The sequence below is a fragment of the Bradyrhizobium sp. sGM-13 genome, from assembly GCF_018398875.1.
In the GTDB taxonomy this organism is placed as follows: Bacteria; Pseudomonadota; Alphaproteobacteria; order Rhizobiales; family Xanthobacteraceae; genus Bradyrhizobium.
This window is the reverse complement of sequence record NZ_JAGWDK010000004.1, coordinates 281,276-336,042: the sequence shown is the minus strand read 5'-3', so window position 1 is coordinate 336,042 and position 54,767 is coordinate 281,276. Positions and strand designations below refer to the sequence as shown.

Below are 54,767 nucleotides of genomic sequence, written 5' to 3'. Positions count from 1 at the left end.
CGACGGCGCACCCATCAGGAGGTCCACAGCCTGCTGGTTCATCGGGAACAGCGAGATTTCGCGCAGGTTCGTGGTGCCGCACAGCAGCATCACGATGCGGTCGACGCCGGCCGCCATGCCGCCATGCGGCGGGGCGCCGTACTGGAACGCGCGATACATGCCGCCGAAGCGCTCGACGACGTCCTTCTCGCCATAGCCCGCGATCTCGAACGCCTTCACCATGGCTTCCGGCTTGTGGTTGCGGATGCCGCCGGAGGCGATCTCGTAGCCGTTGCAGGTGATGTCGTACTGGAACGCCTTGATGGTCAGCGGGTCCTGCCCGTTGAGCGCGTCCAGTCCACCTTGCGGCATCGAGAACGGGTTATGCGAGAAGTCGACCTTCTTGTCTTCCTCGTTGTACTCGTACATCGGGAAGTCGACGATCCAGGCGAGCTCGAACCGATCCTTGTCGATCAGGTTCAATTCCTCACCCACCTTGGTTCGGGCGAGGCCCGAAAACTTCCAGAATTTTTCCGGATCGCCCGCGACGAAGAAGGCCGCATCGCCCTCCTTCATGCCGAGCTGGGCACGGATCGCAGCCGTCCGCTCCGCACCGATATTGTTGGCGAGCGGACCCGCACCCTCGCCACCCTCGCGCCACATGATGTAGCCGAGGCCGGGCTGGCCTTCACCCTGCGCCCATGAGTTCATCCGGTCGCAGAACGCGCGTGAGCCGCCGCCCACGCCCGGGATCGCCCAGACCTGGTTCTTCGGGTCTTCCAGCATCCGCGCGAATACCTTGAAGCCGGAGCCGCGGAAGTGCTCGGAGACGTCCTGCATCACAATCGGGTTGCGCAGGTCCGGCTTGTCGGTGCCGTATTTGCGTAAGGCTTCCGCAAACGGAATCCGCGGCCAGCCTTTGGTCACCGGCTTGCCCTTGGCAAACTCCTCGAACACGCCGGTGACAACCGGCTCCATCGCCTCAAACACGTCCTCCTGCGTGACGAAGCTCATCTCGACGTCGAGCTGATAAAACTCGCCCGGCAGGCGGTCAGCGCGCGGGTCCTCGTCGCGGAAACACGGCGCGATCTGGAAATAGCGGTCGAAGCCGCTCATCATCAGGAGCTGCTTGTATTGCTGCGGCGCCTGCGGCAGCGCATAGAATTTTCCCGGATGGATCCGCGACGGCACCAGAAAGTCGCGCGCGCCTTCCGGCGAGGACGCGGTCAGGATCGGGGTCTGGAACTCGAAGAACCCCTGCTCCTTCATCCGCCGGCGCATGGAATCGACGATCGCGCCGCGGGTCATGATGTTCTGGTGCAGCTTCTCGCGACGAAGGTCGAGGAAGCGGTACTTGAGCCTGATGTCTTCGGGATATTCCTGCTCCCCGAACACCGGCAGCGGCAGTTCGCCGGCAGGTCCCAGCACCTCGATCTCGCTAACGTAAACTTCGACCCTGCCGGTCGGCAGTTCCGGGTTGTCGGTACCCTCGGGACGGCGGCGCACCTTGCCATCGATCCGCACCACCCATTCCGAGCGGAACTTTTCCACTTCCTTGAACGCCGGCGAGTCCGGGTCGGCGACGCATTGGGTGATGCCGTAATGGTCGCGCAAATCGATGAACAGCACACCGCCATGGTCGCGGATGCGATGGCACCAGCCGGAAAGACGGGCGATCTGCCCGATGTCGCTCTCACGGAGAGCGCCGCATGTATGTGACCGGTAGCGATGCATGGAAGTCCCAAAAACAGATGTCGAAGATTGAGAATCGGGGGCCAAAGCCGGTCCGAAGTTGCGGAGGGTTTACCCGACGCAGCCGGGGGCGGCAACCAATGGCGGGGCTGTTTTCGGCTGAAAAACGGCCATTTCGGCAGGCCGGCGTTTGGAGCGTTTGCCTATTCCCCGCCCGCGCCTATCTTTAGGTCATGACCATTCATTTCCCGTTCCAGAACACTTATTCGGCGCTGCCGGCGAACTTTTTCGCCCGCGTCGCCCCTACCCCGGTCGCTGCTCCGAGGCTGATCAAGCTGAACCGGGCGCTGGCCGTCCAGCTCGGCCTCGATCCCGATGTGCTGGAAACCCCCGAAGGTGCGGAAATCCTCGCCGGAAAGCGCGTGCCTGAGGGCGCCGATCCGATTGCGATGGCCTATGCCGGCCACCAGTTCGGCCAGTTCGTGCCCCAGCTCGGCGATGGCCGCGCCATCCTGCTCGGCGAGGTCATCGACAAGGACGGCGGCCGCCGCGACATCCAGCTCAAGGGCAGCGGGCCTACACCATTCTCGCGCCGGGGTGATGGCCGCGCCGCGCTTGGGCCGGTCTTGCGCGAATACATCGTTAGCGAGGCGATGTTTGCGCTCGGCATTCCCACCACCCGTTCGCTCGCCGCAGTCGTCACGGGCGAGGACGTGATGCGCGAGACCATGCTGCCCGGCGCGGTGCTCACGCGCGTGGCCGCAAGCCATGTTCGCGTCGGCACCTTCCAGTTCTTCGCCGCGCGCGGCGACACCGATGGTGTGCGCAAGCTCGCCGACCACGTCATCGCCAGGCACTATCCGGGGGTGGCGAAGGCCGAGCGTCCCTATCACGCGTTGCTCGAAGGCGTCGTCGCCCGGCAGGCCGATCTCATCGCGCGCTGGCTTCTGGTCGGCTTCATCCACGGCGTCATGAACACTGATAACACCTCGATCTCCGGCGAGACCATCGATTACGGCCCCTGCGCCTTCATGGACGAGTACAACCCCGCACAGGTGTTCTCCTCGATCGACGAGATGGGCCGCTACGCCTATGCCAACCAGCCGCGCATCGCGCTGTGGAATCTGACGCGGCTCGCCGAATGCCTGCTGCGGCTGTTCTCCGACGACCAGGACAAGGCGATCGAACAGGCGCAGTTCATCCTCGGCGAATTCGCCGACAAATTCACCGCCGCCTATCAGGCCGGACTGCGCAAAAAGATCGGCCTGTTCACCGAACGCGACGGCGACGAAGCCTTGATCCAGGATCTGCTCGACGCCATGGCGAAGAACACCGCCGACTTCACCCTCACCTTCCGACGCCTCACCGATGCCGCCGGCGATGGCGCCGACGACAAGGTCAGGGATCAGTTCACCGACCCCACCGCCTTCGACGAATGGGCCGCGCGGTGGCGAAAGCGTATCGCCGACGAGCCGCAATCCGCGAGCGAACGGCAGGCCGCGATGCGCGCGGTCAATCCGGCCTTCATTCCGCGCAACCACCGCGTCGAAGCCGTGATCGCGGCCGCCGTCAACAACGACTACGCGCCATTTGAGGAATTGCTGACGGTGCTGTCGAAGCCGTACGAAGATCAACCTGAGTTCGCAGGCTATGCCGATCCGCCATTGCCGGACGAACGCGTGCTGCGGACGTTTTGTGGGACGTGAGCGCAGGACGAAGCCTCCGCGTTAACCCAACTCCTTAAGCGCGCGTCCACCATCCGCAGCATGCGCATCTACCGCGGTTCCATAAATTAAGAAAAGCTCAATGCACTCCCCACAATTCTAATGGATTACTGGGGGAGAATTGCCGTGGACGCGTTTGCTTTCGAACTCATAGGAATGGCGATGATTGCGCTCTGCCTTGCCGTGCTCGCGATCCCGTCCGGCCGGCGCCGGCCGCGGCACGTGCGCTACGAGTGATCGACTTCCAGGCAGCATCGTCTTACCGCGAAGGCGGGTATCCAGCACGCCGCGGCCTCTCGATTAATCACCAGCGTCTCTGGAATACTGGGTCGCCCGGTCGAGCCACGCGATGACGTTCCCGGTTTGCCCGCCAAATCGACGCAAAAAAGCCGTGCTCAGGCTCAAATGCAGGGCTCAAATCCTCCGCGACACCCTTGACATATCAGCGTTTTCGGCAGAACGCCTGTCCGACGCGTCATGGATTGTTCATGGATCTGATTACCACCACTTCCGACCTCGCCGCCGCCTGCTCCCGGCTCGCCCAACACAAGGTCATCACAGTCGATACCGAGTTCCTGCGGGAGACGACCTATTACCCCCTGCTCTGCGTCGTACAGATGGCGAGCCCGGACGAGGCCGTCGTGATCGACACGCTGGCACCCGGCATCGACCTCAAGCCGTTCTTCGACCTGATGGGAAACGAGGCGGTGCTGAAGGTGTTTCACGCCGCCCGCCAAGACATCGAAATCGTCTGGCACCAGTCCGGCACCATTCCGCACCCGATCTTCGACACGCAGGTCGCGGCGATGGTGCTGGGCTATGGCGACAGCATCGCCTATGACCAGCTCGTCGAGCGCGTCACCGGCCACCGGCCGGACAAGACCCACCGCTTCACCGACTGGTCGCGCCGGCCGCTGACGCCGGAGCAGATGCATTACGCGATCTCTGATGTCACTCATTTGCGCGACGTCTTTGCCGCCCTCGATGCCGACCTGAAGAAGCGCGGCCGCAGCGACTGGGTCAGCGAGGAGATGGAAGTCCTGACCTCGCCAAGGACCTACGATTTCCACCCCGAGCGCGCCTGGGAGCGGCTCAAGAGTAGGGTCCGCAAGCCGAAGGAGCTTGCCGTGCTGATCGAAGTCGCGGCCTGGCGCGAGCAGGAAGCGCAAAGCCGCGACGTGCCGCGGTCACGCGTGCTGAAGGACGATGCAGTCGGCGACATCGCCACCCACGCCCCGACCTCGCTCGAGCGTCTCGCCAACCTGCGCTCGTTGCCGAAGGGCTTTGACCGCTCCAAATGGGGCAGCGACATCATCGCCGCCGTGCAGCGCGGCCTCGCCCGCGATCACGCCACGCTGCCGAAGATCGAAAAACCGCGCGGCGGTTCGAATGGCGCCGCGACCGTCGAACTCCTGAAAGTGCTGCTGCGGATGACGTCGGAGCGCCACGCCGTCGCCAGCAAGGTAATCGCGACCGTTGACGATCTCGACCAGATCGCCGCCGACGACCACGCCGACGTCGCTGCCCTGCACGGCTGGCGCCGCGAATTATTCGGCGAAGCGGCGCTGGCGCTGAAGCACGGCAGGCTGGCGCTTGCGATCGAAAAAGGCAGGGTCGTCCGGGTCGATCGGACGTAAGTAACAACTTCCGAGAACGTTCGCCGGATGCTGCTCAAGTAAGCCGCCAGGTGGGCGGCTTCCCGATCCGAAGCGTCAACCGGCGGCACGATCGGCATCGAGATTCCGAGACCGCACTTCTGCGGCTGCGCACCGCGCCATCCTTCAATCGAGTCGCGGCACGCCTACCTCATGCACTGGCCTGCGACAGCCCCTTGCTCTGCCGCCATGTGCCGGGAGGCGCGCCGACGAGGCGGCTGAAGGCACGATTGAAGGCGGCTTCGGATTCATAGCCGACACGGGAAGCGATCTCGGCAAGGCTGAGGCTGCTATCGCGAAGCAGTCGCCTGGCGAGGTGCATCCGCCATCCGGCCAGATACGTCATCGGCGCCTCGCCGACCAGCTCGACGAAGCGTTTGCCCAGCGCGGCGCGCGAGATCGCCGCGCAGTCTGCCAGTTCCTCGACGGTCCAGGGTCGCGCCGGCTCAGCGTGAAGCAGCGTCAGCGCCCGGCCGACATGGGGATCGTTGAGGCCCGCCAGCCAGCCGCGACGCCCCTCGGCGACATGGATCAGCTGCCAGCGCACGACCTCCATGAAGAGCAGCTCGGACAAGCGCGCGAGCATCGCGCGGTTTCCGGGACCTGGCCGCATCGCTTCGGCGATGAGCTGACCGGTCGCAGCCTGCCACCAGCCGGCCTCCTGATCGAGCGTGACCGGCTCCGCATAGCGCGCAGTATCAGAAAATGCGTCGAGGATGACCTTGCCGTCGCGCAGGCGGACGCAAATGAATGCCGGCATCGCATCGAGCAGCGGCCCGAACCGTTGGTCGGAATGCAGGTAGCCGCACACAAAGCGCGTCTCCTCCCCGCCCCCGCCATGCTTCACCCAGGTGATCTGCTCGGCCGACGCCTTGGGGAAGATGCTGGCAATCGTGACGGGAGAAAGCGCCGGGTCGCTGGTCATGACGTGCTGATCGCCGCGTGGAAACACCAGAACGTCGCCGGCCTCAATCCGGATCGGTTCGAGCTTGCCGCATGTGATCCAGCAGCCGGCGTTCATTGCCAGGTGAAACAGCGTGATCGCTTCCGCGCCCGGCATCAGCCGCGAAGCCAGCAAGTCCGGTGGGGAGGTCACGACCGACCATGGCCGCGTAAACCCGGCATTGAAATGAATGGCGCCCGACACACGGATGACGCGCAGAACCTCGGACAAAACGTCCATTTGGCCTCCAGGGCTGGATCACTAAACGGTGCGCAGCGTCTCGGCAAAGAATCTGAGCGCCCCGATCATTGTGTCAACGCTGGCCCGGCCTTAGTTCACCGTCCGGTTCGGTTGAAACGAGCTTTCCCGGCCCGCCCGATGCGGTCGATCGGGCCATAGCCGGTCCGTCGCGGCAGAACCGGCCGAATTTTATGCGGCACTGGCCGCGGAAATTGTTTCACGAACGGAGATTTGGATGTTTCTCAAGACGGTTGACGAAACTGAGGCGACAGGCCGCATCGCCGAGCTCTACGCGGCGCAGAAAGCCCAAAGCGGCTTCGTAATGTCCGCGATGCGCTGCTGGACCGCGCGGCCGGATCTTCTGCCGATCTACCAGGAGTTCGCCGACAAGATCCGCACCGGCTTCTCGCTAAGTCCGCGCGACTGGCGGCTGATCACATTCGTCGCCGCAAAGCAGGTGCCGTCCACCTACTGCTCGCACGTGTACGGCAAGCAGCTTCTCGCTGATCTCGGCTCGAAGGAAGCGGTTATGGCCGTGCGACGCAACTTCGCCTCGGCGCGACTAAGCGAACGGGACGTCGAAATGCTGCGCTATGCCGAAACGATCGCAAGCGACGCGTCCCGCGTGACGGCGAAAGACATCGAGCGGCTGCGGGCGGTGGGCTTCACCGACGTCCAGATCTGCGACATCGCGCTCTGCGCCGCGTTCCGCTGTTTCGTCGCGCGGTTCTTCGATGCGGTCGGCGCCGGCCCGGAGCCGACCTTCATCGACGCAGACGCCGATTTTCGCAAGGCGATGACGGTCGGCCGAGCGATCTGATGAAGAGATTTTTTCAACCCAGGACTTTCAACCGAGCATAAGAGGAGATGACCATGGTCGCCAGCGTCAAACAGATGATGGAAGCCGCCAACGCAGCGGTGCCGCGCATCACGCCCGCGCAGGCCAAGGAAATGATTGCGAAAGGAAACACCCTCGTCGTCGACGTGCGTGACGCGCCGGAAGTGGAGAAGAGCGGCAAGGTCGCAGGAGCCATCCATGTCTCTCGCGGCATGCTGGAGTTCCGCGCCGATCCTGAGACGCCCTACCACGACAAGAATTTTGCCAAGGACAAGACGGTCATCCTCTATTGCGCGTCTGGCGGACGATCCGCGCTTGGCGGCAAGGTGCTCAAGGATATGGGGTACCCCAATGTCTACAATCTCGGCGCGTTCAAGGACTGGGCCGAGAGCGGCGAGGCGATCGATAAGCCGATATAGCCCGACATGTGACAATCGTAATCGTCATCACTTGGGCCAGCCCGAAATATCCGAGCCGCCGCCAGAGTGGCGGGCCGGCCGTGCATGGCGCGGTGGGCCGAACTAGTACAGTTCGCTACCACTTCAACTCAATCCCCACCGTGCCCTGATGCGACTGCATCGCGGCGCGGAGTTTGGCGTCGTAGTTGACGTAGAGCCGTGCGGTATTAGTCAGGCTCAGCGAGGCCGAGGCGCCGGCGTCGGCGCCATACCGGCTCTCGCCGATGCCCTGGAACGTAATGCTCTGCACGCCCTGGCTGACGGTGATGTCGGAGAAATTCTGCACGACATTGTCGACGAACTTGCCGTAACCCGACAGGTCGAAAATCTTGCCGTCGACGACCCAGTAATGGCCGATCTCCGCGCCGATCAGCAGGCGCGCGCGCTCCACGGTGGCGCCCGTTGCCGCCACGGGATCGAGGCCGCCGATCTCCTGCAGCGATCCAGTCCGGGCGCGGACATATTCGAACGCGGCCTTGGGCACGACGCGGCCCTGGTCCTTGGACCAGTAATAGCTGATCTCGCTCAACACGCCGTCGAGCCGCGCATTGTATCCGGCAGTCGCAATCCCGAGCCCCGTGTCTCGGCGCGAATTGATGTTGCCAAAGCCGTGCACGACTGCGCTGGCCCAGGTCCACGGCCCGCTGTCGACGGAGGCCGTGAAACCGAGCTGAGTCAGGTCGATGGTGGCCGATTGCAGCGCCAACGGAATATCGATTGCCGAGCGGCTCTGGTCGACCGAGAAGCCGATATTGACGCCCGGCATCACCCGCGCCCCAATGCCGGCCACACCGCCCCAGGTCTTTCTGCTGTCGCCGACGAAATCGCCGACCGCGCCGTTCTTGGTCCAGTTCCCGTAGCCTTCGAACCAGGTCCGGTAGCGCGGCGCTTCCATGCTCTCGGAGGCGCCGCCCCCGCCCGGATTGGTCCGCTGCAGGCGGTTGAAGCCATTGCTCGACTGGCTGCCCAGCCGTTCCAGGAAATTGCTGCCGAGATTGGTCAGTGTCGCGCTTGATGAGACCGTCGAATTGATCACGGTCGGGGTGGGGCTGGGCGTCGGCGAAGGCGTGGGTGTCGGGGTGGGCGTGGGCGTCGGCGATTGCGCGTGGGCGGCGGACATGGCGGTGAAGAGCGCGAACGCAAGCGCAGCCAGACATGCAAGGGCGTGCCCGGTTCCGATTTTCCATGCTCGCGAAGGCCGCCGTGAGCCGCGCATGCAGTCCGTTCCAGAGGGCGAAAGGGCAGCCCGAAAAATGCGCAAATGCCGATAAACCGTAACGATTTGCCCCTAGTTCGCGCAAACGGTCAATCGGCGCACTGCCGAATACGTGCCATTGTGGTTCGGCTGCCACAGCCGGCGACACCAGGACGATTTGCCGGAGCGCGCCAGAACCTTGCGAACGCCCGAATTTCGTGTTGCAATCTCAGCGCAATCGGATTCAGGCCGTTCGACTGTGCGTTTCGCGAGCAGGAAATCTAGCAGCTACCGGGAAGCCCGTTTGTGGCGTGGCACGTGGAAAACGTGGCCGCGTCTTTTTTATATCTAGACCAAACTTGGAGACAGGTGATGGCGATGCACAAGGGCAGCGTCAAGTGGTTCAACCCCACCAAGGGGTATGGGTTCATCAAGCCGGCGGTCGGCGAGAAGGACGTGTTCGTCCACATCTCGGCCGTCGAGCGTGCGGGGCTCACCACTCTCAACGAGAACCAGCACATCGAGTACGACCTTGTCGAAAACCGCGGCAAGACATCCGCGGAAAACCTCAAGGTCACGTAGACTTCGTCCACGCAAATTGCCCCCGGCCTCGCCGGGGGATTTTGTTTGCGCCCTGCCGTGCAATTCAGGCCGCCGCCTCGCAGCCGGCGATCTCGCTGAGTTCCGGATAGAATCGCGCGGTCATTCGGCCAACATAGCGCCGCAGATTGGCATGGCTTACGGCCGCCCGCTGCAAATCCGACTCGAACACCGGACAAATCACACTGACCGCGAAGGCGAACATCGTGGCGTCGATGCCGGTAGGTTCCCTACCCATGAAGAACGGCTTGTCGCCGAGATAGGCCGCCATCGCGTCGATCGAGCGGATCCCGATCGCGGTGATCTCGTCTTTGGAGTGACGACCGATTCCCTGGCCGTGCAGCGTCTTGCGCAGGCGGCGGCGGACCATCGAAATCACGACCGGTCGGACCGGCGCCGGCACGCCCCTGAAGAAATTGACCGGACCTTTGCGGAAATTGTCCTCGATCATCCAGCGGAAGTAGACGCTGGCCCAGTAGAGATTGTCCTCCGCCATCTTCTCGAAGGCCCACGAGATGGCGAGCTGCTCGGCGCTGAGGCCCTGGTCGAAATCGATGCCGTATTTCTTTTCGAGATGCCAACGGATCAACGTGGAATCGCCGAGCAATTGGCCGTCATCCTCGATGTAGGGAATTTTGCCTTTGGGCGCCTTCGAAAAGCTCATCGGCGCTTTTCTGAACGGCAGTTTCGACATCCGTAGCAAGGTCTCGGCCTTGGTCACGAACGGGCTTGCGTCGGGAAGGCCGAAATTGGGCCCGGAGCCATAGAGCGTGATCATGGAAACCTCGATGGATTTAGCGGAGTGCGGTCGCCGCGCTCGTTCGCGCACACCTTGCGGATAATATCAGATCGTCCGCGGCGAAATCAGGGTGCTGTCGCGGTCGGCCCCGTCGGCGACCTTGCAGATGTCGCCTTCGAGGCGGAGCTTTCCGTTCGCAAGCAAACGCAGCGCCTCGGGGTAGATGCGATGCTCGATGCCGAGTATGCGCTGCGACAACGTCTCTGCCGTATCGTCATCGGCCACCGTCACCGCACCCTGCATCACGATCGGGCCGGCGTCGGTTTCGGGAATTACGAAGTGCACGGTCGCGCCCGAGATCTTGACCCCCGCCCGCAACGCCTGCCCGTGCGGATCGAGACCCGGAAAGGATGGCAGCAGCGAGGGATGGATGTTGAGCATCTTTCCGTACCAGCGCTGCACGAATTCGGCGGTGAACAGCCGCATGAATCCGCCGAGGCAGATCAGTTCGACCTGCTTTTCATCTAGCGCCCGCTGCAGGACGGCCTCAAAGCGCGCGCGGTCCTTGCCGAACGGCTTGCTCTCGACAACCAGTGTCGGGATGCCGCTCGCGGCTGCCTTATCGAGCCCCGGCGCATCGGCCCGGTTGGAAATGACGGCGACGATCTCGGCCGGAAAATCCGCAGCCTTCGCCGCATCGATCAGCGCGGCCATGTTCGACCCGCGCCCCGAGATCAGGATGGCGACCCGACGCTTCATTGCGCGAGATCGAGATGGCCGTTGCAGGCCACGCGATGGTCGCTCGCAGCCGGGATCACTTCGCCGAGCAAGGCGACGGTCTCGCCGCTTTCGGTCAGGATCTGCGTCACCTTCTCGACCGCATCCGGCTTGACGATGGCGACCATGCCGATGCCGCAGTTGAAGGTGCGCAGCATTTCGAGTTCGGCGATGCCACCCTGCTCCGCCAGCCACTTGAACACCGGTAACACCGGCAGCCGCGCCAGATCGATGCCGACGCCAAGGTGCTTTGGCAGCACACGTGGGATGTTGTCGGTGAAGCCACCGCCGGTGATATGGGCAAGCCCCTTGATCCCGCCGGTTTCGCGAATCGCGCGCAGGCAGGATTTCACATAGAGCCGCGTCGGCGTCAGCAGCGCGCCGCCCAGCGTCATAACCGGCGAGAACGGCGCCGGCGCATCGAAAGCCACGCGGGATTGCGCGACGATCTTGCGGACCAGCGAAAAGCCGTTGGAATGCACACCGGACGAGGCCAATCCGATCACGGCGTCGCCTACGGCAATGTCCACGCTCGGCAACAGCGCGCCGCGTTCGGCAGCCCCGACCGCAAAGCCTGCGAGGTCGTAATCGCCGTCCTTGTAGAGCCCCGGCATCTCGGCGGTCTCGCCGCCGATCAGGGCGCAGCCGGACTCCCGGCAGCCCTCGGCAACGCCGGCCACGATGGCCGCCGCGGCGTCGGGGTCCAACTTGCCGCAGGCGAAATAGTCGAGGAAGAACAACGGTTCCGCGCCCTGCACGACGAGATCATTGACCGACATCGCCACCAGGTCGATGCCGATACCGCCATGCAGGCCGGTCTCGATCGCGATCTTAACCTTGGTGCCGACCCCGTCGGTCGCCGCCACCAGCACCGGGTCCTTGAAACCCGCCGCCTTGAGGTCGAACAAGCCGCCAAAACCGCCGATTTCGGCATCGGCGCCGGCCCGGGCGGTGGCGCGCACCATCGGCTTGATGAGATCGACCAGGCGGTTGCCCGCATCGATATCGACGCCCGAATCCGCGTAAGTGAGCCCATTTTTGCGGTCGTTCATGCCCAAATTCCAGTATGATGACGGCTGGTTACGAGGAATTCAGCGATCCTGCAATGGCTCGCAAGCGCTTGGCGAACATACTATGTAGATAAGAGCCGGCTGTACCCGCCAGGGGCCGGATTTAGGCCGGGAGCCGGGAAGCGACCGAGTTGAGCATTCCAAATATCATTACGCTGGGGCGCATCATTCTTGTGCCGGTCATCGTCTGGGCGATCGTTTCCAGCCAGATGGAGATCGCGTTTGCGATTTTCGTCATTGCCGGGGTCAGCGACGCCGTCGATGGCTTTCTCGCCAAGCGCTTCAACATGTCGAGTGAACTGGGCGCCCTGCTCGACCCGCTTGCCGACAAGGCACTTCTGGTTTCCATCTTCGTGGCACTCGGCATCTGGGGCGCGGTGCCGCGCTGGCTCGTCATCCTCGTGGTGTCGCGCGACATCATGATCGTGACGGCCGTGATCGTGTCATGGCTGTTCGACAAGCCGATCCCGATGAAGCCCCTGATGGTGTCGAAGCTCAACACGGTGGCGCAGGTGGCGTTCGCGGCGCTGGTGCTGGCGTCGCTCGGTTTCAACTTCAAGCCGGCGCCCTATGACGTGATCCTGATGGGTTTTGTTACGGTCTTTACTTTGGTTTCAGTCTCGCTCTATCTCGTCGAGTGGGTGCGGCACATGAGCACGATCGAAGCGCGCTAGCTTGTTCGTTACTTCGACGCATTTTCTTCACACGAACCGGTGGCGATTTAGCTTGAAAGCGCTATGAAAGCTGCAAGATCCCGGCCTGGAGATTTGCGTGGTAGTTCGCGTTCAACCCCGTCAGCTTGCCTTTGCGCTGCCGCATGCGGAGAGCTTGACGCGCGACAATTTCCTCGAGGGGCCGGCCAATGAAGCCGCGCTCGCGCTGATCGAAAGCTGGCCGGACTGGCCGAACCGCATCATGCTGCTGGCGGGACCGGAGGGCTCCGGCAAGAGCCATCTCGCCACGATCTGGGCCGAACAGGCCGGCGCGCGCTCGATCTCGGCGCACGCGCTTGACGCTGCTGCCGTCCCCGGCGCACTCGCCACCGGGGCACTGGTGGTCGAGGATCTGAGGCCGGCCGACTTCGACGAACGCGCCTTGTTTCATCTGCTGAACCTGGCACGCGAGGACGGGGCCTTCGTCCTGATCACGGGACGCGTTCCACCGGCGGCGTTCGAGATCGAGCTGCGCGATCTCCGATCGCGGCTACGCGCCGCCCCCCTCGTCTCGCTATTGCCGCCGGATGACCTGTTGTTTCGTGGCCTGATCGTCAAATTCTGCGCGGACCGCCAATTGAGCATCGACGAAACGGTGGTGAGCTACCTCGCCACCCGAATCGAGCGCTCCTATGCCGCTGCTCGCCAGGCGGTTGAGCTCCTGGATACGGAGGCGCTGCGGCTCAGCCGGCCGGTCACCCGGGCGCTGGCCGCGGAACTCTTGCGCAACTCCTGACCGGGCAGCTCCTGCTGCGTCCTGCCGCCTTGACGCCGGCTCTGCGCGGAACATCAATGTCATTGAAACGTCATCGGCGTATCACATGCTGTGCGCCGCATTCCCTTAAAGTCGGCCTGCCTCGCTCGCGATGGATTAAAGCCTTATGGAATTGGTACAAGCTGTTGAAATAAAAGAAAAAGAGCCGATTACCGAGGCTCCGCCCACGATCGTCACGAGCCCGGAGCGATTCATCAATCGGGAACTCTCCTGGCTGCATTTCAACCGCCGGGTGCTCGAGGAATCGGTCAATCTGGGCCACCCGTTGCTGGAACGGGTGCGATTCCTGTCGATTTCAGCCAACAACCTTGATGAGTTCTTCATGGTTCGCGTCGCCGGCATCAAGGCGCAAGTCCGTGAAGGCTTTGCCGAACGCAGTCCCGATGGCCTGACGCCGTCCGAGCAGCTCACTCTCATCAACAGGACAGTTTCGGAACTCGCTTCCGACCAGCAGGCGATCTGGCGCGATTTGCGCACCGCCCTGTACGATGCCGGCATTAAGCTCGTCGATGGTCACGACTTCAGCAAGGCGGAGCGCGGCTGGCTTGAGGATCACTTCCTCCGCAATATTTTCCCGCTGCTGACGCCGCTGGCGATCGATCCCGCGCACCCGTTCCCGTTCATCCCGAGCCTCGGCTTCACCATCGCGCTGCAATTGTTGCGAACGTCCGACGGCAAGGCGATGAACGCGCTGATCCGCATGCCCGGCAAGATCGACCGCTTCATCCGGGTGCCGGCGACCAAGGATGGCGCGGTGCACCTGATCCCGCTGGAGCAGGCCACCGGGATGTTCATCGGCCGGCTGTTCCCCGGCTACACCGTCAAGGGACAAGGCGCTTTCCGCATTATCAGGGACTCCGAGCTCGAAATCGAGGAAGAGGCCGAAGATCTGGTCCGCCTGTTCGAGACCGCGCTGAAGCGGCGGCGGCGCGGTTCGGTGATCCGGCTCGAAATGGAAGACAAAATGCCGGAAGCGCTGCGCACCTTCGTGCAGCAGGCGCTTTCCGCCGCCGACGACGAGGTGTTTCTGGTCGATGGCGTGCTGGCGATGAACGAGCTGTCGCAGCTCACTCGGCTCGACCGTCCCGACCTCGAATTCATGCCCTATGTGCCGCGCCATCCCGAGCGGGTGCGCGACCACGCCGGGGATATCTTCGCGGCGATCCGGCAAAAGGATCTCATCGTCCATCATCCTTACGAATCCTTCGACGTCGTCGTGCAATTCCTGCAGCAAGCCGTCCGCGACCCCGACGTCGTTGCCATCAAGCAGACGCTCTACCGCACCTCGAGCAATTCTCCGATTGTGCGGGCGCTCGCCGAAGCCGCGGAAGCTGGCAAATCGGTGACCGCGCTGATCGAGCTGAAAGCGCGGTTCGACGAGGAGGCCAACATCCGCTGGGCGCGCGACCTCGAACGCGCCGGCGTGCAGGTCGTGTACGGCTTTCTCGAACTGAAGACGCACGCCAAGCTGTCGATGGTAGTGCGGCGCGAGGGCGGTAGCCTGACGACCTATGTGCATACCGGCACCGGCAACTATCATCCGGTCACCGCGCGCATCTATACCGACCTTTCCTATTTCACATCGGACCCGATCATCGCTCGCGACGCGGCGCGGGTGTTCAACTACATCACCGGCTATGCGGAGCCGAGCGACATCGAGCGGATGGCGGTGTCGCCGCTGACGCTACGCAAGCGCATCATCGAACACATCAGAGGCGAGTCCAATCACGCTCGACACGGCAAGCCGGCGGCGATCTGGATGAAGATGAATTCGCTGGTCGATCCCGATGTCATCGACGCACTGTACGAGGCGTCACAGGCCGGCGTGTCGATCGAACTGGTGGTACGCGGCATCTGCTGCCTGCGACCGGGCATTCCAGGGCTTTCCGAGAACATCCGGGTCAAGTCGATCATCGGCCGCTTCCTGGAGCACGGCCGAATCTACTGCTTTGGCATGGGGCAAGGCCTGCCCGGCCCGAAAGCGGCTGTGTATATCTCGTCCGCCGACATGATGCCGCGGAACCTCGACCGCCGCGTCGAAGTCCTCTGTCCATTGCAAAATCCTACGGTACATCAGCAGGTTCTCGAACAGATCATGGTCGCGAACCTGAAGGATACCGAGCAGAGCTGGCAGTTATTGCCGGATGGATCCTCAACGCGTATGAAGGCCGCGAAAGGCGAAGAGCCGTTCAACCTGCACAACTATTTCATGACGAATCCGAGCCTGTCTGGACGTGGAAAGTCTCTCAAGGAATCTTCGCCGCGCCGCCTCACGCGCCGTACCGAACGTCAGCAATCGTCATAAGGGAGCGCCGCTGTGAAGCGGCCGCGCAAGCGCGCTTCCAGCGTCGCCGTCATCGACATCGGTTCGAACTCGGTTCGTCTCGTCGTCTATGAGACGATGGCGCGCAGCCTCGTCACCATCTTCAACGAAAAGGCGCTGTGTGGGCTCGGCCGCGAGGTGCAGAGCACCGGCCTGTTGGCCGAGGATGCTGTTACCAAGGCGCTGACGGCGCTACGGCGATTTCGCGCGCTGTGTCGTATCCAGCAGGTGGAGCGCGTCTTCGCCATCGCCACGGCCGCCTGCCGCGACGCCAAGAACGGTCCCGACTTCATTGCCAAGGCAGAGCGCATCTGCGGCGCGCCGATTCAGATCCTGTCCGGTCCGCGCGAGGCAAGACTATCTGCGCTCGGCGTCATCTCCGGCATCCACAATCCCGATGGCATCGTCGGCGATCTCGGCGGCGGCTCGCTCGAACTGATCGATGTGGAGAAAAACCGGGTCCACAGCGGCGTCACGCTGCCGCTGGGAAGCCTGGCGCTACAGGATCTCTCGGAGAAATCCTTGAAGCGCGCCGAGCGCATCGTTCGCGATGATTTGTCCGGCGTCGCCCAGCTCAAGGCTGGCTATGGCCGCACCTTCTATGCGGTCGGCGGCACCTGGCGCGCGCTGGCGCGTATTCACATCGTCCAAAGCGGCTATCCGCTACGCGTGATGCATGGCTATTCGTTACCCGCCGCCGACGCGCTCGATTTCGCCCGGCGCCTGCGCCGGCTGGCGGCCGCCAACATGCTCGCGGACATCGAAGTCGTCGCGGACGCACGGCGCCCGCTCCTCACCTATGCGGCGCTGGTGCTCGAATACATCATCCGAGTCGGCCGGCCGAAGACGATCGTGTTCTCGACCTTCGGGGTGCGCGAGGGCCTGCTCTACGAGATGCTGCCGCCGCAGGAGCGCACCAAGGACGGATTCATCTGTGCAGCCCAAACCCTGAACGGGCTGTTGTCGCGCTCCGCACGCCACGCCGAGGAACTGGTCGCATGGACCGATCGGCTGGTGCGGGTCGTGAAGCTGCGCGAGACCGAGGAGGAACGCCGCCTGCGCCACGCCGCCTGCCTGCTTTCCGATATCGGATGGCGCGTGCACCCCGACCACCGCGGCGAGGAAACGCTGAGCCTGATCACCAACGGCAATTTCGGCTCGATCAGCCATCAGGGCCGCGCCTTTGTCGCGCTGTCGGTATTCTATCGCTATGCGGGCTTAAGCGAAGAGAACGAGCCGCCGGAGCGCGTCCGCGGGCTGGTGCCGCCGGCGATGGATGAGCGTGCGCGCATTCTCGGCGCGGCGTTCCGCGTCGCGCACCTGATAACGGCGGCGCGCACCGGCGTGTTGCCCGCGACGCATTTCCGCACCCAGGGCCGCAAGCTGATGCTGGTGTTCGAGCATCGCATGGTCGACCTCGTTGCCGACCGCGTCGGCAGCCGGTTCAAGCAACTGGCGCGGCTCGTCGGGCGCGCCGGATCGATCGTGCGAAAGTAAGACGGACGCAACAACACCCGGCTACTTCTTTTTTGGTGTCGACCAGTCTTCGTCTTCCAGGGACGGGGCCCGCTTCTGCTGCTCCAGGATTTTCTTGTACTCCTCGGGGATCACCTGACTGCGCGACGCCTCGTGCAGCGTGTGCGGGAACCAGGTCGCAATGCCGGGGAAGGCAATCATTAGCCCAACGCAGATCACCTGCAGGATCATGAACTGGAACATGCCGGCGTAAATCGTCGCGAGACTCCAGCCCTTGACCACCTGCTTGAGATAGTACGCTGACATGGCGACCGGCGGCGACAGAAAGGCGGTCTGCAGCACAACCGCAACCAGAGCTCCGAACCATATGAGATCGATGTCCATGCCCTTCACGACGGGATAGAAGATCGGCAGGAACACCAGGATGATGGCGGGCCATTCGAACGGCCAACCGAGCAGGAAAATGAGCACGAGCACGACGATCAACATAAGGCTTGGCGGCAACTGGAGGCCGAGCATCGTCTCTGTGATCCAGTTCGCCGAGCCGAGGCGAGCGAACACCGCACCGAAAATATTCGACGTGACCGCGAGCAGCAGCACCATGCTCGACGTCGCCATCGTCGAGATCAGCGCGCGCTGCAGTCCGCTGAGCGAGAACCTGCCATATGCGATGGACAGGATCAGGGCGCCGACGCTGCCGATGCCGGCAGCCTCCGTCGGCGTCGCAAGCCCCCCGATGATCGAGCCGAGCGTCGCCGTGATGAGCCCGAGCAGGGGCAGCGTGCCGATGATCACCTCGCACGCAATGTATCCCGCCGAGTAGATCCGCTCGTCCATGGGCACTGGCGGCCCGAGTTTGGGATTCATGAAGGCGCGGCCCATCAGATAGGCGATGTACAGGCAGGCGAGCAGGAAGCCCGGCCCGAAGGCTGCCGCATAGAGATCGGCGACCGACACCCCGAGCACCGGCCCCATCACGATCAGCATTACCGACGGGGGAATGAGAATGCCGAGCGTGCCGCCCGCAGTGATGGTGCCCGCTGAAAGCTTGGCGTCATAACCCGCCTTCATCATGATCGGCGAGGCCATGATGCCAAGAACGGTGACGGCTGCACCGACGATGCCCGTCGCCATCGCGAATACGGCCGAGGTCAGGATGACGACGAGGAAGAGTGCGCCGCGCACCGGCGCAAGCAGCATGCGGAACGCCGTAAAAAGGCGCTCCATGAGTCCAGCCTGCTCGGTGATGAAGCCCATGAAAATGAACAGCGGCACGGCGGCCAGGATCTCCTCCTTCATCAGGCCGATGGTCTGGAAGTAGGCAAGGTTGAAGACTGTCTCGCCCATGCCGACGTAGCCGAACGAAAAGGCGAGAAACAGCAATGTGAACGAGATCGGCACGCCGATAAAGATCGCTCCAAGCAAGACCAGAAGCATGATGAGGCCGATAAGCGCTTCTGCGGTCATACCTCGACCTTCTCCTTGTGCTCGAGCTCGACGCCGGTGCGCATCATGTAGATGCTCTTGATCAACTCGGATACGCCCTGGATCAGCAGCAAGAAACAGGCGAGCGGCACGACGAACTTGAACGGCCACAGCACGGGCCGCCACGGCGTCTGGTCCGACATCTCGTTGATCTGCCAGGCGTAGTGAAATTCGTTCCAGCTGATTAGCAGCAGCATGATCAGGCTCGGGAAGAAAAAGACGATATAGGAGATCGTGTCGATCCAGCCTTTTCGGCGGACGGAGAACTTCTCCCAGAAGAAGTCGGTGCGGATGTGAGCGCCCTTGTGCAACGCGTAAGCGGCGCCGAGCATGAACAGCGTGCCGTAGAGCATGTAGGTTGCGTCGTAGGCCCAAATGGTCGGCGCGTTGAACAAATAGCGCGCTGTAACCTCGTAGGCCACCGCCAGAACAAGCGGCACCGCCAGCCAGGAAATGATCGTGCCGGTCCAGTCGGTGAAGCCATCGATGAGCCGGATTGCTGCCAGCAGCGCCGGCGACTGCCTATCAGTTGCCTCAGCCATCTCTTCCCCTACCGCCGACCGTTCGTGCGGCGCACCCTGCGGCGCGACGCAGGCCGGTTGCGCGTGAATGGAGGGCGGCCGAACCGGCCGCCCTCGGACGAAGCCCTATTTCTCGTCGGGGAAGTAGTAGTTCGCCATGAAGGAATATGGCGGGAAATAGGATCGCTTGTACGGCACCACAGCGCTGGCATAGGCCTTCTGCGAGTCGTGCACCTTCTTGAAGAACGGGTTCTTGGCGCTCTCGGCCGCCGCGATTTCGTCCCACTTCTTGATGAAGGCCAGCAGGATCTCGGGCGGCGTGCGCAGGATGTGTACGCCGTGCTTGTCCCGCATCTCCTTCAGCGCATCGGCGTTCTGACGCTGCCACTTGGTCCACCAGACGAGGAAGGTCTCGTTGGCCGCCGACTTGATGATCTCCTGCTGCTGAGAGCTGAGCTCCTTCCACACGTCGCCGTTGATCACGATTTCGCCGACCGTCACGTTCTCATGCAAGCCGGGCGAATAGTGGTATTTCCAGACATTGTGGAAGCCGAGCCGCATGTCCTCGATGCCGCCGACCCATTCCGCGCAATCGATCACGCCGCGCTGAGCGGAGGGAATGATCTCGCCGCCCGGCATGTTGACCACCGTGAAGCCGAGCGCCTGCCAGACTTCTCCGGCCATTCCGGTCTGGCGACACTTCATGCCTTTCATGTCCTCGACTGTCTGGATCGGCCTGCTGAACCAGCCGAACGCCTGCGGCCCTGCGGGCAGGATCGGGAACACGACCACGTTGAGGTTGAGCTCTTTCTGATAGAACTCGTTGTACAGGTCGAGGCCGCCGCCGTGATAGAGCCAGCCCATCACGTCCATGAAGTCCATGCCGAACGTGCCGCCGGGACCGCCGGTGAAAAGGATTGCGGTCTTGTTCTTGCCGGTCCAGTAGCCGGCCCACGCATGCGATCCGTCGAGCACCTTCTTGTGGGTCGCGTCCAGCACCTCGAAAGCCGGCACGACCTGGCCGGCGGGCATCGCTTCGATCTTCAAGGTGCCGGCCGATAGCTTGTTCACCCGCTCGGCGAAGTAGGTGAAGTTATCATAGAGCGTGAGCGACGCCGGCCATGAGGCCTGCATCTTCAGCACCTTTGTCTGCGCCATCACTGTAGTGGTGGATCCGACAAACGCCGATGCGATCAGGGCAACGGCGATTAATCCCAGAAACAAGCGTTTCATGAGCTATCTCCTCCCTTGGACGACGTGACCTTGGCGATCGCTTTTCTTTGTTTCGTGTTAGTCGCCAAGCTTGAAACCACGTCTGCCAACATTCTGCCACCATCGCCTCAGGTTGTCATCTTGCTTTCTGACCGCAGCAAAGGCCAGCAGACCGCTGCAGCGTGGTTGTGCTTTTGCGCGGAGTCGCGCTGATGGATTTTACTGCTGCTTGTTGCACCGCACGATCCCCCTGCCTACGTCAGTCGTAGAGCGTGCGCCGACCGCGTTACAGCCCCAGCACGAACGCCTCGAGCGCCGCGTTAGTCTCCTCTGGCGCCTCCTGCTGCACCCAATGTCCGATACGGGGGATGATGGTGGAGCCGCGGAAATCGGAGCAAGCAACTCCGGGGTCGGCATACAGATCCACGCCCGGGACGAAGGCGCGCACAGGGTCACGCTCGCCGGCGATGAAGGCCGATGGCTGCGCAATACTGCGTCCGCTCAATTCGACCAGCTCGGCAAAGTCGAGTGTCTGTGCGCGGTATCGGTTGAGTGGACTACGAAAGCCGCCGGCCCGAAACGCATCGACATAGACCGCCAGATCGGTCTCACTCATCCAGCCTGGAAAGGGCTGCGGATCGACGAGCCCATCCAGCAGCCGTGCCTCCGCCGGCTTCGGCTCGAGCCACTTGTTGTGAGGCGCCGCCCCGGACAGTGCAAAATACACCTTGCGCAGGGCACCGGCGATGTCCGTCTCCAGTTCGGCCTCCGCCACGCCCTCTTGCTGGAAATAGATCTGGTAGAAGAAGCGTCCCTTGTAGATGGATCGCGCAAGTTCGATGAAAGGCACGGGTCCGCGCGGACGGAACGGCACGCTCAGACCAGCTACCGCCCTGATTTTGTCGGGGTGAAGCAGCGCCGTGTGCCATACGATAGGCGCGCCCCAGTCGTGGCCGAACAGAACGGCCGGGCCATCTCCCATATGCTCGATCACAGCAACGACGTCCGAGGCGAGATGACGTAGCGTGTATGCCGTGATCTCTCTCGGCTTAGAGCTCCGTCCGTAGCCGCGCACGTCAAGCGCGGCTACCCGAAAACCTCGCGCCGCAAAGTGCGCGATCTGGTGCCGCCAGGAGTACCCGAGCTCCGGGAATCCATGTACGCAGACAATCAGCGGGCCCGAGCCGCTGACGGCCACGTTGAGCTTGATCGCTCCGTTCGTCACGGTGACAAAGTCCATCACGGTCCCCACATTGCCCGTCATATTAGCGACATCACGCGCGCTGCGAGCGCTGGCTCACGCAGCGCAGCCTGCGGCTTGAGGAGCTGCGAGACTTCTACGGTCAGCCGGTGCACCTCGGGATCCTGCGCGGCGAGCTTGGTCAAAGCCATACCATATTGCAGGCGCTGCGCGAGATCGGCGGGCCGCACGCCACGCGTGGCGGGATAGACAAAATCGTTGACGGCAACGCCCCATGGCGTCGCGATGGTGTCCTGGATGGCAGCGAAGAAGTCACGCGGCAGGCGCTCCATGGGGGTATCTTCCGTCAACAACCGGTCCAGGATCACGGCTTCCTGCGCTGCCACGCTCATACCCTGGCCGAACACCGGATTGAAGCGGCAGAGGGCATCGCCCGTCGCAAGCAGCCCCGCCGGAAAGGACTTAAGGCGCTCGAAATGTCGCCGCGTGCTGCAAGGCAACTGGTAGCGGACGATATCAGTCAGCGGGCGCGCGTCCCTGACCGCGTCATAGATCGTCGGGGTACGCAGGCTCCTGACGAAATCCATAAATCCGGCGCGGTCGCCCGGAGGCGTGTCGCCATGATTGCCTCCGATGGAAAGCAGCCATCGCTGCTTTTCGATCGGAAACAGGAACGCGCCGCGGCTACTGGCGGGTGCAGACGGCAGAATGATATTGCCCAGCCAGTCGGCATTGTGATCGAGCCGCTCGACAATGGTGCTTGCATAGGCCTGATCAATGCCGATCTCGGTTTCTTCGGGCTTCTGCAAAGAAAGCTCTTCGAGCAGTTGCAGCGTCAGGCCGCCGCGGCCGGAAGCTTCAACTACCAAGTCGGCTTCCAGCGTCACAGCACGACCATCTTCACTGTCGTAACAAACCGCCTCGATCCGCGTTGCATCACGCGATGCGAGAAGCCTGGTTACGCGGGAACGTACGCAAATGCCTATGTTCGGGGTTTTCTGAACGCGTCGTCGAGTAACGGCTTCGAGCAATGGGCGCGACATGCTGAAAATATCGAAACCGAGATCGCGAACGGGGAATGGATCGAATCCGGGGCGCTCGAACCGGAGGTCCTTCCCGGCGCGGATCTTCACAGCGCCGGCTTCCGCCAGATCCTTCTCGAAGCCCGGAAACAGAGTCTGCAGGGCTCTCAGCCCGCCCGCGAGCAGCATGTGGGCATGCTGGGCCTGCGGCGTGCCGCTCCGGGGCGCGGGCTCGGCGGGAAGCATGTCCCGCTCTATGACCGTGACTTTCCTGAAATGCCTGGAGATCGCCTGAGCGGCCGTAAGGCCGGCCATGCCGGCGCCAATAACCACGGCATGATTTCCTGTAAAATCTGACACGTGTTCCTCCTGCAAAGGAGTATGTCAATGTGATCGGAAAAAATTCAAAAGGTCACGTACGCCCGACGCAGTTGCTCGGACCGACCAAGCTTATCTGATCTTTTTTGGGGCAATAGTGAAAGGCGTCACAAGTTTGGAGTGGGAGCCCGCCACCAAGAGGTGACCTTTGGGTCATCGCATCGCTTCGCTTGCCTGCGCACCAACTGGCCGCTTTGGGGGAACAGCAGCCGCCTGGGTCGTCTCGATCGAGGCGATCAGCAAGACCGAAATCAGCGAGATTTCAACAACCATCGCCTCTGCGATCGAGCAACAGGGCGCGGCGACCCAGGAGATCGCGCGCAATGTGCAACAGGCTGCGGCCGGCACCCAGGAAGTGTCCGCCAACGTCGGCGGTGTCACCGAGGGCGCGGCAGCCACTGGCGCAGCGGCAAGCCAGGTCGAGACCCCCGCCGGCAATCTGTCGCGGCAGTCGCAGCAATTGCGCGAGCAGGTCGACGCGTTTCTTGGTCAGGTACGCGCGGCATAGACTGGCTAGTTCGGTCGGGCGCTGCCTTCGTACATGAAGGTCATCGCCTTCGGTCCAGGCATATAGCCGGTCTCCACCCGATCAATCCTGAATCCTCCCGCTTCGATCATCGTGCTGATGGGTCGATTGAGGTGACAGCCGCCACTGATGCATTTCCAGGCCGGCGTCAGCCAGTCCTGCCATCGCCTCACATTCTTGTCCGGCGCCATGCCGTGCTCCACGAACAAAAGCTTGCCGCCAGGGCGAAGCACGCGACGCATTTCGGTAAGCGCCATGGCGGCATCCGGAATGCTGCACAAGGTCCAGGTCGTCACCACCGTATCGACGCTGCGGTCATCGAGCGGAATGGCTTCGGCCGAAGCTTCGATGAAGTTGACCGGCGTACCCGGATGCAGAGCATCGCGGGCCATTGCGACGAGCTTCGGGGCCGGCTCCAGCGCCAAGAGCTCCCTCACCGGCGGCCGATAGAACGGCAAGTTCCGGCCCGAACCGATCCCGATCTCGAGCACGCGACCTTCGGCCGCGCCGATCACCCGCTCGCGATATGGCCGAAGCTGCTTGTTGCGCATCGCAAGATCGCAAACCCGCGGCAGGATGACGTCGTTGTAGAAGCCCATAACTCGTCTCCATCAGTTCTGCTCGCGAGTCCCATCAGGCCGGCGCGTAACCCCGATGATGGATTTCACGGAGCTTGTTAGGATCGTGATTGGCCAATGAATATGCAACGCAACGCTCGCACTGCTCCAGGGTCGACCGTCGCTTTCCTGGTGACGCAATTGTGTAACACGAACTTGCGTCCTACTTTCCGTGGATGGCCGATGCTTGTTGCACACCTCCGCCCCTGAACTTGGACCGGAACCGCGGCAATCCGGCTTATCGCCGGGTTCTTTGGGTGGTCCTTGGCATCAATGCCGTCATGTTCCTCGCCGAGGTCGGCGCAGGCTTGGCGGCGGGATCGGCTTCGCTCCAAGCCGATGCGCTCGATTTTCTCGGCGACGCGGGAAACTATGCGATCAGCCTCTTTGTGGTTGGGATGGCACTGCGCTATCGCGCATCAGCAGCACTCGCCAAGGGCGCCACCATGGGAGTTTTCGGCTTGTGGGTGATTGCCATGGCCATCTGGCACGCCGCACAGGGGACGCTGCCGAGTGCATTCACCATGGGTGCGGTCGGCGTCATGGCCCTTGCCGCTAATGTTGCGTCATTCGGAGTCTTATGGGCCTATCGCAACGGCGACGCCAACATGCGCTCGGCCTGGATTTGTACGCGTAACGACGTTCTGGGCAATCTCGCGGTACTGCTGGCCGCGCTCGGCGTGTTTGGCACCGGTACCGGTTGGCCGGATGTGATTGTCGCTTCCTGCATGGCCGGACTTGCGCTTCAAGGCGCATTCGTGGTGGTGCGCCAATCCGTTGGTGAATTGAAGGCTCAGCCAGCGTAGACATGCGGCGTGCAACGTGTCTGTCCTCACTCAGACGGGCGGCAGCCTCAAGCTAGCGGCACTCTCCTGTTAGGCGACTCCAATCCCTGCCTGATGCGTCCAGCTGTCTGTTCGGAAGTCTAGCAGCGGCGCTCAACGAACTTCATGATTTCCTCCGGCGCCGAAAAGATCACGGCTGCCCGATCGCCCATCATTCCTGCCCCCAAGAGAGCCGGCGCATCCTTCTCGGGCCCATCCTTACTGGTATCGGTCCTGAAGCGGAGGTTACGCTCCCAGAAGGCGCGTGTTTTGCCGTCGGCTGTGGTGACACGATAGGTGTCGCGGCAATAACTGATGGTTTTAACCTGAATGTCCGGCTCAGGCTTCTTGAGATTTGGATCGACGCCGCCGCCCATCATACCACCCATCATCCCTCCCATGCCGCCCCTCTGCCCCTGTTGCGCACTTTGGCTCGGCGCTGCACCGGGTTTGGTGGCTTCTTTCAGGAATGCCAGGAGGTCTGCTCGGGCTGGCCCTTCCTTGATGCCCTCAAACGTCATCTCGTTGCCCGGAACGAAATGCTTCGGATCAGTCAGCCATTGATCGAGCGTTCGGTCATCCCACGTCAATCCGGACGATTTCAATGCATCGGAAAAGCGATCGAAGCTTGGCAGCGTACCGGCCTTACGCCCCCACAGATCGGCAAGGCTCGGTCCCGTCATGTTGCGATCGCGCTCCAGTGAATGGCACGCTGCGCAGGCCCTGAAATTACGTTCGCCGCGAGCAGCATTGCCTTGTTGCGCATGAAGAGAAGAGAAGCTGAGAACAGCCATAAGGGCCGAAGCAGCCGCCAACCTGAAGCTCGGCATCGTGCCGGAGATCGCTGCGTAAGTCATGGTTCACCTCATTCGGCTGGCTCCACAACGCGTGAGACTTTCTTCGATGGTCTTGCAATCGCCGCGACTGACTTGCCGCTTTCGGGATCGCCGGGCAATCCAAAGCCCTTGACGATACCGAATACCGCCGGGATCACGATCAGCGTCAGCAATGTCGAGGAGATCATGCCGCCGATCATCGGCACCGCGATGCGCTGCATGATCTCCGACCCGGTGCCGGTGCTCCACATGATCGGGAGCAGGCCTGCCATGATGGCCACCACCGTCATCATCTTCGGCCGCACCCGCTCCACCGCGCCCTCCATGATGGCGTCGTAGAGATCACGCTTCGTCAGCGGCCGGTTTTCGACGTCGCACCGAGCCCTGGCCTCAGCCAATGCCTGGTTTAGGTAGATCAGCATTACAACGCCGGTCTCCGCGGCGACACCGGCGAGTGCGATGAAGCCGACCGCGACCGCCACCGACAGGTTGAAGCCGAGCCACCACATCAGCCAGAACCCGCCGACCAGCGCAAACGGCAGCGACAGCATCACGATCATCGTCTCGGTGACGGAGCGGAAGTTGAGATACAGCAGCAGGAAGATGATGAGCAGCGTCGCGGGCACGACAATTCTGAGCCTTGCGGTGGCGCGCTCGAGGTATTCGTATTGGCCACTCCACATGACGTAGTAGCCGGGCGGGAACTGGATGCTGGCCTGCACAGCGCGTTGTGCCTCAGCGACGTAGCCGCCGAGGTCGCGGTCGCGGATGTCGACGTAAATGTAGGTCGCCAACTGGCCGTTCTCGGTGCGAATCGAGGACGGCCCACGCGCCGGCACGACCTTTGCGACTTCGCCAAGCGGAACGGCGCCGCCGGCCGGCATCGGCACCAGCACGTCGCTTGCAATCGCCTTCGGATTGTCGCGCAAATCCCGCGGGTAGCGCATATTGACGGAAAAGCGCTGGCGGCCCTCGACTGTCGTCGTGACCGTCTGTCCGCCAAGCGCAGTAGCGATGGTGTCCTGGACATCCTGAATCATGATGCCGTACCGCGCCATCGCTTCGCGGTCCGGTGTGATCTCCAGATAGTAGCCGCCGATGCCACGCTCGGCGTAGGCGGACGAGGTGCCGGGCACCGCTTTCAGGACCTGCTCGATCTGTTTCGCGAGCTTGTCGATCTCGACCAGATCGGTGCCGATCACCTTGACCCCGATCGGGGTGCGGATGCCAGTCGACAGCATGTCGATGCGGGCCTTGATCGGCATGGTCCAGGCGTTGGAGACGCCAGGAAACTGTAGCGCCTTGTCCATCTCCGCGATCAGGCTGTCGATCGTTACGCCCGCCCGCCACTCCTGCTTCGGCTTGAGATTGACGACGGTCTCGTACATTTCCGATGGGGCCGGATCGGTTGCGGTCGCGGCGCGGCCTGCCTTGCCGTAGACGGATTCGACTTCCGGAAACGACCGGATGATCCGATCCTGGGTCTGCATCAGTTCAGCGGATTTGGTGATCGAGATGCCCGGCAATGTCGTCGGCATGTAGAGCAGCGTGCCCTCGTTCAGGTTCGGCATGAACTCGGTGCCGAGCTGACGGGCCGGCCAGACGCTCACGGCCAGAATCGCGAGTGCGAGCAGGACGACCAACTTTTTGGCGCGCAACACACCGTTGATAACAGGACGGTAGATCCAGATCAGGAAACGGTTGATCGGGTTCCTGTGCTCGGGAATGATTCTGCCGCGGATGAAAATCACCATCAGCGCCGGCACCAGCGTCACCGAAAGCAGCGCGGCGGCGGCCATGGCGAATGTCTTGGTGAACGCCAGCGGGCTGAACAGCCGCCCCTCCTGCTGCTCCAGCGTGAAGATCGGCATGAACGACACGGTGATGATCAAGAGGCTGAAGAACAGCGCCGGACCGACCTGCGCGGCCGCCTCGATCAGGATGGCCACTCGGGATTTTCCGGGCTCCGCTCGTTCGAGGTGCTTGTGGGCATTCTCGATCATGACGATTGCTGCATCCACCATGGCGCCGATCGCGATCGCGATGCCGCCAAGGCTCATGATGTTGGAGCCGAGCCCCAGCAGCTTCATGGCGCCGAACGCCATCAATATGCCGACCGGCAGCATTAGAATCGCAACCAGCGCACTGCGGACGTGCAGCAGGAACACGACGCAGACCAGCGCAACGACGACGCTTTCCTCGAACAGCGTGTGCTTGAGCGTGTCGATAGCCGCGTAGATCAGGTTCGAGCGGTCGTAAACCGGCACGATCTCGACTGATTTCGGCAGGCTGCTGGCGATTTCCTGGAAACGCTTCTTGACGTTCTGGATCACATTGAGGGCGTTGACGCCGAAGCGCTGCAGCACGATGCCGCTTGCGACCTCGCCCTCCCCGTTCAGTTCGGTGATGCCGCGCCGCTCGTCGGGGCCGAGCTCCACCCGGGCCACGTCGCGAAGGAGCACCGGCGTGCCATTGCTCACCTTCAGCACGACGTTGCCGAGGTCGTTGATGCTCTTCAGGTAGCCCTTGCCACGGATGACGTATTCGAATTCGGACAGTTCGACGGTGCGGCCGCCGACATCGGCATTGCTGGCGCGGATCGCCTCGCGCATCTTCTGCATGGTGATGCCGCGATCGCGCATGCGCTGCGGATCGAGGATCACATTGTACTGCTTGACGAAACCGCCGACGCTCGCCACTTCGGCGACACCTTCGGCCTTGGCGAGCGCGAACTTCAGATTCCAGTCCTGGATCGTGCGCGTGTCGGAAAGGTTCAGCTCCTTCGACACGATAGCATATTGGTAAACCCAGCCGACGCCGGTCGCATCCGGGCCGATGGTCGGCGTCACGCCGGCGGGAATGCGCGAGGTCGCGGCGTTCAGGAATTCCAGCACCCGCGAGCGCGCCCAGTAGATGTCGGTGCCGTCCTCGAAGATGACGTAGACGAAGGAGACGCCGAAGAAGGAAAAGCCGCGCACCACCTTCGATTTCGGCACCGTCAACATCGCGGTGGTGAGCGGATAGGTGACCTGGTCCTCGATCACCTGCGGCGCCTGCCCCGGGTATTCGGTGTAGACGATCACCTGAGTATCGGAGAGGTCGGGAATGGCGTCCAGCGGCAGATGGACGAGCGCGTAGATGCCGGCCGCAGCGGCGAAGCCGCTGCCGAACAGCACCAGCAGGAGGTTGCGAGCCGACCAAGCGATCAAGCGGGCAATCATGGCTGGGCTCCTTCGGCAAAGCCCTTCAGCGCCGCCTTCAGATTGCTTTCCGCATCGATCAGGAAATTGGCCGAGATGACGACGGGCTCGCCGTCTTTCAGCCCGCTGCGGATTTCGACCAGTCCGTCTCCCCGACGGCCGATCTTGACGTCGCGGGGCTCGAATCGGCCCTCGCCCTTGTCGACCAGAACGACCTGACGCGCCCCTGTATCGAGCACCGAGCTGTCGGGAACGGCCAAAACAGGCTCCGCGCCGCCAATCTCGACGTCCGCGTCCACGTACATGTCCGGCAGCAATGCGAGGTCGGGATTTGCGAGTTCGATCCGAACGCGGGCCGTCCGTGTCTCGCGGTTGACCTGGGGATAAATGACAGAGATCTTTCCGGAGAAGTCCCGCCCCGGGAAGCTGCGCGCGCGCACGGTTACGCCTTGTCCGACTGCAAGCGAGCCGAGATCGCGCTCGGCTATATCAATTATCGCCCAGACCACCGACGTATCCGCAACGCGGAAGAGCACATCGCCCGGTTGAGCTCGCATACCCTCGACGGCGTTGCGTTCCAGCACGATGCCGTCCCGTGGGGCCGACCAGGCGACAGTCACCGGGACGACCCGCGTTCTCTCGACCTCGCTGATTACCGCGTCGGGCACGTCAAGGTTCATCAACCGCTGCCGTGAACCGCGTCCGTAGGACGGTTCGCCCGCCGTAGTCTTTGACGTCAATGTCGTCACATACTCTGCGGCCGCACTGGAAACTGCCGGACTGTAGACCTGCATCAGCGGCTGCCCCTTCTTGACAAAGGTGCCAGTCGTGACGTCGGCAACTGTTTGCAGGTAGGTTTCCGCGCGCATCGCGATGACTGAGACTCGACGCTCGTCGAGTTGGATCGTGCCTGGCGCCCGCACGACCGTCCGGATCTGGCGAGTGGCCGCCGGCTCCGATTTGACGCCGGTGCGCTGGATCTTTCCCGGCGAGACCTTGACCGATCCGTCGTCGGTGTCCTCGCCCTCATAGACGGGGATGTAATCCATCCCCATCGAATCCTTCTTGGGCGTCGGCGAGACATCCGGCAGGCCCATCGGATTGCGGTAGTACTTGATCTTCCGGTCGGTCGGCGGAGCCGCCACGCTTTCCTGCGGCGGATCGTCAAAACTGATGTCGGCGCCCCGGAGGATGGCCCGGTAGTCGCGGCCATCGGGCGTCTTCTTCGGCGTCAGCGAGTAGAACGGCTTGCCGTCCGGATCCTGATAGTAGATCGCGGTACCCGCCGGTTCGGGCGCCTGGCCCAGGACGTGGGCATGCTTGGTCTCTCCGGGCCGCAAGAAATAGGGACGCGCGAGGACGCCGGCGATCACGGCAGCCGTAACGGCAGCAGCGATCGCAACCTGAACCGACCGCTTCATTTGTCGGCCTGAATGACAAGCTTGTTGTCGACCGTGCCGGTTTCGCCCTGCACTTTTGCACCGAGCGACAATTGCCAGCGCCCGGCCATGGTGAAATCGGCCTTGAAGCGGTAGGTGCCCGGCTCCGATCCCGGCAGCGGCGTGAGCTCGGTCACCATCTCTTGCATCGCATCGGGCGCCATATCGAGGCGCGTCGCGAAGATCACCGCGTCCGGAACGGCCTTGCCGGTGGTCTTGTCGACGAGCTTGACGGCGAAGGTCCTGTCACGACCGGTCTTCACCGTCGGTTCGACGAGCTTGAACTCGTAGTTTTTGATATCGGCAAGCGCGACGGTTGCGGCGCATGTCAGGGCAGCACCGGTCAGCGCAACCCGCAGGCCGCGCGAAAACTGAATAGCCTTCATCATGGTATCCTCGATCTACTGGTCAGCCGCTATGGCGGCATGGGCGCGGGCGCCACAAAGCGCCGCGAGACTCCGGCGTTACGCCGAAAGGACCAGGGACCGGGGAGGTTTTGGAGGGGGTGAGTACCCGAGGCTTTCCACTTCCGGATCGCTGCGGGGCAGCAGCGTGCGAAGAGTGACGGGCTGGATTTCGGCAATGCCGGCCGGCAGCGGCGCCTGCAACGTCGTCGATACGCAAAGCGCCATCAACGGGCATTGGTCGCAATCGACCGGCGCCGATTTCTCCGGGCAGCACGGCATGTCGTCGGACATGGCCGCGTCATCGGGCATTGCCGTCATGGCCATTGGTGCCATGGCGCCCGTATTCGCCCGCGCCGTGAGCGGGGCGATTACGAGGCCGACGATCACAAAAATCGCCAGCAGCCGGCAAAGGTGAATTGAGTATTTCACGGATCCAGTGTCGCACATCCTGGCCCATGATGGGAAGCAGAGTTCCATCACGAAACCGCGGGTTTCGTTAACGTATGCCAGCGGACGAAGATCGCATTGCGATGAATCAAAGCCCCTGACCCCAATTCATATTGGCCGGCTGCCCAGAACATTTTTCAACGCTGCGACTTGAGCCAGCGACCGCCCACGGCGGTGGTATGTCCTCAGCAAGGAGCCCAGCCATGTACGCCCGTGAAATGATTGGCACCCACCCGGCCGTCCAAGGCCAGATCAGCGACGCCCTGATCCGTTGCATCGAGGAATGCTACTCCTGCGCCCAGACCTGCACCTCCTGCGCCGACGCCTGCCTGTCGGAGCGCATGGTACAGGACCTTACCCAGTGCATCCGGCTCGACCAGGATTGCGCCGATATCTGCAATATCACCGGCCGCATCATGACCCGCCGAACGGGTTTCGACGACGAAGTGATGCGCCGCATGCTCAGCGTCTGCGCCGCCGCCTGCCGGCTATGTGCGGAGGAATGCCAGCGGCACGCAGCCATGCACGAACATTGCCGCATCTGCGCGGAAAGCTGCCGCCGCTGCATGGAAGCTTGCCAGGAGGTCTCACGCAGCATGGCGCATTAGCGCGCGGCGATCAGCCCTCGCGCCGAAACACGCTGAACTGAAAAGCCTGCCGGGACCCCCAAGGCGTAGCGTGTTCGTGCCGCTGCGTATGGACCAGCTTGAACGCGGCCCCGAGCGTCCGTCCGAGACTCTCGCTGTCGTAGCGCGCGACCGGCAGGCCGCTGCACTTTTCAGGGCCGTCAGGCGCGAAGGTAGCGATGATGGCGTGCCCGCCGATCTTCAGGCCTCTCTTGAGGCGCGCAATGTAGGCGGCGCGATCGCCTGCGTCGGTGAGAAAGTGGAACGCTGCCCGATCGTGCCAGATGTCGTAGGGCTTGACCGGCTCCCAGGTCGTCGCATCCGCGACGATCCAGCTAACCCGCCCGGCGCCGGCGCCAACGTGGCTCTCCAGGCGGCGCTTGGCAATGGCCAACGCTGCGGCGGAAAGGTCGAGCACGGTGACATCCTCAAAACCCTGCTCGAGGAGATTGTCGACCAGCCGCGAGGCGCCGCCGCCGATGTCGATGATGGCCGACTGGTGCGTCACCCCCGCCTGCACGATCAGGTCGAGCGAAGGAGCCGGATTTTGCTGAAACCAGCTAACCTCGTTCTCGCGCTTTGTCGTGTAGACGTTCTCCCAATGGGCCTGGCGGCCGGCATCTCCCATAGGAGCTCCCCTCGCTGTACATGACGTTGAACATCTGGTCATCCCTACCGTCCTCGACAACGAAGGGCGACCATGCCGTCGGCGCAGCTCGACTTCGCAAGTCAAGATAATGCATAACCAGCACGGCATGCGTTCAGCGATAGTTTGCTGACCTCAAATTGCGCGCTTGAGGGCGCGCGGAAACCAGCGCGCCGTAGTTCTTGCATTCCCGCTTGACTGACACATATCCCGACGGTTATGTATCAATCAATAACCAGCTAGTTATCGATTTCGATGCCCAACGCTCATGATCTGCTGTTCAGGACCCTCGCCGACCCGAGCCGTCGGGCGATCTTCGAGCGGCTGTGCCGCGAAGGAGAGCAGACGGTCGGGGCACTGACGGCCCGCGCCGGCATCTCGCAGCCGGCCGTCTCGAAGCATCTTGGCGTTCTGAAACAGGCGGGGCTGGTGCGCGACCGCCACGAAGGCCGCCAGACGCACTACAGCGCGCAGCTCGGCGCCCTCGCCCCGCTGATCGACTGGGCGAGCCAGATGCACGGCTTCTGGCAGAACCGGTTCGATGATCTTGAAGACCTGCTCAAACGGATGGACCAATGACAAATACCGCCCCCGAAACGCGCACTGTCGTCGTCGAACGCGAAATGTCGCATCCGCCGGAAAAGCTCTGGCGCGCGCTCACGCAACCCCATCTAATGGAGGAGTGGTTGATGAAGAACGACTTCAAGCCCGTCGTGGGTCACCATTTCAATCTTCGCGGCGATTGGGGTGGCGTGCTGGACTGCGAGGTCCTTGCCATCGAGCCGAACAAGGCGCTGTCATACACTTGGAATTTCAAGCACGACGATGCGGCCTTCAATCTAAAAAGTGTCGTGACTTTCACGCTGACGCCAACGCCCACAGGCACCCTCCTGCGCATGGAGCAGACCGGTTTCCGGCCGGATCAGAAGCAGGCCTATGGCGGCGCCCACGCCGGTTGGCAGCAATTCTTCGCCAAGCTGGAAGAGGTCGTGGCGCGGACGGATTGAACCGCCGCGTCACGCTCCGGCTCGTCTGAAAAATCTGCAAAAGGAGGGCTCATTGAACTGGAACACGTGGATTCGGCAGATTCACCGCTGGCTGTCGATTGCCTTCATGGTGACCGTCGTCGCCAATTTCGTTGCCATGGGACTGGGGGAGCCTTCCCCGTGGGTGGTATACTCCCCATTGCCGCCGCTCTTTATGCTGATGTTCACCGGCCTGTACATGTTCGTGCTGCCCTACGCCGCCAAATGGCGCAGTGGCTGACGTACCAGCGACAGGAGCGAACACAATGGCGCAAACGACGTCGAGAAGGCCGGCGAAGATCGCAAAGACGGCCGCCGCCAAGCAGGCTACAGCAAAGCCCGTCCTTCTCTCAGGCGGCAATCCTCAGATCGCAAAGGGATACGGCGATGCCCCCGTGCAGGCCTACATCGCGGCCATGCCGGGCTGGAAACGCGATGTCGGGCGCCACCTCGACGCGCTGATCGTCCACAACGTCCCCGGCGTGCACAAGGCGGTCAAATGGAACACGCCCTTTTATGGCGTCGAGGACCAGGGCGGCTGGTTCATCGCCTTCCATTGCTTCACAAAGTACGTCAAAGTGACCTTCTTCCGTGGCACGTCGCTCCACCCTCTTCCGCCCGGCGAGTCCAAGCACAAGGAAGTGCGCTATCTCGACATCTATGAGGACGGCCTTGACGAAGCGCAGCTTGTTGCCTGGGTGAAGCAGGCGAGCCAATTGCCCGGCGAACGATTGTGAGCGAATGACAACAGCCATGAAGAAAGCCACAATGAAGAAGAGCGGCGCGAGCGAAGGAAAAGGTGGAAGCTCTCCCTCTCAGCACATCGATGCGCGGATCGAGGAGCTGGGCGATTGGCGCGGCGAGATGCTCGCGCGGATTCGAAGCATCATCAAGCAGGCCGATCCCGAGGTGGTCGAGGAGTGGAAGTGGCGCGGCGTTCCGGTGTGGGAACACGACGGCATCATCTGCACCGGAGAGACCTACAAGGCGGTCGTGAAGATGACCTTCGCCAAGGGCGCCTCGCTGGAGGATCCGTCAGGCCTCTTCAACTCCAGCTTGGAGGGCAATACCCGGCGCGCCATCGATTTCCATGAAGGCGACAAGATCGACGAAAAGGCATTGAAGGCGCTCATTCGCGAGGCCGTGGCACTGAATACGTCGAAGCGACCCGCCAGCGCTCGGAAGAAATCAAAGAGCGCTTGAGCAAGCGAACGCGCTGGCCATCACCGAGGATGAAGCTGCAGCGCCAGCAATGCGAGCCGTTGCAGGACAACCGGGTCACGCTCTCCGCTGTGGGCGGCGCGCAGAATCGCTTCCGCGATCAACTGAACGTGGTGGGAATGGACGGGCTCCGGGAGCGTAGCGACGGCCGCGTCAAGCGCCTGCTCCATCACCGAGATGACCTCGGGCGGGAACGACGCGTTTGCAAAATCCTTCATGGCCGGCGGCTAAAAGAAAGCGGTCGCCGATGCGCCATGTAAACGGGACTACATCGGCAGCCGCTCGAGTTCATGTGTCTATCCCTGACACAGATTGCATAATTTTCCCGAGCTTGAATCGTTCCGATCACGCGAACAAAATCGCTGCGTCCGATCGACCCAAGCACGGCTGGACCAGCGGCTGGACCACCGGCACCGCACGATCGGACGCTTCAGGCGGCCGGATCCTGGTGCAGGTAACGGTCGTCAAACTGCGCCAATTCCGCGAGCCTTGTTTCGTCAAGCACGTGCACTTGCCCCCGGCTGACGTCGACGATCCCGTCCTCGCGCAGTAGCCTAATTATGCGGTTTGCATGCACTGGCGTGATGCCCAACGCCTCGCCAATCTGCTCCTGGGTAAGCGGGAATTCGAACGTGGCAGGCTCCGCGCCTCCCCTGATTGCAAGGAGACGCTCGCGAAGTTCGAGCACGATATGGGCAAGCCGGGCCGGCGCCGGCCGCTGTCCGACATTGACGATCCACTCCCGAAATATCGCGGCATCGATCAAGGTGTCGCGCCAGAGCGCATCCGCGACATTGGGTCTCGCATGCGTCAGGGTTCGCAGCGAAGCATGGCTGATGAACCCCAGCGTCGACGGAACCAACGTGGAGAGATCATGATCCATCCTGTGCAGGTGCAAGCTCTGAAGGTCGGGAATATCGCCGGGGATATGGATCGAGAGAATTTGCCGCTGGCCGGCCTCCGTCGTTTTGGAGCGGATACAGAAGCCCTCGACGATCAGGCAGCATTCCGACGGACGTTCGCCGTCAGATACGATTGCTCTTGCGCCTGCCCAGTGACGAACTGCAATCGGAAGCGAACGGATCGCGGCAATGTCGGCCGGATCGAGTTTCGAGACGGTTTCGAGCCGCCGCAACAAGCTTGCCACTACCGAATCCCGATCCACGCGCCTGTCCTGTTCGATTGAATGATCTCCTGCCTCTGAGACGAACGAAACCTGCCCGATGCCGGTTCCAAACAAAGGTTAAGGATAGGATTGCCGAGACGTGGAAGGGTCGAAGCCAGCAAGGAGATCCGTCCATGAAGAAAAAGCGTAATCGCAGCCGCCCGGCACTTCCGCTTCAGGAGCGCCTCAAGCAAATTGCCTTTCGCGCCCGCGAAAAGGCCGAGAGCTCACCGCCAGGACAGGAGCGTGATCGCTTGATACGGGCGGCGGTCGCGACCGAGTCGGCAGCGGTCATCGAACGCTGGCTGACGTCGCCTGGATTGCAGCGCCCGAAATAGCGCTGGGGTCTTCCGGCCTATCTGGATTTGTCGGCGCAGACGTGAATGACGTACAGCGGATTTGCGAATTCGTCGGTGACTTCCATCCGCCAGTCCTTGCCCGGACGCAGCCTCCCATCGAGATCCTGGATGATCTGCCCCGCCGTCACGATCGCCTCCCGCCAGGCGGCTTGCAGATCGGGCAGTTCCTCGCCTTCTTTATCGAGTTCTGCCCTGTCGTGATACACGTTGAAGAAGTAACGCGGCATGAGGACTGTTCCTTAATGTCGGGCCGCCTTTCGCTCGATCCGTACGCCTTTGAGCTTCGCGGTCGCTTTTTTTCTGGCTGGCTTCCTCACCGCCAAGTCCGTTTTCTGTGTCGGCTGCATGACACAGAAGTGAAGTCACGACCCTGCTAAATGTTCCTGCGCCGGAACGCAGTCGCCGGTGCGCGGCGCATGCTTGCGATTGAGCAAGGACAGCGGCGCGCTGCGCGGCCGTCCGCCTCTCGGCCCGATATGGAACGAATCGAAAAAAGCCAGCTTGATTCCCCGTTCTGCAGTCCGGGAGTTGTTGATGCGTAACGCCGGCTCGGGCCCGTCGATCGTGCCACACGGTGATGAGCACGACGTCTATATCGTCGAGCATGAATCCCTCGAACACGGCCGGGTCTGGGCAGAAGTCAGTTCCGAGAGCCCGGGATTCGAGCCGGTTGTAATGGACCTGCTCACCGGCCAGTACACCAATCCGATCCGGGTGGTTGCTTTCAACGTCGCCGCGGGGTGGTGTCGTGACGCTTCGGTGGAAGTCGCGCACGAGTTGCGGCGACGCTGCGACCTCCAGCTACGCGACATTCCGTTTTTCCTGCAGGATTTTGTCGATCGCTACGAGGGCCGCTATCAGGACATCCAATTGCCACTGCCGATGCGGCTGTACTAAGGCCTGTTGGGATTGATGGTGATGCGATGACGGTGGCGGCGAGATGGATGTCCGACCGGATCGGACCAGATTAACCATCTGACTGCGAAACTCCGCCTGATACGGCGATCGACGCCGAGGCATGGAACTCCTCCCTCAACGGAAAAGGTGTCCACGCAACCGGGTCAACTACACGCTGGCCAGCGCCTCAACACACACGCTTTGTCCAGCTTGCGACGTGCCGATCGTCTATCCGCCTTCCAGGTAGTGTGCCTTCTGCGACGGGTAGTAATCTTCGAATGACGGCAGCGCCTTGCCTTCACGCGCGGCGACCAGCATGTCGAGGTAGTACTCCCAGCCAGGCCCTACGTCGCCCGCGAGTTTCCGGTCGCTCAGGTGCTGCACAAAGCGAAGCTCGGTCGTGTCGTCCGTCTGCGTCGTCAACGTCAGCTCGATGCGCCACTCGCCGTAGTCATCCTTCATCATGACGACTAGGCGGCGCGGCGCCTCGCATTCTTCGATCGTCACGTTCGTCCACGGCTGGCCCTTCTCATGGACCAGTTGCAGCCGCACGATCTTGCCCGGGCCGGCGTCGCCTTCCCAACTGCCGAACCAGAGCGCGGTGTTCTCGGACTTCGTCACGCTCGTCCAGACGTCATCGATGGGTGCGCGGAACGTGCGCGTGAGGATCAGGTCGTTGCCACGAACGTGGCCGGTGGGCTTGGGGCTCATGCCGTCTCCTTTTTCTTGTCGTTCGCGGATTCGCGAGCTTACAGCGCACGCCGCCGCACCTACCAGTACACGGCAACTGCTCTCTCTCTGCGAGAGTGATCGTCACCCGTATGGGCGGAAGCCGCTCGCGGATTCCGGTCGCATCGCGACTAGAGCATGATGATTAGCTTAATTGCGACCACGAAGAAGGTGCGCTCCCTCTCCCGCCCGGGGGAGGCATAGCCGGCCCATGGCCGCCGTCCTTAGTTTAAGAACGCCGATGCGGAGCATCGGCTATGGGTGGGGGTGCCTCCGCGGCGATACTGCCCGAGTGGAGAGAGCCCCACCCGGCGCTTCGCGCCGACCTCCCTCGCAAGCGGGAGAGGTGAAGCGCGTCTGCGGCCAAGATCTAACCAAAAATCATCATGCTCTAGGTTCGGACAATTTCGTATGCCTCTCCACGCGAAATTATCTGGGCGGCATTCGCTCGAACTTCTGTAACGAGGAATCCATCTTGTCCCACGCATGGCCGCGGATGCCGTACGTGATCAGTTGCGGATTGAATAGGCTTGGGTCGTCCAGGCTGGCCGCGTGGACCGCTATCGGTTCCGGATTGGCGACGAATGTCAGGTAGACCGGCGTTCCACAGGTCGGGCAGAAGGCGTGGACCTTTTCATTCCCGTTGTCGTCCGCCACCCGCCATTGTTTCGCGTCGCCCGTAATTGCCACATCGGCTCGCCGGGGGAAGACCAGGTAGGATCCATGGCCCGTGCCGCTTCGTTTCTGGCAATCGCGGCATTGGCAGTGGCTCTCGACGATAGGCTCGCTGCTCGTCTCAAAACGGATCGCGCCGCACGCACACCCGCCGATAAAGGGCTTGGTCATGGTCATTCTCCCGCTTCTGATTGACACGGCAAGGGATCAGGCCGATTTCGGCTTGGCGAAAACGTCGAGGCCGTGGCCGGTTTCCAGCAAGGATTTCAGGCTGGCGAGGACGACCGGCCAACCTTTCTTGATGCCGTTCGCCATCCCGCTGCCGGCTTCGAGTTCGTCATGGGTGACCGTCAGCCGGACCATGTCCTCGTATTCCTCAGTCTCGAACGTCACCCGGCTGTAGGCGGAAGGATCGGAGGCCTGCGACGCGTTCGCCCAAGTGATGACGAGACGGGTCGGCGGCGAGACCTCGATGACCTTGCCGACCAGTTCGACGCTCCGTTGATCATTGGCGCGGACGTGCTCCCATTTCGATCCGGGATTCCACTCAGAGACGTTTTCGTGGCCCCAGTAGCGCCTTGCGATCTCCGGTTTCGTGATAGCCTCGAACACTTTTTCCGGCGTCGAGCGAATATAGGTCACGTAGACAAAGCTGGTCATCTCTTTGGTCATCGTCATTCTCCTTCGAGCTCTTTCTTCAGATCGTGCAGCAGGCTGAGCCGCTGTCGTTCGAATTTCCGCACCCACCGCTCGTAGACCTCATGAAGCGGCACCGGGTTGATGAAGTGCAGCTTCTCGCGGCCGCGCCTGACCGTGCTCACCAGATTGGCCGCCTCCAGGATTTCGAGGTGCTGCGTGGCCGATTGCCGGGCCATGTCCAGGTTTTCGCAAAGCTGGCCGAGCGTCTGCCCGTTCTTCTCACAGAGAAGATCAAGCAGCTTTCTGCGTGTCGGGTCGCCCAGCGCTTTGAAAACCTTGTCGGCCTGCATCGGTCTCACTCTATGAAGAACATAATATGCAGGTAAATACCTGCATGTCAAGCAACAGCCAAGCCCGCCCAGCAAGTCATTCGTCACCTTGCTGTGATTAGGAACGGAAGATCAGGACTAGCGATGGATCGCTATTGATCCGCGGATGTCGCATCCGTGCGCTGACGCGATCGCGCTTCTGCCGCCTGGATCGCGTGCCAGATGCGCGAGGGCGTTGCGGGCATGTCGAGATGGCGCACGCCGAGCGGCACAAGCGCGTTCATCACGGCATTCATGATCGTTGCGGGTGCTGCGATGGCGCCGGCCTGACCGCTTCCCTTGACGCCGAGCCGGTTGGCACGGCTTGGAAAATCAGGCGTGAGATCGCCCTCGAACGCGGGAAGATCGCCCGCGCGGGGCAGCGCATAATCCATCAGCGAGCCCGAGAGAATCTGTCCTGTCTCCGCATCGAACAGCGCGTGCTCGAATAACGCCTGTCCGATGCCTTGCGCGACGCCGCCATGCACCTGCCCCAGCGTCTGGCGAGGATCGAGCAGGCGGCCGTAGTCATCAAAGATGGCGTAGCGGTCGAGCCTCACCTCGCCGGTCTCGGGGTCGATCTCGACCTCCGCGACATGGCAGCCGTTGGGAAACGTGTAGCGGTCGCACAGATGAGTCGCCCTGTGCACCAGGCCCGGCGCTACGTCGTCGCCGGCTAGCTGATAGGAAGCGCGCGCCACCTCATCGAGGCTGATCTCCTGCCCGGTCGCGGCCACGCGCAACATGCCTGCTTCATACTGAACCGCATCCACGCCGGCCTGCAGCAGGCGCGCGGCAAGCCGCCGCGCATTCTCGATCAGGCCTTCCGCCGCCATCAACAGCGCGGTGCCGCCCTGATGCATCGAGCGCGCGCCGCCATGGCCGCCGCCTGAATCAAGATCGTCCGTATCGCCCTGCCGAAACCGGAAGCGCTCCAGCGGCAGGCCGAGCGTGTCGGCCGCGATCCGGGCGTAGGTTGATTCATGGCCCTGGCCGTTGGAATGCGTGCCGACCTTCAGGTCGATCAGGCCATCCTCACTGAACTGCACTTCCGCCACTTCATTGGGCTGGCCGCGCGCGGTCTCGAGAAAGCAGGCAAGCCCGAGGCCGCGCAGCCGGCCCAGCTTGCGTGAACTTCTCTGGCGCGACTTGAATCCCTCCGCGGCAGTGGCGGCGTGATCGATCGCGTGGGCAAAGCTGCCCTTCTCGACCGAAAGTCCCATCGCGCTGCTGTAAGGGAAGCGACGCATGATGTTCTTGCGCCGCAGCTTCAGCGCATCCATCCCGAGCTCGGCGGCTGCGGTATCGATGCAGCGCTCGATCAGATAATTTGCCTCCGGCTTGCCGGCGCCGCGATAGGCATCGATCGGCGTCGTATTGGTGAACACGCCCTTGGTCTCGAATGCGATCAGCGGAATGTCGTAGACGCCGCCCATCGCGCTTGCCATCGCCATGGTCGGCACGGCCGGCGCCACCGTCGAGACATAGGCGCCGAGATTGGCGAACACCCTGGTGTCGAGCGCCAGGAAGCGACCATCGCGATCGAGCGCCAGGCGAGCTCGAATGATGCTGTCGCGGCCATGCGCGGAGCCGGTAAAGTCCTCGCTGCGATCGCCGATCCACGTGACGGGACGGCCGAGGCGGCGCGCCGCCCACAGCACCAGCACCCACTCGGGATAGAGCACGTTCTTCATCCCGAACCCGCCGCCGACATCGGGAATGCTGACGCGAAGTTTTTCTCTGCCGATGCGAAAGACAGCGTCGGCGAGCAGGTCGCGGATGGCGTGGGCGCCGGCGGCTGAGGCGGTCAGGTGCAGCCGGCCGCTCGCGGCATCGAACTGCCCTATCGCACCGCGTGTTTCCAACGGCGCGGCGACGACGCGGTTGTTGACCAGTTCGCATTCCACGACGTGGGCGGCATCGCGGATCGCCGCTTCCACCGGGCCGATCTCGCCGCGGTTGAACTGGAACGCGATGTTGCCAGTAGCCTCCGGCCAGATCGACGGGGCATCCGGCAGAATCGCCGCTGCGATCGCGACAACCGGCGGCAGCGGCTCATAGTCGACGACGATGGCCTCGGCGGCATCGCGCGCGGCTTCGGCGGATTCCGCAACCACGAACGCGACCGGCTCGCCGACATGGCGCACCACGCCGCGCGCCAGCGCGTGATAGGGCGGCACCACGAGCGGCGCGGTCATCGGGATACTGGTCACCGCGCACGGCAACGGGCCGATATCGTCGGATGCCAATTCGGCTCCCGTGAGCACGGCCGCGACGCCAGGCCTCCTGCGCGCCGCCTCGATGCCGATCGCGGTGATGCGTGCATGCGCGTGCGGCGAGCGAACGACGACGCCATGAAGCGCGTCTCGCGACGCGAGATCGGCGACGTAGCGCCCGCGCCCCTGCACGAAGCGCGCGTCTTCAAGGCGGTCGAGGCTGCGCCCCAATAACGGTTCGATCATGTGAAGCTGTATGGAACCGGTCGACGGAAAAGGCAATCGCTAGCCCGCGACAGAACTCTACCGGGGATTGCACGTGCACTGGGTGCCCACCCATCCAGCTCGCAGCGCGACAACTCCTGCAGCGCACGCTGGGCAACGGATTTCAATCCGTCCAGGGTATCGTTGCCCCGCCTGGCAGCATTAATGAGTTGACTGCCGATGTGCTTGCGAGAGTCGTGGTCACCGCCAGGCGGCAGAGCCCAGCACACCTCTTCCAGGACGACGTCCGTTTGCGGCCGTTCGCTGATCCAGCTTGATCATCCCATATCTCATTCGACGGATTCTACTCGCACAATCGCCCGGTCGACTTTGACATCAATGCTGTCCGTCTTCCCTGAGCTTCGCGTTTGCCACCTCGCTCACCAATCGCGCGCTCGACCTCGTCGGCCAGAACGGCCAGGTGATCGGCCAATCTTTCGAACAACTCACGTTTATGAGGATTGGTCGCCAGCTTGCTGATCAATGCGCAATCCTCCGCATCGGTGCGCAGCCTTTCGAGTTGCGCCTCCATGTCATTCATGACGTGATTCCTCCCAGCGAAGCGGGCTTACGGCGCTCGCAGCCGGCGACCAAAGCCATTCGATCACACGGGACGCAGCTTCGATTTGACGGACTTTTCGCACCAGGCGCTCTCCTTAGAGGATTGGCAGGAGCGCAACTGGCGTTCTCATCACCGATAACTGCCGGGGGATAGACGGTGACACTCAAAGCGTGCGGCTGATGCAGCCAAGTCACCATAACAAAAGTCATGAGATGATCGATTTATTGCTGCGCGGCAGGAGGGGCTCGGTTCAAAAGCTGGGCGACGGCGGTCGCGATCTGCGCGGGAGCAAAGGGCTTGTTCAAAAGGATGCTGTCGGGCACCCCGTTTGATGCCCACTGATCGGCGGCCGCGCCGGTGATGTAGATAACCGGCATCTGCGGATGCACCTCTCTGGCGCGCTTGGCCACTTCCCAGCCGTTGAACCGGCCTGTGAGATTGATATCTGTCACCAAGGCGCGGTACTCGTCCTGTCGATCTTGCAGAAGCGTGACCGCCTCCTCGCCGGTGGCCGCAATCGCCACTTCAAAACCACCGTCCGAAAGAGCCTCTTCGATCACACCTTGGATCGACTGATCGTCCTCGACGACCAGGATCACGATCGGTTCGTTCCGCACGCCCGTCTCCCGCGCGCCACACGCCATTGGGGCGCTAAGCAGGACTAAGAACGCGCAATCGGTTTCGGTTCCTACAGGAGCTCAGAGCTGAACTTAAGTCTGATCAGCCACGGCGAAATGCAAGCAATGAGGGCGCGGCACCGTACCACAGGAACCAGCGGTCCCCACATGCGTCAGATATGAGGCTTCCGGTTCATCCCCGTCCTCGGAAGCATGGAATGCGGCATCGACGCTCTCCCCCTGGGCGCTGGTGCCGTTGCGTTCCACGAGCCGATGTGTTCGGCGCCTTGTCATACGATCGAGAGCATGCACAACCTCATCTCGATCGAGAACGGCTAGCAGCCGCTCTATCGTACTCGTTGCGTCCCAGGGCGACTCCGGCGCGATGTATTCTCCAAGGATGCGCCGGGCATCTTCAGTTGCCCTCAGTACGACGTCTTCATCCGGGGGGTTCATGTTATGCGCCTCAGCGAGCGCCGACTCAAACCGGGAGGATGAACTTCGTTCCTGCGCTGCTCGTTCGCAATCGGAAAATGGCCGCCGCAGGTTAGGCAGTCCAACGGGCAAAGAGGGCGATGGAAGGATCTTGCACCGACTGCTAGCGGGTATGGGTGAGAAACTGTTGCGCGGCGATAGCGCGGAGATGTCGCACCATGAGGATGGCCCCAGTCTGGGGGAAGCTGGGGCCGTTCTCGAAACCGTGCCGACCGGCGGCTCTGGTCGACACAGACCGCTAACGGCCTGTAGGCAAGCTCATTCCTATTTTCCAATTGTGCACTAGTGCACCGACAGCGGCGGTAAGGAAGCGTAACCTGTTGCACATCACCGCAAGGTACGAGGCAGTTATCGATGACGAGAACGCCGGTTGCGCTCCCGCCTTCGCTGCAAGGAAAGGAACAGCGCATGCAACGGCGCCGCCGATTCAAACAAACGACATCACTGGCCGAGCGATTGACCGAAGAGGCGAAACGCCTTCGAAAGGAAGCGCGAGGCACCCCTTCAGGACTCGCGCGGGAGCGACTAATCCGGAGAGCCAGGCAGGCTGAAACAGCCGTACACATTCAGGAGTGGCTTACATCGGCAGGACTGCGACTGCCAACCTAAGCCGGAAGAACGCCCTAGATTGAGCAGATCAACCTGGAACAGGCGGGTCCCTACTCAGGCTGTTGTGTACGCCGAGCGATTCGGAGCAGCGGCCCATTGAGGTCACGAGGTCCGGACTCCTAGGCGGCGTAGCCAGGCCTGTAAGATCGAAGCATCCCAACTCTCTCGCCGTCCCCGCAACGAGCTGGCCATCCACTCAAAGCGGGCTGGTCCGCTCTTGCCCCATCTCCATAGAGCTTTTCTCGACCTTGCTTTGGCGAAACGCCGAAGACCTTGCTTATGCCTCGCCTCTCGGGCGCTCTCGGCAATCGCGCGTTCGACCTCGCTGGCGAGCACGTTGAGATGAGCTGCAGTCTTTTCGAATAGCTCGCGCTTGTGTGGATTACCGGCAAGTTTGTTGATCAACGCGCAAATCCTCCGCCTCGACGCGCAGCTTTTCCAGCTGTCCGGCATGGCGGCTCCCCGTTTATTGCCGAGTATAGCTTAGGTCCGGCCGTGAAACCGGTCAGGAAAAAACGGCAAAGTGCTAGATCATCGGCTCAAGGTGATTGGATCCGTGTTCCGAAATCGAATCCGGGATTTCAGGAACATTGGCTGTTGGCCGAAATTGATCCTTCTCCACGCGGAGGATCATGAGATGTTCTCGATTTCATCTGGCGAACGAACGACTGCTAAACTCGCAGCCACGCTGACCGCCCTCGCCCTCTTCCCGGGCGAACTCGCGGCACAAGGACAGCCCGTCGAAACTGCCTCCCACCTTCCAGTGGCACTGTGGTTCATCGGTGCGGGTGTGCTTGGTCTGGTGCTGGCCTACGGCATCATGCGCAACAGACGCAGGACTCGCGGTGAAAAACAGATGACCGAACAGGCAACGAAAGACCTTTACGCGCGGGAGAACCGTGGCCCTTAACTGACCGCCTCTGATTCAGAGTGAGATCTCTCGCGCTGCGGTCTACGAGCAGGGGGTGCGCAGCACGGCTGAAGCCGCCCCAATGTCGAGGCACAAATCAGAACGACCCTAAAGGGCCTGTTCAACTAATCTAGCGATAGCCCTTGCACTTCACTTCTTCTTTGTATTCGCCGTTGCGCTCCCACTTGCGCTCGATCTTGCAGGGACCTCGGTAGAACTCCTGCTTGTAATCGCGGTCGTAATTGTAGGCGCGGTAAGCGCCACGATCATGCCTCCAGCGGCCATTACCGCTCTCGTCTTTCCATGGATCTGCTAGAGCCGGCCCGACAAACGTGGCGAGCACAGCCATTGCCGCGATAGCGCATTTCATTAGAAACGCCTCCTACATAGCGAAAAGGCCCGGCCGGTTTCCCGGCGCAGGCCGCCGCAATCCACTACTGGACTACACGAAGAAAATAATAGCCGAGACCACCGACTACGATGACGGTGGGGACGGCCCAGAGCAGTAATACTGGCATGGTCTCCTCCTCCTTCTAACCTGCATAAAACAGACGAAGGAACGAGAAGGTTCCGGGAACCGAGACTTTGGTTCTTGCGCAATTCATCTGCCAGTCCCGCCGTTCCGGACGAAGCGCATTCTTTTGCTGCTCAAGCTTCCAAATGACGGCGGACGTCAATACGCGCGTCGCTTCGACGCGAAATGCTCCGCATCGACGCGCAGCTTTTTCAGCTGCCTGCCCACGCAGATAGTTTTCCGTTTATTGCCAATGAGATTTGTTGCGGCTCTGGAACTAGAAGGAAAAAGTAGCAATTTGGAATGAACCAACGGGTCTAGATCGATTTGAACGCGTTGTGGCGTGGAGTTTTGTTGTGGCGTTTCAGCGTAAGAAGCCGGCGGCGGGGACCAAGGCGCCCTATCCGGGTTTCATCGAACCCGCGCTAGCCGCTTTGATCGAGAGAGTGCCGAGCGGCGATCGCTGGATTCACGAGATCAAGTTCGACGGTTACAGGGTACAGGTCCATCTCGCCAACGGCACCGTCAAAATTTTCACCCGCCGCGGCAACGACTGGACCCGGCGATTGCGCAAGATCGCCAGCGACGCCTGGCATATCGCCGCCGGCAGCGCGATCATCGACGGCGAGGTCGTCGTTCCCTCCAAAGACGGCACGACCGACTTCTCCGTGCTACAGAACGAACTGAAGGGCAAATCCAACCGGATCGTGCTGGTTGCCTTCGACCTGCTTTATCTGAACGGTTACGATCTGCGGACGCTGCCGCTGCACGAGCGCAAGGCGCTGCTGAGAAAGACCATCGACGGCACCGACGTCCAGTTCAGCGAAAGTTTTGAGATCGACGGCAGCGAGATGTACGCGCACGCCTGCAAAGTCGGGCTCGAAGGCGTCGTCTCCAAGGTGCGCGACAGCCGCTATCTCTCCGGCCGCATCAGGGATTGGGTCAAGAAGACCTGCGCGCAACGCGAGACGCTGACCATCGCGGGCTTTGCACTAGACGGCAATGACTGGGACGGCATCTATCTCGGCCGCCGCACCGGTAGCGACCTGATTTATGCCGGCAAGTGCGACCGCGGGTTCGACAAGACGTCGGCCGGCGAATTGCGCAAGCGTCTGACGCCGCTGATCCGCGAGCGCCAGCCCTACACCAAGAGGATCGCGCACAAGGGCATCTGGGTAGAACCGGAACTGCTGGTGGAGATCGAATACCGAGCCAAATCGGCCGAGGGCAAAGTCCGGCATCCATTCTTCAAGGGCCTGCGCGAGGACCTGTGATGCCCAAGGACGCGTTCGATCAATGGTGGGAGTGGGTCGAGAAACCGTCTGACAGCAAGCTCACAATCCCGGCTGCGATCCACGAGCCCATCATGCGGCTCGCGCCGGACGAGCGGCGCGATCGTGACAAGGTCAACGAGGCGGTACGGCAATGGCAGGGAGATGAAATTCCTAAGCCATAACCAGCGCGACCTCGACGGCGTCATCATGAGCTGGAACTGTGCAAATGACCTATCGGACGAGAAGCCGCCGCGGCGCAACGTGCGCCGCGAGATCGCAGATCGTCGCCTTATGCCGTGGCCGAGTGCTCCGCGCCCTGCAGCCTGCGCTTGCGCCAGACCGAGCCCACCAAAAGCACCACGGCGATGCCGATGAGTCCAAGGATCACCTCGCCGCCATGGCCGCCATTGACGAACTGCGGCGCCATGCCGATCGATTTGAGGACCCCATCGAGGCCGACACCGACCGGACCGTTGAAGAATGCGTGCAGAGACGGTTGCAGCGCCGGGTCGGTTGCCATCACCTCACCCGCGACCCAGCCCAGCAAGCCTGCGCCGGCCCACACCAGCGCTGGAAGACGCGTCAGCAACGCCATGATCAGCGCAGCGCCTGCGACGATCAGGGGAACGCTGATGGCAAGCCCGATGACGAGCAGCGGGATGCTCTCATTGGCGGCCGCAGCGACCGCGATGACATTGTCGAGGCTCATGACGATGTCGGCAATCGCCACGATCTGCACCGCTGCCCATAGATGCGCAGCCGCGTCGACGTCGCCCTCGTCCTCGTGTTCAGGCACCAGAAGCTTCGCCGCGATGAAGAGCAGGACCAGGCCGCCGACCAGCTTGAGGAATGGCAGCCCCATCAGCGTCACGACGATGCCGGTGAAGATAATGCGCAGCAGCACGGCAACGCCGGCGCCGAGAATCATGCCCCAGAACTTCTGGCGCGGCGGCAAGCTGCGGCAGGCCATCGCGATGACAAGCGCGTTGTCACCCGACAGCAGGATGTTGATCCACATGATCTTGCCGAGCGCGACCCAGAAGGCCGGTGTCTGCATCTCGGCGTGGAACTGGGTGAAGAACGCAGAAATCGTCGCAGGATCGAAGATTTGCAAGAGGCAGTTCACAGCGTTTCCCCCAGGCCTCTTCAGCCGTTGCGCGCGGCTATTGCGACCGCTCTTCCAATCGATTAGCCGACGATTTCGTTACCGGAAAAGAACTGCGCGATTTCGATCGCGGCGGTCTCCGGCGCGTCCGAACCATGCACCGAGTTCTCGCCGATCGACTTCGCATGGACCTTGCGGATCGTACCCTCCGCCGCCTTCGACGGATCGGTGGCCCCCATGACGTCGCGGTATTTGGCGATAGCGCCCTCGCCTTCCAGCACCTGCACGACGACCGGGCCGGAGGTCATGAAGTCGACCAGCTCGCCGAAGAATGGACGCGCCTTGTGAACGGCATAGAAGGTTTCCGCCTGTTCGCGGGTCATGCGAATGCGCTTCTGGGCGACGATCCGCAAGCCGGCCTTCTCGATCAACGCGTTGACGGCGCCGGTCAGATTGCGCGCGGTCGCGTCCGGCTTGATGATCGAGAAAGTGCGTTCAATCGCCATTGTTTACGTCCTTGCAAAACACGCTGATTGGAGAGTTGCGGGGGCTTATATCGGCGCTACCTCGCGACGGCAAGCGGCCCGGTGACGCGCCTGCCTCCCATTTTGGGCGCCTTTTCGTGCGGCACGTCACTCTGTAGGGGCGAAGATTGCCGCAATTTCATGGAGGTGAACCCACTCTGTAACTTGCGTCACGCCGCCATTCAGCTTCGCTGCCGTAGATTTTCCGACGATCGGACACCGGGCGCGCATCCGCGAGGCCCGGGGCGTTACGGGAGGCGATCTCACCGATGGCGCGCATTTTCGCGCCTGAACCTTGAGGAGACGATCATGTTACGCAAACTCTCGCTCGTTGCAGTGGCCGCGGCTTCGCTGGGCGCGGCTGCGCTGGCGCCGACATCGGCCTCGGCCGGCGGCTGGCGTCACGGCTGGCACCATCATCATCACCATCATCACGGCTGGCATCATCGGCATCACGGCTGGGGCTGGGGCCCGCGCGTCGTCATTGGCGGCCCGGCCTACTTCGGTGGCTATGGCGGCTGTTATGTGCGGCGTCTGGTTCCGACCCCCTGGGGCCCACGCTGGCGGCTGGTGAACCGCTGCTACTGAGCTGATTTGAGCTTCTCCCTGACTGACGCCCCGGCCGCCGCCGGGGCTTTTTTGTGCGGAAGCGAACAGCGTGATTCGACCACTTGCACGCGAACGCATGGGGCTCTGCACGGGAAACAAATTTCGCGGTTGTGACTTGATCCTTCATCATTGTTTCACTCAAGGCTTGCGAGCGCCACGACGTGGAACTCGCGAAGAGATCGCCGATGGATGGCCGAATCATTAGAGATTTCGAACAACTCGATCATAAGACATGGGTATCGATCTGCGACGCCATCGGCGAACGGCTTCAGCAAAACTTGCGCCCCGAAACTGAACTGCCACCGCGTCTACGAGAACTCGTCGACGAGCTGCGCCGCCGCGACAACGAGTTGCATTGAGGGCCGCTGAGCAACTGATTTTACCGATAAATGAGTTGCGTTTGGCACCGGCTCCGGTGACAACGCCGCATGCTTTCCATCACAGACATTTCGATCCGGATTGCCGGGCGGCTCCTGATCGACAACAGCACGGTGCAGATCGTGCCGGGTGCTCGCGTCGGCTTCGTCGGGCGCAACGGCGTCGGCAAATCGACGCTATTTCATGCGATCCGGGGCGACCTGCCGACCGAATCCGGCAGCATTAAGCTACCGCCGCGCTGGCGCGTCGGCAGCCTCGCGCAGGAGGCGCCGGACGGCCCGGAGAGTCTCATCAATGTCGTACTGAAGGCCGATCTGGAGCGCGATGCGCTGCTGCGTGAGGCCGAAACCGCCACCGATCCGCACCGCATCGCCGAAATTCAGACCCGGCTGGTCGACATCGACGCGCACTCCGCGCCGTCGCGCGCCGCGGCAATCCTGAGCGGCCTCGGATTTTCCGCCGCGGACCAGGCGCGGCCGTGCTCGGAATTCTCCGGGGGCTGGCGCATGCGGGTGGCGCTGGCGGCGACGCTGTTCGCGGCGCCGGATTTGCTGCTGCTGGACGAACCGACCAACTATCTCGACCTCGAAGGCACGCTGTGGCTGGAAGACCATCTTGCGAACTATCCACGCACCGTCATCGTCATCAGCCACGACCGTGACCTGCTCGACACCTCGGTCGACCAGATCCTGCACCTCGATCGCGGCAAGCTGACCCTCTACAAGGGGACCTATTCCTCCTTCGAGGAACAGCGCGCCATGCGCGAGATGCTGGACGCCAAGCACGCCAAGCGCCAGGCCGACGAGCGCAAGCGGCTGCAGGCCTTCGTCGATCGCTTCAAGGCAAAAGCCTCGAAAGCCCGACAGGCGCAATCCCGCGTCAAGATGCTGGAACGGATGAAGCCGGTTACCGCGTTGGTGACGCAGGATGTGCGTGAAATCACGTTCCCGACGCCGGAGAAGATGCTGTCGCCGCCGATCATCGCCGTCGACGACATCTCGGTCGGCTACGACCCGAAAAAGCCGGTGCTCAACCGCGTCACGCTGCGCGTCGACACTGACGACCGCATCGCCCTGCTCGGCTCCAACGGCAACGGCAAATCGACGCTCGTCAAGCTATTGGCAGGCAAGCTGCAACCCTTCTCCGGCCGGATCACACGGGCGGAAAAGCTCTCGGTCGGCTATTTCGCGCAGCATCAGGTCGACGAGCTCAATCTCGATGCCTCGCCCTACGATCATGTCCGCAGGCTGATGCCCGATGCGCCGGAAACCAAGGTGCGCGGCCGCACCGGCGCGATCGGATTTTCCGGCAAAGCCGGCGACACCCTGGTGAAGAGCCTTTCGGGCGGCGAGAAAGCGCGGCTGCTGCTCGGGCTCGCCACCTTCTTCGGCCCGAACATGATTATCCTCGACGAGCCGACCAATCATCTCGACATCGACAGCCGCGCGGCGCTGGCCGAAGCGATCAACGATTTCCCAGGCGCCGTCATCATGGTCTCGCACGACCGCTATTTGATCGAAGCCTGCGCCGATCAATTGTGGGTTGTCGCCAACAAGACGGTAACTACCTACGACGGCGACCTCGACGATTACAGGCGAATGGTGTTGTCGATCGGGGATAAGCGCGAGCGTGTCAAGGAAAGCGTGAAGCCCGAGCGCGCCAGGAGCGAAAGGCGATCACCGCTGAAGCAGCGGATCGTCGAAGCCGAGGCCGAAATCGAGCGCATCAGCGGCATCATCGCCAAGATCGACACCGCGCTTGCCTTGCCGGATCTGTTCACGCGCGATCCCAAGCAGGCCGCCCAGCTCAGCAAGGCGCGCGCCGGTGCCGAAAGCGCGCTGCGGCGGGCCGAGGAAGATTGGCTGGAGGCCAGTTCGGAATTCGACGAAGCGACGGGCTAGCTAAAACGGATCGTCGTCGGCGAATTTACGCCGCCGGCTTCTTCTTCGGCTTGGCACCCCTCGCCGGCGCCGCCGGCTCCGGTGCACGCTCGATCGACGTCAGGCGTCCGGCGGTGAAGGTATAAATGCCGGCCCGCTGGCCGCGCGAATAGTTGACGACCGCCACGCGGTCGCCGCGCGGGTTATTGGAAAGGCTGACACTGTCGGGCGCACCGATGCCGCGCACGACGTCGCATTCGGTATGGCCGAGCGCCACCGTTCCCGTCGTCGAAGGAGGCGGGTTGCCTGCAGCGCCATTCGCCAGCGCATTGGCATCGGTGCCCGGCGCTGCCATGCCGGGACAAGCGCCGTCGGCACTGACGAGTTCATCCGGCGTGACCGCTTTGGTCGGGGTGAGCGGCGGCGTTTCGATCGAGACGTTGCGGATGAACACGCGTCCGGAGCGCGAAAACCAGTCCGCATCCTTCGACAGCAGATCTGTACCCGAGCAGCCCGCAAGCGCAGGCCCGAGCAGCAACAACGTCAGCAGTGGCTTTCGATCGATTGTTCCGCGTCGCACGCTAAACCCCAGGCCCCCACCCTTACTGTAACCAGTTGTCCGACCATCACTTTGCGGCACGACCATGGCTACCCGCAAGGTCCAGCGCAGAAACCGCTGATTATCATTAATTCCTGTGGATCGCTATTGCCGCCGCTGCCACCGGCCTCGCTCATCGGCCTGCCAATAGGTCACCTCGAATCCCCGCGCCTTGCAATCGGCCCAGGCCCCGCGCGCAGCCGTCAGCGCATCGGCATCGTCACCGTTGAAAACCAGCACCACCCGCTCGTAGCTGTCGCAGTCGGCCGGCAAAGCCGCGTTGTCGATCAGGAACCTGACATTGGCCCCGTTCGGATTGCTCTCCTCGATCGAGAGAATGATGGGCTGGTCCTGGGCATCGCCGGCGCGCCATGTGGCATGCGGCAGGAACGAATCGTCGCTGTAGGTCCACAAATGCGCATCGAGCGCCTCGGTGCGCTCCGGCGAAGTCGATTGCACGACCACGCGCCAGCCTCGCTCGAGCGATTTTTCCAACAGCGGCGGCAATACGCTTTCGAGCGACATGGCCTGCAAATGGTAGAACAGGACTTCCGTCATCGCCTGCAACCGAACTATTTCGTGGCTTCGTAATATTCCGCGACCAGCCGGTCCAGCAGCCGAACGCCGTAGCCGGATCCCCAACTGTGGTTGATGTCGGTTTTCGGCGCACCCATCGCAGTTCCCGCAACGTCGAGATGCGCCCACGGCGTGTTGTCGACGAATCGCTGCAGGAACTGTGCAGCGGTGATCGAGCCGCCGTGGCGCCCGCCGGTATTCTTCATGTCGGCAAACTGCGAATCGATCAGCTTGTCGTATTCAGGGCCGAGCGGCATGCGCCAGACGCGCTCGCCGGTTTCATTTCCGATCTTGCTCAGCCGTTCCGCCAGTTCGTCATTGTTGGAGAACATGCCGGAATACTCAGTTCCGAGCGCGACCATGATCGCGCCGGTGAGCGTTGCGAGATCGACCATGAATTTGGGTTTGAACTTCTTCGCCACGTACCAGAGCACGTCGGCCAGCACGAGCCGGCCTTCGGCATCAGTGTTGATGATTTCGATGGTCTGCCCCGACATCGAGGTGACGATATCGCCGGGGCGCTGGGCGTTGCCGTCGGGCATGTTCTCGACCAGGCCGATGGCGCCGACCGCGTTGACCTTCGCTTTGCGCGCCGCAAGCGCATGCATCAGCCCGACTACGCAGGCCGCGCCTCCCATGTCGCCCTTCATGTCCTCCATGCTGGCGGCGCCCTTGATGGAGATGCCGCCGGTATCGAAGCAGACGCCCTTGCCGACGAAAGCAACGGGCTGATCTCCCTTCTTGCCGCCGTTCCAGCGCATGATCACGGTACGGCCGGGCTGGCTCGAGCCCTGCGCGACGCCGAGCAAGGCGCCCATGCCGAGCTTCTTCATCGCCTTGACGTCGAGCACCTCGACATCGACGCCGAGTTTCTTGAGCTGGCTCGCACGGCGCGCGAATTCCACGGGATAGAGCACGTTGGGCGGCTCGTTGACGAGTTCGCGCGCAATGATCACGCCGTCGACGACATGGGACGCGGGCCCAAGCGCCTTTCGCGCGGCGGCGACATCGTCAACGGCAATCGAAACGTCGGCGCGCAGCGCGCCGTTCTCGCCGTCCTTCTTCTTGGTCTTGTAGCGGTCGAACTTATACGCGCGCAGCCGGATGCCCGACGCGATCGCGGCGGCCGAATCGGGCTGCATCGCCCCCTCAGGCAGTTCGGCGATCACGGTGACCGATGTGCTGGCGGAGTTGAGCCTGCCCGCTGTCACCCCGCCGAACTTGAGAAAATCCCTCTCCTTGATATCGGCTGCCTTGCCGACACCAACGACGATCAGGCGCTCTGCCTTGATTCCATCCGGCGCCGGAATGTCGAGCGTCGATCCGCTCTTGCCCTTGAACTGATTGGCCGCCGCCGCCCGCTTGACCGTATCGGCCGCCTTCCCCAGCGCCTTCCGCGTCGCCTCGCCGAACTTCAATGCCTCGTCGCAAAACACCACGAGAACGGCGCGGGGGGCAGCGGAAAAAGCGACAAAGCCGACCTTCACGGCGTCGGTCATAGGTAAATCCTCCAGAATTCAGGGCTATCTTGCGCGGCCAGAATCGGTCGCATTATGGAATGTTCTCTTCGGTAACGGCCCAAATCGTTCAGGACCTGATGTTTTCGGCACTATGGCCTGTCTGCCGCGCCACTGCCAAGCACCGCCGTGGCTGGAACGCCACATGAGATGAATTCTTAACCGTATCGAGGGGACGCCACGGCCCAGCCATTTTGTTGACGGATCAAAGGGATGGTAGTGAGAATGTAGACGGCTGACGATTGGCGGCCCGACCATGGGGAACCCTCAAACGGGATTGGTCGGAGGCTGCCCTTTGGGCGTGCAAGGGTGGGATCGTGCGGTAACGATGGGGTCGATCGACAGGTACATTTTCCGCACGACGCTCGCGTCGTTTGCGCTGGTCTTGGTCAGCCTCACCGGCGTGATCTGGATTACGCAGGCGTTGCGCGGCATCGACCTGATGACCAGCCAGGGC

At 62.4% G+C, this 54,767-nt stretch carries 60 protein-coding genes (2 of these 60 running past the window's edge); 26 read left to right on the top strand and 34 right to left on the bottom strand.

Annotation, left to right across the window (positions count from 1 at the left end):
• Positions 1-1,713 carry the 5' portion of an aspartate--tRNA ligase gene (aspS, locus tag KJQ96_RS08250; protein ID WP_213286172.1) on the bottom strand. 63 nt of this gene lie to the left of the window's left edge, so 1,713 of the gene's 1,776 nt are visible here — the first part of the coding sequence; the start codon lies at positions 1,711-1,713; its stop codon lies off the left edge, out of view.
• Between the two features lie 191 nt (positions 1,714-1,904).
• On the opposite strand from aspS, the gene KJQ96_RS08245 reads away from it, so the two are divergent.
• Together KJQ96_RS08245 and rnd are read left to right on the top strand one after the other, a co-directional pair.
• Positions 1,905-3,377, top strand: a complete 1,473-nt coding sequence (locus KJQ96_RS08245) for a YdiU family protein (RefSeq protein WP_213286171.1) — start codon at positions 1,905-1,907, stop codon at positions 3,375-3,377.
• 506 nt (positions 3,378-3,883) lie between these two features.
• Complete coding sequence (rnd, locus tag KJQ96_RS08240) at positions 3,884-5,032, top strand: ribonuclease D (protein WP_213286170.1); 1,149 nt, start codon at positions 3,884-3,886, stop codon at positions 5,030-5,032.
• Positions 5,033-5,201: 169 nt separating this feature from the next.
• Here rnd and KJQ96_RS08235 read toward each other — a convergent pair whose 3' ends face one another.
• Entirely contained in the window at positions 5,202-6,233 is a 1,032-nt protein-coding gene (locus KJQ96_RS08235; protein WP_213286169.1) for an AraC family transcriptional regulator, read from the bottom strand.
• Between the two features lie 235 nt (positions 6,234-6,468).
• Here KJQ96_RS08235 and KJQ96_RS08230 point away from each other — a divergent pair, with 235 nt between their 5' ends.
• Positions 6,469-7,053, top strand: coding sequence for a carboxymuconolactone decarboxylase family protein (locus tag KJQ96_RS08230; protein ID WP_213286168.1), 585 nt, complete (start codon positions 6,469-6,471; stop codon positions 7,051-7,053).
• 53 nt (positions 7,054-7,106) lie between these two features.
• Complete coding sequence (locus KJQ96_RS08225; RefSeq protein WP_213286167.1) at positions 7,107-7,490, top strand: rhodanese-like domain-containing protein; 384 nt, start codon at positions 7,107-7,109, stop codon at positions 7,488-7,490.
• 115 nt (positions 7,491-7,605) lie between these two features.
• On the opposite strand, the gene KJQ96_RS08220 is transcribed toward KJQ96_RS08225, so the two are convergent.
• A complete protein-coding gene (locus tag KJQ96_RS08220; protein WP_249733840.1) occupies positions 7,606-8,649 on the bottom strand; it encodes an autotransporter outer membrane beta-barrel domain-containing protein in 1,044 nt (347 codons plus the stop codon).
• A 453-nt stretch (positions 8,650-9,102) separates the two neighbouring features.
• On the opposite strand from KJQ96_RS08220, the gene KJQ96_RS08215 reads away from it, so the two are divergent.
• Positions 9,103-9,306: a cold-shock protein gene (locus KJQ96_RS08215; RefSeq protein WP_065732889.1), complete on the top strand. Its 204-nt coding sequence runs from the start codon at positions 9,103-9,105 to the stop codon at positions 9,304-9,306.
• A gap of 64 nt (positions 9,307-9,370) precedes the next feature.
• Here the strand turns inward: KJQ96_RS08215 and KJQ96_RS08210 are convergent, their stop codons facing one another.
• The 3 genes from KJQ96_RS08210 to purM form a co-directional block, all read right to left on the bottom strand.
• Entirely contained in the window at positions 9,371-10,102 is a 732-nt protein-coding gene (locus KJQ96_RS08210; protein WP_213286165.1) for a glutathione S-transferase family protein, read from the bottom strand.
• A 66-nt stretch (positions 10,103-10,168) separates the two neighbouring features.
• A complete protein-coding gene (gene purN / locus KJQ96_RS08205) occupies positions 10,169-10,822 on the bottom strand; it encodes a phosphoribosylglycinamide formyltransferase (RefSeq protein WP_213286164.1) in 654 nt (217 codons plus the stop codon).
• Positions 10,819-11,892 carry a phosphoribosylformylglycinamidine cyclo-ligase gene (purM, locus tag KJQ96_RS08200; protein ID WP_213286163.1) on the bottom strand — a complete coding sequence of 358 codons (1,074 nt, stop codon included), beginning with the start codon at positions 11,890-11,892 and terminating at the stop codon, positions 10,819-10,821. Before purM ends, purN begins: the two co-directional genes overlap by 4 nt.
• Positions 11,893-12,041: 149 nt before the next feature.
• Between purM and KJQ96_RS08195 the strand changes: the two genes are divergently transcribed.
• From KJQ96_RS08195 to ppx, 4 genes are all read left to right on the top strand, one after another.
• Entirely contained in the window at positions 12,042-12,584 is a 543-nt protein-coding gene (locus KJQ96_RS08195) for a CDP-alcohol phosphatidyltransferase family protein (protein WP_028346428.1), read from the top strand.
• A gap of 97 nt (positions 12,585-12,681) precedes the next feature.
• Positions 12,682-13,359 carry a DnaA/Hda family protein gene (locus KJQ96_RS08190; RefSeq protein ID WP_213286162.1) on the top strand — a complete coding sequence of 226 codons (678 nt, stop codon included), beginning with the start codon at positions 12,682-12,684 and terminating at the stop codon, positions 13,357-13,359.
• A gap of 145 nt (positions 13,360-13,504) precedes the next feature.
• Positions 13,505-15,703: an RNA degradosome polyphosphate kinase gene (locus KJQ96_RS08185; protein WP_213286161.1), complete on the top strand. Its 2,199-nt coding sequence runs from the start codon at positions 13,505-13,507 to the stop codon at positions 15,701-15,703.
• A gap of 12 nt (positions 15,704-15,715) precedes the next feature.
• Entirely contained in the window at positions 15,716-17,218 is a 1,503-nt protein-coding gene (gene ppx, locus KJQ96_RS08180; RefSeq protein WP_213286160.1) for an exopolyphosphatase, read from the top strand.
• A 21-nt stretch (positions 17,219-17,239) separates the two neighbouring features.
• Here ppx and KJQ96_RS08175 read toward each other — a convergent pair whose 3' ends face one another.
• From KJQ96_RS08175 to KJQ96_RS08155, 5 genes are all read right to left on the bottom strand, one after another.
• Positions 17,240-18,664 carry a TRAP transporter large permease subunit gene (locus KJQ96_RS08175; protein ID WP_213286158.1) on the bottom strand — a complete coding sequence of 475 codons (1,425 nt, stop codon included), beginning with the start codon at positions 18,662-18,664 and terminating at the stop codon, positions 17,240-17,242.
• Complete coding sequence (locus tag KJQ96_RS08170) at positions 18,661-19,224, bottom strand: TRAP transporter small permease subunit (protein WP_213286157.1); 564 nt, start codon at positions 19,222-19,224, stop codon at positions 18,661-18,663. Before KJQ96_RS08170 ends, KJQ96_RS08175 begins: the two co-directional genes overlap by 4 nt.
• A 105-nt stretch (positions 19,225-19,329) precedes the next feature.
• Complete coding sequence (locus KJQ96_RS08165; RefSeq protein WP_213286156.1) at positions 19,330-20,436, bottom strand: TRAP transporter substrate-binding protein; 1,107 nt, start codon at positions 20,434-20,436, stop codon at positions 19,330-19,332.
• A gap of 265 nt (positions 20,437-20,701) precedes the next feature.
• Entirely contained in the window at positions 20,702-21,655 is a 954-nt protein-coding gene (locus KJQ96_RS08160; RefSeq protein WP_213286155.1) for an alpha/beta fold hydrolase, read from the bottom strand.
• A 20-nt stretch (positions 21,656-21,675) separates the two neighbouring features.
• Entirely contained in the window at positions 21,676-22,953 is a 1,278-nt protein-coding gene (locus KJQ96_RS08155; RefSeq protein ID WP_249733874.1) for a squalene monooxygenase, read from the bottom strand.
• Between the two features lie 211 nt (positions 22,954-23,164).
• On the opposite strand from KJQ96_RS08155, the gene KJQ96_RS08150 reads away from it, so the two are divergent.
• On the top strand, positions 23,165-23,524 hold the full coding sequence (locus tag KJQ96_RS08150) for a hypothetical protein (RefSeq protein WP_213286152.1): 360 nt from the start codon (positions 23,165-23,167) through the stop codon (positions 23,522-23,524).
• 5 nt (positions 23,525-23,529) lie between these two features.
• On the opposite strand, the gene KJQ96_RS08145 is transcribed toward KJQ96_RS08150, so the two are convergent.
• The gene (locus KJQ96_RS08145; protein WP_213286151.1) at positions 23,530-24,141 is read right to left on the bottom strand and encodes a class I SAM-dependent methyltransferase; all 612 of its coding nucleotides are present in this window, start codon (positions 24,139-24,141) and stop codon (positions 23,530-23,532) included.
• A gap of 194 nt (positions 24,142-24,335) precedes the next feature.
• On the opposite strand from KJQ96_RS08145, the gene KJQ96_RS08140 reads away from it, so the two are divergent.
• Entirely contained in the window at positions 24,336-24,965 is a 630-nt protein-coding gene (locus KJQ96_RS08140; protein ID WP_213286150.1) for a cation transporter, read from the top strand.
• 119 nt (positions 24,966-25,084) lie between these two features.
• Here the strand turns inward: KJQ96_RS08140 and KJQ96_RS08135 are convergent, their stop codons facing one another.
• The 5 genes from KJQ96_RS08135 to KJQ96_RS08115 form a co-directional block, all read right to left on the bottom strand.
• Complete coding sequence (locus KJQ96_RS08135) at positions 25,085-25,840, bottom strand: cytochrome c family protein (RefSeq protein ID WP_249733839.1); 756 nt, start codon at positions 25,838-25,840, stop codon at positions 25,085-25,087.
• Positions 25,841-25,848: 8 nt separating this feature from the next.
• Positions 25,849-29,040, bottom strand: coding sequence for an efflux RND transporter permease subunit (locus KJQ96_RS08130; protein WP_213286149.1), 3,192 nt, complete (start codon positions 29,038-29,040; stop codon positions 25,849-25,851).
• Positions 29,037-30,440 (bottom strand): efflux RND transporter periplasmic adaptor subunit, encoded by a 1,404-nt coding sequence (locus KJQ96_RS08125; protein ID WP_213286148.1) that lies wholly within the window; start codon positions 30,438-30,440, stop codon positions 29,037-29,039. The genes KJQ96_RS08130 and KJQ96_RS08125 overlap by 4 nt, the downstream gene beginning before the upstream one ends.
• Positions 30,437-30,844 carry a FixH family protein gene (locus KJQ96_RS08120; protein ID WP_213286243.1) on the bottom strand — a complete coding sequence of 136 codons (408 nt, stop codon included), beginning with the start codon at positions 30,842-30,844 and terminating at the stop codon, positions 30,437-30,439. Before KJQ96_RS08120 ends, KJQ96_RS08125 begins: the two co-directional genes overlap by 4 nt.
• A 78-nt stretch (positions 30,845-30,922) precedes the next feature.
• The gene (locus KJQ96_RS08115; RefSeq protein ID WP_213286147.1) at positions 30,923-31,252 is read right to left on the bottom strand and encodes a hypothetical protein; all 330 of its coding nucleotides are present in this window, start codon (positions 31,250-31,252) and stop codon (positions 30,923-30,925) included.
• Positions 31,253-31,515: 263 nt separating this feature from the next.
• On the opposite strand from KJQ96_RS08115, the gene KJQ96_RS08110 reads away from it, so the two are divergent.
• A complete protein-coding gene (locus KJQ96_RS08110) occupies positions 31,516-31,920 on the top strand; it encodes a four-helix bundle copper-binding protein (RefSeq protein WP_213286146.1) in 405 nt (134 codons plus the stop codon).
• 10 nt (positions 31,921-31,930) lie between these two features.
• Here the strand turns inward: KJQ96_RS08110 and KJQ96_RS08105 are convergent, their stop codons facing one another.
• Complete coding sequence (locus KJQ96_RS08105; protein ID WP_213286145.1) at positions 31,931-32,566, bottom strand: trans-aconitate 2-methyltransferase; 636 nt, start codon at positions 32,564-32,566, stop codon at positions 31,931-31,933.
• A gap of 273 nt (positions 32,567-32,839) precedes the next feature.
• On the opposite strand from KJQ96_RS08105, the gene KJQ96_RS08100 reads away from it, so the two are divergent.
• Genes KJQ96_RS08100 through KJQ96_RS08080 form a run of 5 tightly spaced genes read left to right on the top strand, consistent with a single transcriptional unit; the run spans position 32,840 to position 34,812 of the window.
• The gene (locus KJQ96_RS08100; RefSeq protein WP_213286144.1) at positions 32,840-33,163 is read left to right on the top strand and encodes a helix-turn-helix transcriptional regulator; all 324 of its coding nucleotides are present in this window, start codon (positions 32,840-32,842) and stop codon (positions 33,161-33,163) included.
• Entirely contained in the window at positions 33,160-33,591 is a 432-nt protein-coding gene (locus KJQ96_RS08095; protein ID WP_213286143.1) for an SRPBCC domain-containing protein, read from the top strand. The genes KJQ96_RS08100 and KJQ96_RS08095 overlap by 4 nt, the downstream gene beginning before the upstream one ends.
• 52 nt (positions 33,592-33,643) lie before the next feature.
• Positions 33,644-33,850 carry a hypothetical protein gene (locus KJQ96_RS08090; RefSeq protein WP_213286142.1) on the top strand — a complete coding sequence of 69 codons (207 nt, stop codon included), beginning with the start codon at positions 33,644-33,646 and terminating at the stop codon, positions 33,848-33,850.
• A 25-nt stretch (positions 33,851-33,875) separates the two neighbouring features.
• Complete coding sequence (locus KJQ96_RS08085; protein ID WP_213286141.1) at positions 33,876-34,346, top strand: DUF1801 domain-containing protein; 471 nt, start codon at positions 33,876-33,878, stop codon at positions 34,344-34,346.
• A 16-nt stretch (positions 34,347-34,362) separates the two neighbouring features.
• Positions 34,363-34,812 carry a DUF1801 domain-containing protein gene (locus KJQ96_RS08080; RefSeq protein ID WP_213286140.1) on the top strand — a complete coding sequence of 150 codons (450 nt, stop codon included), beginning with the start codon at positions 34,363-34,365 and terminating at the stop codon, positions 34,810-34,812.
• Positions 34,813-34,832: 20 nt separating this feature from the next.
• Here the strand turns inward: KJQ96_RS08080 and KJQ96_RS08075 are convergent, their stop codons facing one another.
• The gene (locus tag KJQ96_RS08075) at positions 34,833-35,048 is read right to left on the bottom strand and encodes a hypothetical protein (RefSeq protein WP_213286139.1); all 216 of its coding nucleotides are present in this window, start codon (positions 35,046-35,048) and stop codon (positions 34,833-34,835) included.
• A 212-nt stretch (positions 35,049-35,260) separates the two neighbouring features.
• Positions 35,261-35,977, bottom strand: a complete 717-nt coding sequence (locus KJQ96_RS08070) for a Crp/Fnr family transcriptional regulator (protein ID WP_309142381.1) — start codon at positions 35,975-35,977, stop codon at positions 35,261-35,263.
• Positions 35,978-36,129: 152 nt separating this feature from the next.
• Here KJQ96_RS08070 and KJQ96_RS08065 point away from each other — a divergent pair, with 152 nt between their 5' ends.
• Positions 36,130-36,333 (top strand): hypothetical protein, encoded by a 204-nt coding sequence (locus KJQ96_RS08065; RefSeq protein WP_213286137.1) that lies wholly within the window; start codon positions 36,130-36,132, stop codon positions 36,331-36,333.
• A 17-nt stretch (positions 36,334-36,350) separates the two neighbouring features.
• Here KJQ96_RS08065 and KJQ96_RS08060 read toward each other — a convergent pair whose 3' ends face one another.
• Complete coding sequence (locus KJQ96_RS08060; RefSeq protein ID WP_057846447.1) at positions 36,351-36,581, bottom strand: DUF6894 family protein; 231 nt, start codon at positions 36,579-36,581, stop codon at positions 36,351-36,353.
• A gap of 199 nt (positions 36,582-36,780) precedes the next feature.
• Here KJQ96_RS08060 and KJQ96_RS08055 point away from each other — a divergent pair, with 199 nt between their 5' ends.
• Entirely contained in the window at positions 36,781-37,251 is a 471-nt protein-coding gene (locus KJQ96_RS08055; protein ID WP_213286136.1) for a hypothetical protein, read from the top strand.
• Positions 37,252-37,479: 228 nt separating this feature from the next.
• On the opposite strand, the gene KJQ96_RS08050 is transcribed toward KJQ96_RS08055, so the two are convergent.
• The 7 genes from KJQ96_RS08050 to KJQ96_RS08020 all read right to left on the bottom strand — a co-directional run bounded on the left by KJQ96_RS08050 (position 37,480) and on the right by KJQ96_RS08020 (position 43,348).
• Positions 37,480-37,962 carry an SRPBCC domain-containing protein gene (locus KJQ96_RS08050; protein ID WP_213286135.1) on the bottom strand — a complete coding sequence of 161 codons (483 nt, stop codon included), beginning with the start codon at positions 37,960-37,962 and terminating at the stop codon, positions 37,480-37,482.
• 447 nt (positions 37,963-38,409) lie between these two features.
• Complete coding sequence (locus KJQ96_RS08045) at positions 38,410-38,826, bottom strand: GFA family protein (protein ID WP_213286134.1); 417 nt, start codon at positions 38,824-38,826, stop codon at positions 38,410-38,412.
• A 36-nt stretch (positions 38,827-38,862) separates the two neighbouring features.
• Positions 38,863-39,327, bottom strand: a complete 465-nt coding sequence (locus KJQ96_RS08040; protein ID WP_213286133.1) for an SRPBCC family protein — start codon at positions 39,325-39,327, stop codon at positions 38,863-38,865.
• Between the two features lie 2 nt (positions 39,328-39,329).
• Positions 39,330-39,644 carry a helix-turn-helix transcriptional regulator gene (locus KJQ96_RS08035; protein ID WP_028346460.1) on the bottom strand — a complete coding sequence of 105 codons (315 nt, stop codon included), beginning with the start codon at positions 39,642-39,644 and terminating at the stop codon, positions 39,330-39,332.
• Between the two features lie 131 nt (positions 39,645-39,775).
• Positions 39,776-42,124 carry a xanthine dehydrogenase family protein molybdopterin-binding subunit gene (locus tag KJQ96_RS08030; RefSeq protein ID WP_213286132.1) on the bottom strand — a complete coding sequence of 783 codons (2,349 nt, stop codon included), beginning with the start codon at positions 42,122-42,124 and terminating at the stop codon, positions 39,776-39,778.
• Positions 42,125-42,446: 322 nt separating this feature from the next.
• Positions 42,447-42,683, bottom strand: coding sequence for a hypothetical protein (locus tag KJQ96_RS08025; protein ID WP_213286130.1), 237 nt, complete (start codon positions 42,681-42,683; stop codon positions 42,447-42,449).
• A gap of 242 nt (positions 42,684-42,925) precedes the next feature.
• Positions 42,926-43,348 (bottom strand): response regulator, encoded by a 423-nt coding sequence (locus KJQ96_RS08020; protein WP_213286129.1) that lies wholly within the window; start codon positions 43,346-43,348, stop codon positions 42,926-42,928.
• Positions 43,349-45,062: 1,714 nt separating this feature from the next.
• Between KJQ96_RS08020 and KJQ96_RS08015 the strand changes: the two genes are divergently transcribed.
• Entirely contained in the window at positions 45,063-45,335 is a 273-nt protein-coding gene (locus KJQ96_RS08015) for a hypothetical protein (protein WP_213286254.1), read from the top strand.
• A gap of 130 nt (positions 45,336-45,465) precedes the next feature.
• On the opposite strand, the gene KJQ96_RS08010 is transcribed toward KJQ96_RS08015, so the two are convergent.
• The gene (locus tag KJQ96_RS08010; protein WP_213286128.1) at positions 45,466-45,705 is read right to left on the bottom strand and encodes a hypothetical protein; all 240 of its coding nucleotides are present in this window, start codon (positions 45,703-45,705) and stop codon (positions 45,466-45,468) included.
• Between the two features lie 500 nt (positions 45,706-46,205).
• Between KJQ96_RS08010 and ligD the strand changes: the two genes are divergently transcribed.
• Positions 46,206-47,123, top strand: a complete 918-nt coding sequence (gene ligD / locus KJQ96_RS08005; RefSeq protein ID WP_213286127.1) for a non-homologous end-joining DNA ligase — start codon at positions 46,206-46,208, stop codon at positions 47,121-47,123.
• Positions 47,123-47,305, top strand: a complete 183-nt coding sequence (locus tag KJQ96_RS08000; RefSeq protein WP_213286126.1) for a hypothetical protein — start codon at positions 47,123-47,125, stop codon at positions 47,303-47,305. The genes ligD and KJQ96_RS08000 overlap by 1 nt, the downstream gene beginning before the upstream one ends.
• A 107-nt stretch (positions 47,306-47,412) precedes the next feature.
• On the opposite strand, the gene KJQ96_RS07995 is transcribed toward KJQ96_RS08000, so the two are convergent.
• A complete protein-coding gene (locus tag KJQ96_RS07995; protein ID WP_213286125.1) occupies positions 47,413-48,249 on the bottom strand; it encodes a TerC family protein in 837 nt (278 codons plus the stop codon).
• Between the two features lie 62 nt (positions 48,250-48,311).
• Positions 48,312-48,734, bottom strand: coding sequence for a nucleoside-diphosphate kinase (gene ndk, locus KJQ96_RS07990; protein ID WP_057846437.1), 423 nt, complete (start codon positions 48,732-48,734; stop codon positions 48,312-48,314).
• A gap of 327 nt (positions 48,735-49,061) precedes the next feature.
• Between ndk and KJQ96_RS07985 the strand changes: the two genes are divergently transcribed.
• The 3 genes from KJQ96_RS07985 (at position 49,062) to KJQ96_RS07975 (ending at position 51,640) form a co-directional block, all read left to right on the top strand.
• The gene (locus KJQ96_RS07985; protein ID WP_213286123.1) at positions 49,062-49,340 is read left to right on the top strand and encodes a sulfur globule protein precursor; all 279 of its coding nucleotides are present in this window, start codon (positions 49,062-49,064) and stop codon (positions 49,338-49,340) included.
• Positions 49,341-49,546: 206 nt separating this feature from the next.
• Positions 49,547-49,720, top strand: a complete 174-nt coding sequence (locus KJQ96_RS07980; RefSeq protein WP_213286122.1) for a hypothetical protein — start codon at positions 49,547-49,549, stop codon at positions 49,718-49,720.
• 69 nt (positions 49,721-49,789) lie between these two features.
• Positions 49,790-51,640 (top strand): ABC-F family ATP-binding cassette domain-containing protein, encoded by a 1,851-nt coding sequence (locus KJQ96_RS07975; protein ID WP_213286121.1) that lies wholly within the window; start codon positions 49,790-49,792, stop codon positions 51,638-51,640.
• Positions 51,641-51,665: 25 nt separating this feature from the next.
• Here KJQ96_RS07975 and KJQ96_RS07970 read toward each other — a convergent pair whose 3' ends face one another.
• From KJQ96_RS07970 to KJQ96_RS07960, 3 genes are all read right to left on the bottom strand, one after another.
• Entirely contained in the window at positions 51,666-52,199 is a 534-nt protein-coding gene (locus tag KJQ96_RS07970) for a hypothetical protein (protein WP_213286120.1), read from the bottom strand.
• 123 nt (positions 52,200-52,322) lie between these two features.
• A complete protein-coding gene (locus KJQ96_RS07965) occupies positions 52,323-52,775 on the bottom strand; it encodes a DNA polymerase III subunit chi (RefSeq protein ID WP_028346466.1) in 453 nt (150 codons plus the stop codon).
• 14 nt (positions 52,776-52,789) lie between these two features.
• Positions 52,790-54,292, bottom strand: a complete 1,503-nt coding sequence (locus KJQ96_RS07960; protein WP_213286119.1) for a leucyl aminopeptidase — start codon at positions 54,290-54,292, stop codon at positions 52,790-52,792.
• Positions 54,293-54,638: 346 nt separating this feature from the next.
• Here KJQ96_RS07960 and lptF point away from each other — a divergent pair, with 346 nt between their 5' ends.
• Positions 54,639-54,767, top strand: the 5' portion of a protein-coding gene (gene lptF / locus KJQ96_RS07955) for an LPS export ABC transporter permease LptF (RefSeq protein ID WP_213286242.1). Its footprint extends 1,041 nt past the window's final position; 129 of the gene's 1,170 nt are visible here — the first part of the coding sequence; the start codon lies at positions 54,639-54,641; its stop codon lies beyond the right edge, outside the window.

What these genes read in the sequence shown, in the direction of transcription:
- KJQ96_RS08245 (WP_213286171.1), top strand. Translation starts at nt 1,905, where the DNA reads ATGACCATTCATTTCCCGTTCCAGAACACTTATTCGGCGCTGCCGGCG.
- rnd (WP_213286170.1), top strand. Translation starts at nt 3,884, where the DNA reads ATGGATCTGATTACCACCACTTCCGACCTCGCCGCCGCCTGCTCCCGG.
- KJQ96_RS08235 (WP_213286169.1), bottom strand. Translation starts at nt 6,233, where the DNA reads ATGGACGTTTTGTCCGAGGTTCTGCGCGTCATCCGTGTGTCGGGCGCC.
- KJQ96_RS08230 (WP_213286168.1), top strand. Translation starts at nt 6,469, where the DNA reads ATGTTTCTCAAGACGGTTGACGAAACTGAGGCGACAGGCCGCATCGCC.
- KJQ96_RS08225 (WP_213286167.1), top strand. Translation starts at nt 7,107, where the DNA reads ATGGTCGCCAGCGTCAAACAGATGATGGAAGCCGCCAACGCAGCGGTG.
- KJQ96_RS08220 (WP_249733840.1), bottom strand. Translation starts at nt 8,649, where the DNA reads ATGTCCGCCGCCCACGCGCAATCGCCGACGCCCACGCCCACCCCGACA.
- KJQ96_RS08215 (WP_065732889.1), top strand. Translation starts at nt 9,103, where the DNA reads ATGCACAAGGGCAGCGTCAAGTGGTTCAACCCCACCAAGGGGTATGGG.
- KJQ96_RS08210 (WP_213286165.1), bottom strand. Translation starts at nt 10,102, where the DNA reads ATGATCACGCTCTATGGCTCCGGGCCCAATTTCGGCCTTCCCGACGCA.
- purN (WP_213286164.1), bottom strand. Translation starts at nt 10,822, where the DNA reads ATGAAGCGTCGGGTCGCCATCCTGATCTCGGGGCGCGGGTCGAACATG.
- purM (WP_213286163.1), bottom strand. Translation starts at nt 11,892, where the DNA reads ATGAACGACCGCAAAAATGGGCTCACTTACGCGGATTCGGGCGTCGAT.
- KJQ96_RS08185 (WP_213286161.1), top strand. Translation starts at nt 13,505, where the DNA reads ATGGAATTGGTACAAGCTGTTGAAATAAAAGAAAAAGAGCCGATTACC.
- KJQ96_RS08175 (WP_213286158.1), bottom strand. Translation starts at nt 18,664, where the DNA reads ATGACCGCAGAAGCGCTTATCGGCCTCATCATGCTTCTGGTCTTGCTT.
- KJQ96_RS08170 (WP_213286157.1), bottom strand. Translation starts at nt 19,224, where the DNA reads ATGGCTGAGGCAACTGATAGGCAGTCGCCGGCGCTGCTGGCAGCAATC.
- KJQ96_RS08165 (WP_213286156.1), bottom strand. Translation starts at nt 20,436, where the DNA reads ATGAAACGCTTGTTTCTGGGATTAATCGCCGTTGCCCTGATCGCATCG.
- KJQ96_RS08160 (WP_213286155.1), bottom strand. Translation starts at nt 21,655, where the DNA reads ATGGACTTTGTCACCGTGACGAACGGAGCGATCAAGCTCAACGTGGCC.
- KJQ96_RS08155 (WP_249733874.1), bottom strand. Translation starts at nt 22,953, where the DNA reads ATGGCCGGCCTTACGGCCGCTCAGGCGATCTCCAGGCATTTCAGGAAA.
- KJQ96_RS08145 (WP_213286151.1), bottom strand. Translation starts at nt 24,141, where the DNA reads ATGGGCTTCTACAACGACGTCATCCTGCCGCGGGTTTGCGATCTTGCG.
- KJQ96_RS08140 (WP_213286150.1), top strand. Translation starts at nt 24,336, where the DNA reads ATGGCCGATGCTTGTTGCACACCTCCGCCCCTGAACTTGGACCGGAAC.
- KJQ96_RS08135 (WP_249733839.1), bottom strand. Translation starts at nt 25,840, where the DNA reads ATGACTTACGCAGCGATCTCCGGCACGATGCCGAGCTTCAGGTTGGCG.
- KJQ96_RS08130 (WP_213286149.1), bottom strand. Translation starts at nt 29,040, where the DNA reads ATGATTGCCCGCTTGATCGCTTGGTCGGCTCGCAACCTCCTGCTGGTG.
- KJQ96_RS08125 (WP_213286148.1), bottom strand. Translation starts at nt 30,440, where the DNA reads ATGAAGCGGTCGGTTCAGGTTGCGATCGCTGCTGCCGTTACGGCTGCC.
- KJQ96_RS08120 (WP_213286243.1), bottom strand. Translation starts at nt 30,844, where the DNA reads ATGAAGGCTATTCAGTTTTCGCGCGGCCTGCGGGTTGCGCTGACCGGT.
- KJQ96_RS08110 (WP_213286146.1), top strand. Translation starts at nt 31,516, where the DNA reads ATGTACGCCCGTGAAATGATTGGCACCCACCCGGCCGTCCAAGGCCAG.
- KJQ96_RS08105 (WP_213286145.1), bottom strand. Translation starts at nt 32,566, where the DNA reads ATGGGAGATGCCGGCCGCCAGGCCCATTGGGAGAACGTCTACACGACA.
- KJQ96_RS08100 (WP_213286144.1), top strand. Translation starts at nt 32,840, where the DNA reads ATGCCCAACGCTCATGATCTGCTGTTCAGGACCCTCGCCGACCCGAGC.
- KJQ96_RS08095 (WP_213286143.1), top strand. Translation starts at nt 33,160, where the DNA reads ATGACAAATACCGCCCCCGAAACGCGCACTGTCGTCGTCGAACGCGAA.
- KJQ96_RS08085 (WP_213286141.1), top strand. Translation starts at nt 33,876, where the DNA reads ATGGCGCAAACGACGTCGAGAAGGCCGGCGAAGATCGCAAAGACGGCC.
- KJQ96_RS08080 (WP_213286140.1), top strand. Translation starts at nt 34,363, where the DNA reads ATGAAGAAAGCCACAATGAAGAAGAGCGGCGCGAGCGAAGGAAAAGGT.
- KJQ96_RS08075 (WP_213286139.1), bottom strand. Translation starts at nt 35,048, where the DNA reads ATGAAGGATTTTGCAAACGCGTCGTTCCCGCCCGAGGTCATCTCGGTG.
- KJQ96_RS08065 (WP_213286137.1), top strand. Translation starts at nt 36,130, where the DNA reads ATGAAGAAAAAGCGTAATCGCAGCCGCCCGGCACTTCCGCTTCAGGAG.
- KJQ96_RS08060 (WP_057846447.1), bottom strand. Translation starts at nt 36,581, where the DNA reads ATGCCGCGTTACTTCTTCAACGTGTATCACGACAGGGCAGAACTCGAT.
- KJQ96_RS08050 (WP_213286135.1), bottom strand. Translation starts at nt 37,962, where the DNA reads ATGAGCCCCAAGCCCACCGGCCACGTTCGTGGCAACGACCTGATCCTC.
- KJQ96_RS08045 (WP_213286134.1), bottom strand. Translation starts at nt 38,826, where the DNA reads ATGACCAAGCCCTTTATCGGCGGGTGTGCGTGCGGCGCGATCCGTTTT.
- KJQ96_RS08040 (WP_213286133.1), bottom strand. Translation starts at nt 39,327, where the DNA reads ATGACCAAAGAGATGACCAGCTTTGTCTACGTGACCTATATTCGCTCG.
- KJQ96_RS08035 (WP_028346460.1), bottom strand. Translation starts at nt 39,644, where the DNA reads ATGCAGGCCGACAAGGTTTTCAAAGCGCTGGGCGACCCGACACGCAGA.
- KJQ96_RS08030 (WP_213286132.1), bottom strand. Translation starts at nt 42,124, where the DNA reads ATGATCGAACCGTTATTGGGGCGCAGCCTCGACCGCCTTGAAGACGCG.
- KJQ96_RS08025 (WP_213286130.1), bottom strand. Translation starts at nt 42,683, where the DNA reads ATGAATGACATGGAGGCGCAACTCGAAAGGCTGCGCACCGATGCGGAG.
- KJQ96_RS08020 (WP_213286129.1), bottom strand. Translation starts at nt 43,348, where the DNA reads ATGGCGTGTGGCGCGCGGGAGACGGGCGTGCGGAACGAACCGATCGTG.
- KJQ96_RS08015 (WP_213286254.1), top strand. Translation starts at nt 45,063, where the DNA reads ATGTTCTCGATTTCATCTGGCGAACGAACGACTGCTAAACTCGCAGCC.
- KJQ96_RS08010 (WP_213286128.1), bottom strand. Translation starts at nt 45,705, where the DNA reads ATGAAATGCGCTATCGCGGCAATGGCTGTGCTCGCCACGTTTGTCGGG.
- KJQ96_RS08000 (WP_213286126.1), top strand. Translation starts at nt 47,123, where the DNA reads ATGCCCAAGGACGCGTTCGATCAATGGTGGGAGTGGGTCGAGAAACCG.
- ndk (WP_057846437.1), bottom strand. Translation starts at nt 48,734, where the DNA reads ATGGCGATTGAACGCACTTTCTCGATCATCAAGCCGGACGCGACCGCG.
- KJQ96_RS07985 (WP_213286123.1), top strand. Translation starts at nt 49,062, where the DNA reads ATGTTACGCAAACTCTCGCTCGTTGCAGTGGCCGCGGCTTCGCTGGGC.
- KJQ96_RS07980 (WP_213286122.1), top strand. Translation starts at nt 49,547, where the DNA reads ATGGATGGCCGAATCATTAGAGATTTCGAACAACTCGATCATAAGACA.
- KJQ96_RS07975 (WP_213286121.1), top strand. Translation starts at nt 49,790, where the DNA reads ATGCTTTCCATCACAGACATTTCGATCCGGATTGCCGGGCGGCTCCTG.
- KJQ96_RS07965 (WP_028346466.1), bottom strand. Translation starts at nt 52,775, where the DNA reads ATGACGGAAGTCCTGTTCTACCATTTGCAGGCCATGTCGCTCGAAAGC.
- KJQ96_RS07960 (WP_213286119.1), bottom strand. Translation starts at nt 54,292, where the DNA reads ATGACCGACGCCGTGAAGGTCGGCTTTGTCGCTTTTTCCGCTGCCCCC.